Source organism: Kitasatospora sp. CB01950 (assembly GCF_001905465.1).
In the GTDB taxonomy this organism is placed as follows: domain Bacteria; phylum Actinomycetota; class Actinomycetes; order Streptomycetales; family Streptomycetaceae; genus Kitasatospora.
Window position 1 is genome coordinate 402877 of the sequence record NZ_LISX01000006.1, and the last position, 57671, is coordinate 460547.

32 protein-coding genes and 4 pseudogenes (2 of these 36 only partly in view) are annotated in these 57671 nt (G+C 71.1%); 12 read left to right on the forward strand and 24 right to left on the reverse strand.

Annotated features, from left to right (window positions below; translation table 11 throughout):
• From AMK19_RS18465 to AMK19_RS18505, 9 genes are all read right to left on the reverse strand, one after another.
• Positions 1–6094, reverse strand: the 5' portion of a protein-coding gene (locus tag AMK19_RS18465; RefSeq protein WP_073812990.1) for a DEAD/DEAH box helicase. The gene continues 641 nt to the left of window position 1, outside the view; 6094 of the gene's 6735 nt are visible here — the first part of the coding sequence; the start codon lies at positions 6092–6094; its stop codon lies beyond the left edge, outside the window.
• 91 nt (positions 6095–6185) lie between these two features.
• Complete coding sequence (locus tag AMK19_RS18470; protein ID WP_241844478.1) at positions 6186–6746, reverse strand: hypothetical protein; 561 nt, start codon at positions 6744–6746, stop codon at positions 6186–6188.
• Positions 6747–6826: 80 nt separating this feature from the next.
• Positions 6827–8125, reverse strand: a complete 1299-nt coding sequence (locus tag AMK19_RS18475; protein ID WP_073812992.1) for an AAA family ATPase — start codon at positions 8123–8125, stop codon at positions 6827–6829.
• Positions 8122–13563, reverse strand: coding sequence for a hypothetical protein (locus tag AMK19_RS18480; protein ID WP_073812994.1), 5442 nt, complete (start codon positions 13561–13563; stop codon positions 8122–8124). The genes AMK19_RS18475 and AMK19_RS18480 overlap by 4 nt, the downstream gene beginning before the upstream one ends.
• Positions 13563–16550, reverse strand: coding sequence for a DEAD/DEAH box helicase (locus tag AMK19_RS18485; protein ID WP_073813093.1), 2988 nt, complete (start codon positions 16548–16550; stop codon positions 13563–13565). The genes AMK19_RS18480 and AMK19_RS18485 overlap by 1 nt, the downstream gene beginning before the upstream one ends.
• 216 nt (positions 16551–16766) lie before the next feature.
• On the reverse strand, positions 16767–17888 hold the full coding sequence (locus AMK19_RS18490; RefSeq protein ID WP_241844464.1) for a serine/threonine-protein kinase: 1122 nt from the start codon (positions 17886–17888) through the stop codon (positions 16767–16769).
• 232 nt (positions 17889–18120) lie between these two features.
• Complete coding sequence (locus AMK19_RS18495; RefSeq protein ID WP_073812996.1) at positions 18121–19950, reverse strand: hypothetical protein; 1830 nt, start codon at positions 19948–19950, stop codon at positions 18121–18123.
• Entirely contained in the window at positions 19943–20416 is a 474-nt protein-coding gene (locus AMK19_RS18500; RefSeq protein WP_073812997.1) for an ABC-three component system middle component 2, read from the reverse strand. The genes AMK19_RS18495 and AMK19_RS18500 overlap by 8 nt, the downstream gene beginning before the upstream one ends.
• On the reverse strand, positions 20413–21483 hold the full coding sequence (locus tag AMK19_RS18505; protein WP_143200264.1) for an ABC-three component system protein: 1071 nt from the start codon (positions 21481–21483) through the stop codon (positions 20413–20415). Before AMK19_RS18505 ends, AMK19_RS18500 begins: the two co-directional genes overlap by 4 nt.
• A gap of 1341 nt (positions 21484–22824) precedes the next feature.
• Between AMK19_RS18505 and AMK19_RS18510 the strand changes: the two genes are divergently transcribed.
• From AMK19_RS18510 to AMK19_RS18550, 9 genes are all read left to right on the forward strand, one after another.
• Complete coding sequence (locus AMK19_RS18510) at positions 22825–25164, forward strand: collagenase (RefSeq protein ID WP_073812999.1); 2340 nt, start codon at positions 22825–22827, stop codon at positions 25162–25164.
• Between the two features lie 92 nt (positions 25165–25256).
• Positions 25257–25493 (forward strand): hypothetical protein, encoded by a 237-nt coding sequence (locus tag AMK19_RS18515; protein WP_073813000.1) that lies wholly within the window; start codon positions 25257–25259, stop codon positions 25491–25493.
• Positions 25494–25628: 135 nt separating this feature from the next.
• The gene (locus AMK19_RS18520) at positions 25629–25949 is read left to right on the forward strand and encodes a chaplin family protein (protein WP_241844465.1); all 321 of its coding nucleotides are present in this window, start codon (positions 25629–25631) and stop codon (positions 25947–25949) included.
• Between the two features lie 37 nt (positions 25950–25986).
• Positions 25987–27237, forward strand: coding sequence for a hypothetical protein (locus AMK19_RS18525; protein WP_143200265.1), 1251 nt, complete (start codon positions 25987–25989; stop codon positions 27235–27237).
• Positions 27238–27280: 43 nt separating this feature from the next.
• The gene (locus tag AMK19_RS35275) at positions 27281–28294 is read left to right on the forward strand and encodes a hypothetical protein (RefSeq protein ID WP_073813004.1); all 1014 of its coding nucleotides are present in this window, start codon (positions 27281–27283) and stop codon (positions 28292–28294) included.
• Between the two features lie 1023 nt (positions 28295–29317).
• Entirely contained in the window at positions 29318–30310 is a 993-nt protein-coding gene (locus AMK19_RS18535) for an ATP-binding cassette domain-containing protein (RefSeq protein WP_073813005.1), read from the forward strand.
• Positions 30307–31167 carry an ABC transporter permease gene (locus AMK19_RS18540; RefSeq protein ID WP_443135019.1) on the forward strand — a complete coding sequence of 287 codons (861 nt, stop codon included), beginning with the start codon at positions 30307–30309 and terminating at the stop codon, positions 31165–31167. Before AMK19_RS18535 ends, AMK19_RS18540 begins: the two co-directional genes overlap by 4 nt.
• Positions 31168–31348: 181 nt before the next feature.
• On the forward strand, positions 31349–31648 hold the full coding sequence (locus tag AMK19_RS18545) for a DUF1707 SHOCT-like domain-containing protein (RefSeq protein ID WP_073813007.1): 300 nt from the start codon (positions 31349–31351) through the stop codon (positions 31646–31648).
• A gap of 16 nt (positions 31649–31664) precedes the next feature.
• Entirely contained in the window at positions 31665–33236 is a 1572-nt protein-coding gene (locus AMK19_RS18550) for an FAD-dependent monooxygenase (protein ID WP_073813008.1), read from the forward strand.
• A 468-nt stretch (positions 33237–33704) separates the two neighbouring features.
• Here AMK19_RS18550 and AMK19_RS18560 read toward each other — a convergent pair whose 3' ends face one another.
• The 7 genes and pseudogenes from AMK19_RS18560 to AMK19_RS18585 form a co-directional block, all read right to left on the reverse strand.
• The gene (locus AMK19_RS18560; protein ID WP_073813010.1) at positions 33705–34043 is read right to left on the reverse strand and encodes a CU044_2847 family protein; all 339 of its coding nucleotides are present in this window, start codon (positions 34041–34043) and stop codon (positions 33705–33707) included.
• Complete coding sequence (locus tag AMK19_RS18565) at positions 34040–35434, reverse strand: ABC transporter substrate-binding protein (protein ID WP_083647011.1); 1395 nt, start codon at positions 35432–35434, stop codon at positions 34040–34042. The genes AMK19_RS18560 and AMK19_RS18565 overlap by 4 nt, the downstream gene beginning before the upstream one ends.
• Positions 35431–36522, reverse strand: coding sequence for a hypothetical protein (locus AMK19_RS18570; protein WP_143200266.1), 1092 nt, complete (start codon positions 36520–36522; stop codon positions 35431–35433). Before AMK19_RS18570 ends, AMK19_RS18565 begins: the two co-directional genes overlap by 4 nt.
• Before the next feature lie 47 nt (positions 36523–36569).
• Positions 36570–38060, reverse strand: a complete 1491-nt coding sequence (locus AMK19_RS18575) for a vWA domain-containing protein (RefSeq protein ID WP_073813014.1) — start codon at positions 38058–38060, stop codon at positions 36570–36572.
• Between the two features lie 54 nt (positions 38061–38114).
• A complete protein-coding gene (locus tag AMK19_RS18580) occupies positions 38115–39983 on the reverse strand; it encodes a serine/threonine protein kinase (RefSeq protein WP_241844466.1) in 1869 nt (622 codons plus the stop codon).
• Positions 39984–40547: pseudogene (locus tag AMK19_RS38630) on the reverse strand (serine/threonine protein kinase); the annotation flags it as partial. It lies immediately after the preceding gene.
• Positions 40466–42190, reverse strand: a complete 1725-nt coding sequence (locus AMK19_RS18585) for a S1 family peptidase (RefSeq protein ID WP_158071926.1) — start codon at positions 42188–42190, stop codon at positions 40466–40468. The gene AMK19_RS18585 and the pseudogene AMK19_RS38630, both read right to left, overlap by 82 nt.
• A 1115-nt stretch (positions 42191–43305) precedes the next feature.
• On the opposite strand from AMK19_RS18585, the gene AMK19_RS18590 reads away from it, so the two are divergent.
• Complete coding sequence (locus tag AMK19_RS18590; protein ID WP_198953363.1) at positions 43306–44400, forward strand: cytochrome P450; 1095 nt, start codon at positions 43306–43308, stop codon at positions 44398–44400.
• 16 nt (positions 44401–44416) lie between these two features.
• On the forward strand, positions 44417–44611 hold the full coding sequence (locus AMK19_RS18595; RefSeq protein WP_073813101.1) for a ferredoxin: 195 nt from the start codon (positions 44417–44419) through the stop codon (positions 44609–44611).
• 13 nt (positions 44612–44624) lie between these two features.
• Here AMK19_RS18595 and AMK19_RS18600 read toward each other — a convergent pair whose 3' ends face one another.
• Positions 44625–45602, reverse strand: coding sequence for an ArsR/SmtB family transcription factor (locus AMK19_RS18600; RefSeq protein ID WP_241844479.1), 978 nt, complete (start codon positions 45600–45602; stop codon positions 44625–44627).
• A 76-nt stretch (positions 45603–45678) separates the two neighbouring features.
• Here AMK19_RS18600 and AMK19_RS18605 point away from each other — a divergent pair, with 76 nt between their 5' ends.
• Positions 45679–46944: an MFS transporter gene (locus AMK19_RS18605; protein ID WP_073813103.1), complete on the forward strand. Its 1266-nt coding sequence runs from the start codon at positions 45679–45681 to the stop codon at positions 46942–46944.
• A gap of 31 nt (positions 46945–46975) precedes the next feature.
• Here the strand turns inward: AMK19_RS18605 and AMK19_RS38635 are convergent.
• The 7 genes and pseudogenes from AMK19_RS38635 to AMK19_RS18640 form a co-directional block, all read right to left on the reverse strand.
• Positions 46976–47131: pseudogene (locus tag AMK19_RS38635) on the reverse strand (pirin family protein); the annotation flags it as partial.
• Positions 47132–47139: 8 nt separating this feature from the next.
• A pseudogene (locus tag AMK19_RS18610) lies at positions 47140–47632 on the reverse strand (transposase); the annotation flags it as partial.
• Positions 47633–48263: 631 nt separating this feature from the next.
• Entirely contained in the window at positions 48264–48563 is a 300-nt protein-coding gene (locus tag AMK19_RS18620) for a helix-turn-helix domain-containing protein (RefSeq protein WP_073813026.1), read from the reverse strand.
• 131 nt (positions 48564–48694) lie between these two features.
• Positions 48695–48850 (reverse strand): annotated as a pseudogene (locus tag AMK19_RS18625) (pirin family protein); the annotation flags it as partial.
• 144 nt (positions 48851–48994) lie between these two features.
• Positions 48995–49657: a response regulator gene (locus AMK19_RS18630; RefSeq protein WP_073813028.1), complete on the reverse strand. Its 663-nt coding sequence runs from the start codon at positions 49655–49657 to the stop codon at positions 48995–48997.
• Positions 49654–50835, reverse strand: coding sequence for a sensor histidine kinase (locus AMK19_RS18635; RefSeq protein ID WP_241844468.1), 1182 nt, complete (start codon positions 50833–50835; stop codon positions 49654–49656). Before AMK19_RS18635 ends, AMK19_RS18630 begins: the two co-directional genes overlap by 4 nt.
• Positions 50836–51460: 625 nt before the next feature.
• The coding region annotated (locus tag AMK19_RS18640) for a non-ribosomal peptide synthetase (RefSeq protein ID WP_143200267.1) crosses the window boundary (this coding region is incomplete at its 5' end): on the reverse strand, positions 51461–57671 show 6211 of its 11262 nt. The annotated region continues 5051 nt past the right edge of the window.

The window sequence follows — 57671 nt, forward strand, 5'->3', positions numbered from 1 at the left end:
ACGGCTCGTCGTCCAGGCATGCCAGCGCGGTCCAGACCGGGGCTTCCTGGTCGGCGTCGCGTACCGCGAGCACCAGCGCGAGCCCGTGGAGATCGGTGCTGCGCAGGACGTGCACCAAGCCCGTCCGCGCCCCCTCGGGGTTCCCTCCCGCCGGGTGGCCGAGCGCGGTGCGCAGCGTGTCCGCGATCTGTCCGCGTTCTGCAGCAGAGCCGGCCAGGGCGGTGGACGGGTGTGCGGTCAGGCCGCTGACCAGCGCGTTCGCCCGCCGGGCCCACAGCTGTGGCGAGGGGTCTCGGAGGTACGCGAGCAGGGTGTCGATCGGGTTGGCGAACACCGCCTCGGAGAACTGCGGGCGGCTTCCGCCGAGTTGCTCGTAGGCGCCCTTCGCCGCCTCTTGGGCGTTCCACTCGTACGGCGGCCACACGGCACCGGCCCGGGTGCTGCGGCCCTCGAACAGGTCCAGGTCGTCCCAGGTCAGTTGGAAGACCACCGAGCCGTCCGCACGCAACCGGGTGCGGCGCAGGGCGTCCTCGGCAAGGCGGTTGTGCTCGCTGCTGGCGTGGTAGCGCCGGCCGTCCAGGTAGACCTTGACGCTGCCCGCCGGCCCGTCTATGCGGGTGAAGGTGAAGTCGGTGCGGGAGCCGGCGAGTCGCTCCTGGGCGGTGAGCCGCCAGTGCAGCCGTTCCTCGCTCGCGCTGATCCTCAGGTGTCCGCTGGCGCGGCCGTCCTCCTCCAGGACGGCGTCCTGGCTGTGCTCGCTCCAGGTCCGCAGCGCGGCCAGGAAGCGGGCTTCCAGATCGGACTCGACCTGCCGGTCCAGGCCGATCAGCCCGGTGGAGGTGATCTCCTCGGTCTGCCAGGCGTCGTCGCCGTCCTTGTCGAACAGCAGCGACTCCAGCAGTTCGAGCGCTTCGAGACGCGAGACCTTTGCCTGGTGGCGTTCGGCGGTGTACCGGTGCAGGCACCGGTGGCATGCCTTGCGGTGCTCCTCGTCCTTGCACGGGCATTCGAGCAGTGCCTGGTGGGCTTTCAGCAGGGTGGCGCGGAAGATCTCCGGGTCGGTGAGCCGGTGCAGGTAGCCGGTGCCGCCGGGGAGGGCGTCGAACAGCACCAGGAACCAGCGCCGTTCGCCGGTCGCGGCGTCGGGCATCGATGCGAGGGTGTGGTCGAGGTGCTGCGGGTCACCGCCGAACTGCCGGTCCACGCCGAGGCGCAGGGCTGCCCGGAACGAGTGGATCTTCTCCTCGACCAGGACCGTCGCCGCCGGGAGCAGCACCCGCAGGGCCTCGGTCGGCAGCTCGTGGGCGAGGAGCACCGGCAACTGCTCGGCCGCGCGCGGGTTGCCCCGCCGTACCGGGCACCACGGCCGGTGGTGCTTGAGTGCGGGGTTGCGGGCATCGGAGGCGCTGAGCGCGTCCGTGTCGTGGTCGAAGACCGGTCGGCCGTCCGCGGTGGCGGCGCCGCAGCCGGTGCAGACGTGGAAGGGGTTCAGCCGCACCGTGTGCCCGGCGAAGTCGTCACCGGCCGGAATGTCGAAGCGCGCCGGACCGAGGTTGATCGTGCGCACCATCGCCGCACGGCTGAAGTCCACGCCGAACGTCGCGCTGACGTGCCGCCATGAGCCGGGCTCCAGTTTCTCCTCCGGCATGTCGACGGCGTGGACGGTCTCGTAGAAACGCGGGTCGCGCTCGTCGCGGTCGTCCCGGATCCGGGCGTCGTCCCGCTTGTCCCGGGACGTGACCAGCCTCGGCTGGACGACCTTGAACAGGCAGGAGCCGTCGTCGGCGATCGCCCCGGTGCGGCAGCGCGGGCACGCGGAACGGTCCTCGGCCGCGTCCTGGGTGCGGACGTACCCGCACTGCGGGCAGACCCGCCAGGTCTGCCAGCCGGGTTGCGAGGCCGTGCCGATGTCCAGGCCGGTGATCTCGTGGCGGTAGCGGTTGACGTAGAAGGTGTTGCCCGGTGCGAGTTCTTCGATGGCGAAGCGCTGCGGGCGGTCGTAGCTCCGCAGTTTCGAGTCGTAGCGGGTGCGGCCGGCGGCGTCTTCACCCTCCGGCCAGTAGAGGGTGGCTTCCAACACCGTGACGGCATCCACCAGGGCGTAGTTGGGCAGCAGGCCGAGGTCGCACAGCGCGCCCTGTGCCGGGGTGTCCTCCAGCAGGTCGCCGAGTTGGCGCCCGACCGCGCGCCGCTCGGCCTCCAGTTCCGCCTTCTGCCGGGCCTCCTCCGGGTCGGCTTCGTGCAGTTCGCCCAGCGCCTCGTTGATGTGCCCGATCCGGGCGCGTAGCGCGTCCTCGCGCGCCGCCCAGGCCTGTTCGGCTTTCTCTGCCGCGCCGCGCAGCCTGTCCGTGGCGTACGTGCGCAGGTCGGCTGCCGCCTGGTCGGACACTCCGGTGGGGAACAGGGCGAGGAACGCCTCCGCCAGCACCTCGCCCCGGGCGAGTGCCAGGTCGACGAGGTCGGTGAGGTAACCCTCCGGCCCGAACAGGGTTTTCGCCTTGCGCGGCAGGGCGGGGAGCACCTGGCCCTGATCGTCGATCAGCCGGCCGCGAGCCGCGAGGTCCAGCAGGTGGGCCAGGTACTGGCGCCGCAGGATCTCGACGGCCGAGAGGTAGCAGCCCGGCGGAACGATCCGGCCCGCGATCATCTCCTTGGGCTGTTCCAGGAAGTACAGGTCGCGTCGACGCCGCTCCGGGATGGTCAGCAGGAAGGCGTTGCCGGTGCGGCGGCCCGCGCGGCCGACCCGCTGGGCGTAGTTGGCGGGGGTGCGCGGCAGCGAGGCCAGCACCACGGCCGACAGGTCGCCGATGTCGATGCCCAGCTCCAGCGTGGGCGTGCAGGACAGCACGTTGGGGTCGTTGAAGGCGCGCTCTCCGCCCGTACCGCGGAACGCCTCCTCCACGGTCTCGCGTTCCGGTCGGGTGAGCATGCGGGTGTGTTCGGCGGTCACCACCTGGTACGGGCCCGAGCGGTGGTAGAGCCGCCGGTAGTAGTCCTCGCGGAACTGGCGGTCGCGGGCGTGCACGTCGGCCTCGCGCGCGTGCGTGCCGGCGACCAGCCGCCCCGAGGTGCAGCGGTAGGACGGGCAGGGCGCATCGTGCCACTGCTCCAGCAGTGACGGGTGCACGGTCTGCTCCCAGAAGCACACCCGGCAACGCACGTACGCTGTCTCGACGTCCGCATCGGACAGCAAGAGTGCGTCGATCGCACCGGGCTGCAGGCCGTGGATGCGGGTAGCCCCGTCCTTCGCCGTCCGCACCGACAGCAGTCCCGCGTCGTGCAGGGCCGGCAGCAGCCTGCCCCAGAACTCCGGTGACAACTCGCGCGGCACGCCCAGGCACCGCCCGGCCCACCGCTCGTGCCAGGCCAGCCGGCCGGTCACGATGTCGAACTCGGAGCCGTCCTTGGGCCCGGAGAGGAGGAACACCGGCGCGCCGACGCCCTTGGGGAAGGCCGGCATACCGGCCGGCCGGCGGTTCCAGATGAAGTACCGGCTGGTGCCCGTCTCGGACAGGTACTTCTCCAACCAGCGGTGCTTGATCGCTCCCCGCCAGCGCAGCCGCTCCAGGAAGATCCGCAGGAAGGCCAGGTACCGGGCGTCGTCCACCGGCAGCAGCGCCTCGCCACGAGCCGTCTCCAGGTGGGCCTCGCGCACCAGAGCGACGGCTGCCGCCGGGTCGGGCAGCCGTACGTACGCCGCGGCGGTGCGGGTCAGCTCCAGGGTGCGGCCCTGGCGGGCCCGCAGGCCGAACTCCATCAGCGTCTGGAACGCCAGCCGCTCCCCGATCAGTCGCCAGGTCGCCTGGTCGCCGCCCCGGGACTTGCCGGACAGCAGCCGCTCGACGCCCTTCAGGTCGTGCAGGTCCGGCGGGACCACCGCGGCGAGGGTACGGGGGTTGGTAGTGTCCGCAATCACCTTCGCGATGAGCTCGTTCAGCGGTGTCGGGTCGCTCTCGGAGAGGTGCGCGACCAGCAGTGCCCGCAGCGAGAAGGTGTAGGAGCGGTTCGCGACGAACCCCGCACGGTGCGCGGCGTCCTGCACCGAGTCGTTGAACATCAGTGTCTTGCGCTCGCCCAGTTCCTCGACCAGCTCACCGCCGGTGAACAGGCGGGTGATCGACGCGGCGGCGAGTGCGGCCTGCCCGGTGCCGAGGAAGCGGATCGCGTTGCGCTCGCCGCAGGCCGGGCACCAGTCCTCCTTCGCCGCGGTGTTCGCCGTGGTGCCCTGGTTGACCAGGACGAACGCAGAGTCGGGGGCGCCCAGTCGGGGTTCGCCCGACTCCGGGTCGAAGTCGCCGACCGGATTGGGCAGCCGCAGCCGGTGTTGCGACCCGTCCAGCACCATCAGGTCTCCGCCCGCGCCACGGAGTTGCCCGTGGCCGGAGCCCTTGGTGCGGGCCGAGGCGGCGATCCTGGCGTCGGCGGCGGCCCGCTTGGCCTCCTCGCCGGTGGCCGCGATCAGGTTCCGCACTCGGATCTTGTCCTGGGTGGCGGAGGCCCGGCGGATCTTCGCCGGGTTCACCTCCACCTCCAGGTCGTCGCTCTCCGGGGTGAACACCGCCCAGCCCGAACGCCCGCAGTCGCGGCAGTACACGGCAGGCAGGAACAGGTTCGCGCTCTCCCCGCTGGTCGCCGTCGTCACCGGGGCGTTGCGCGCCCCGTCCGACGTACTCGTCTGCGGGGCGTCGCCCGCGTCCCACTGGAACTGCGCCATCGGCCACGGCAGCACCCCGCGCAGCAGCCGCGACACCGACCGCGCCCACTGGTGCACCTCGATCTGCACCAGCGGCCGGGGCCGAAGCGGGGTCGAGGCCGGGTCACGGGCGATCGAGAGCAGGGCGACGAACCGGGCCAGCGCCTCGGCGGCCTGCTCCGGACGCTGCGTGATCGCCTGGCCCCACGAGTACGCGCCCGCCCGCCACAGCACGGCGAGGATCTCCTCGGTGGACTTCAACTCCCCGCCCAGGGCGATCATCACGGCCTGGGTCAGGATGTGGCGCTTCAGCCGCGCACCGAGCTGGAACGGGTCCAGCCCGCGCTGTCCCGTGAACGCCTCCACCAGGTCGTCCAGCGCCTCGTCGCCGACCGTCGGGTCGGCCATCGCAGCCAGCTTCTCGGGTGTGGGAACCGGCAGCAGCTCGATCATCTCGGACGGGATGAACTCCTCGGCCGCCGAACGCTGCTCTCCGATCACCGCGTCCGCTGCGAACGGCGTCCCGAACACCTCGCCGGCCACCTGCAGCAGCTCGGCGGCCCCGGACTCGTCCGTACCGGAGGCGAGAGTGGCGGAGGTCGCCACCGGGCAGATCCCACCCAGCGGGCGACCCGGCTCGGACACCCCGAGCGAAGCTGCCAAGCGGCGCAGCAGCATCGCCACGTCGGTGCCCTGTGCGCCGTCGAAAGTATGGAACTCGTCGACGACGACGTAGCGGACGTCCGCGTCCTCCCACAACGGTGCGTCGTCGCTGCGCTGGAGCAGCAGGTCCAGCATCTTGTAGTTGGTGATCAGGATGTCGGGCGGCGAGGTCCGCATCGCGGACCGGTTCGTCTCCACCCGCTCGTAGCGGGTCTTGGCGATGTCCCCGATGTAGAGGCCGGCGCTGACCTGCGACAGCGCCTTCTCGTCCCGCAGGTACGCGTTGAGGCGCAGCGCCTGGTCGGTCGCCAGGGCGTTCATCGGGTACAGCAGCACCGCTTTGACCCCGGCCCGGCCCGCCGCCCGCTCGCGCCGGCAGTGGTCCAGGACCGGAACGAGGAACGACTCCGTCTTGCCCGAACCGGTGCCCGTGGTGACGAGCGTCGGCTCGGGCGTGCGGCCGTGCGCCGACGACAGCCGGGCGAACGCCTCGGCCTGGTGCGCGTACGGCGTCCACCCGTCCGAAGGGGCCCACTCCAGCGCGCTTCGCCAGTCCCCATCCGCCTGGATGAACGGCGTCCGGATCCGCAGGTAGGGACCGCGGAACATCCCCGCCGTCTCGTCGCCGAGGAAGCTGTGCAGCGCCAGCCGCGCACCCTCGTCGGTGAGCGCGTACGTGGTCGAGAGGTACTGCAGCAGGCTCTCCTTGAGCGCCCGCGCCTCCAGCGTCGGCCTCACGGTGTGACGTGCTCCCTTGGTGACCGGTTCAACGGGTGATCGGCGTGACTGTACCGGCGCGGTACGTCAGCGGTGGCGATGATCTGCATTCCTACCAGCCATGCAGGTCCGCCAGGAAGTCCCGGTAGGAACGGCTGGTGCCGACCGCCTTTGCGGGCGCGTGACCGTGGTCGACCGCCGCGCGCATCACGGCCGGGCTGTCGCTCTCGCGATAGCGCGGCGTGCCGAGGCGGCGCTGCAGCTCCTCCTTGGGGTTCCGGACGAGTCCGGTGTCCTTGCCGCGGAGCTGCTGCGGGACCGTCCAGCCGGGATGGACCCGGGGAAAAGCGTCGGGAAAGAGCAGCAGCCAGCTCTCGGTCTCCCACGCCGCCAGGGCGAGGGCGAGCGGAGCGGGGCATCTGGCGGTCAGTTCGGACCGCAGGCGGGTGCGGACAGTGTCGTAGTGCCCGTCGTGCACGGCGTCCAGGTCGAGGTGGACCACCAGCCCGTGGAGTTCGCTCTGCTCCTTGGCCGCCACGGCCTTGGCCTTGCCGACCAGCTTCGTCACCCGGGAGGACAGGTTGGTGCCGGTCGCCTCCTTCAACGCCACCGGGTCGTTGATCGGGACGATCTTCCCGGTGAAGTCGAGGTGTGCCCGTAGGAGGGAGGTCATCACCTCGCGATCGTTGGAACTCTCCCCCGCCACCACGATCACCCGCTTGGTTCCTCTACCGGCGGCCGCCCGCCCCTTGCTCACAGACCGCCCCCCAGTGCCCCGGAGAACCACAATTCACCCAGCGGCAGCCCCTCGCTGGCCGCCCGGATCTCCCGCACCTGCCCGGTCGTCAGGGAGGGAATCAGCGAGGCACCATTCTCACTGCGCTCGCAGACCACGAACTCCTCCGGCTGCAGCCGGTCCACCAGCGCCGGCGAATGGGTCGTGACGATGAACTGGCTCCGCTCGCTCGCCTCCCGGAGACGCTCCACCAGTAGTTCGAGGGCCTGGGGATGGAGACCGTGGTCGAGCTCCTCGATGCAGGTGAGGGCGGGCGGCGCCGGGTCGTACAGCATGGCGAGCAGACTCAGTATCCGGACGGTGCCGAATGAGGCGTCCGCGAGAGGCGTCGGACGCCGCAGACCCCGCTCGATGAGCTGAACCTCGATCAGCTCGGCCGCCCCGCCGATCGCGGCGAAGTCGATCGCCTCAAGGTTGGGCAGCACTGTTCGGGCGTCTTCCAGCAACCGCGACCAGGTGTCCTCGTCCTGCGCCAACTGGCTGAGGAAGAGCGCGAGGTTACCGGCGTCATCCGCCAACCGGGCCCGAGGGCCGTACAGCATGCCGTGGATCGGCAGTTGGCGGCTCCCCCTGGCAGGAGTACGCCCCCGGCGTTGCAGCAACGGCAGCACCCGGGCCGGTTCCCGGGCCGCAGCGACGCTGACGTCAAACACCCGGAACGAGGAGAGCCGTTCGGCCAGCGTGGCCACCTCCTCGCCCCCCTCGGACGGCGCCAGCCGCGGCAGCGTGGACAAACCGCTGCTGAGCTTGCGGATACCGAGGCTGCGCTCGCCGGAGTCTTCCAAGTCTGCCGGGGACGGGTCCGCCAGGGTGTCGGTGACCAGCGCTTCTTCACCGGTAACCGTGATCCGCCGCCCACGCCCCTTGGTGCGCTTGAACGTGAACGATTCGCTGCGGGAGAGCGTGAACCCGTCGAGGGCACGCTTGTCGGCCCGCCGGTTGAGCGTCAGCTCGTACTCGTCCGGCGCCGCGACGGAGGCGTGCGACGTCCACCGCGCCTGGAGCCCGATCTTCATCGCTGTCGGCGTCCGGCTGCCACCCCAGAACGCGATCTCGTCGAACCCGCCGCGCGACTCCAGCGCCGGGTCCAGGTCGGTGTTGATGATGTCCGAGAGGAACCGGAACACCTGGAGCACGTTCGACTTGCCGACCCCGTTCGGACCGACCAGCACGGTGAGCGCGCCCAGGGGGAGGGAGATCTTCCGCAGGCTGCGGAAGTTCTCCACATCGAGGCGGAGCAGCCGACGGTCCGTCATGACGCCTCCTGGCCTTCGTTGCGTGCAGCAGAACCAGCTGTGCGCGGATCCTCCTGTTTCACCGGGTCCCACTCCCCGCGAGCGACGGCAGCATCCAGCCGCGCCTGGAACACGGCGTGCGCCTCACGCATCTCCCGCTCGCGGTCCGCCTTGTAGAAGGGAGCCCTGTAGCCGTCCGGCACCGGGGCGTTATCGGGATCGGCCAGGTGAGCCGTGAGCTGCGCGAAGCTCTCCTTGCCCTGGTACTGCCCGATCGTACGGGCGTTGCCGGCCAGCTTCCGGCCCTCCACATCGAACCAGGTGACGGCCTCGTACTTCTGCAGCACGGGGAAGCGCCCCCGATACGCGGCGATCAGCGCGTCCGCGTCCATGCCGAGCCAGACCGCGACCAGCGCGTCGATCTCCACCAGTGCGGAACGGCGGGCCCGTTCGGTACGCAGCGGAGTGTCGGACTGCCACTGCGGGGTCACTTCGTGCAACGGCTGGAGCTCCGGCCAGTCACACGCCCACGGCTCGTACCCCGGCCAGGTGCGGTCGTACAGCTCGGCCCATAGGTCGGAGTAGGCGCGGGTGAGGCAGTTCAGGCGCAGGGTGCGAAGTAGGAGCGCGGAGGCGAGGGGGTGGCCGGGGGCAGGGGCTGGCATGGCCTTGGGCCCCTTCACCACGAGGTCGCTACGACCAGTAGCTCTCAGAAGGTAGTCCAATGGCAGAGAGGCCCAAAACCCGGCTGCCAACGCAGTTAGGCGGTCGTCCGGCATGGCGAGACTATGCACTGCATGAATGTGCGCAGACCCTGGCGGCACCAGGGCCGCGTACAAAGCGCGCTCGGTATTCGGAGCGATCTGTCGACGCCAGGCCAACCGGTTGAAGATAGTGAACCGGCGACGCGCGCGACCGATGAGGAAAATATCAATTTGCTCCGCGGTGACCCGCTCCGGAGAAGCGCCTGTCTGCGCGCTGACCGCATTCTTGGCGGCGTCGCGAGCATCGGCACTCGCACGGAGTCGCGCAAGCACGCGGTGATCGATCCAGCGGTCTTGCGCCGTGAGGTACTCGCCAGTCTTACCTCTCATCCTCACGTAGGCGGTATCCGGAACGAATTCATCGGCAAGGGCAACCAGGTCCGCACCAAAGGCGTCGTTACTGTTCGCGTCATGCCGCTTGAACACCGGGGTGGCTACGCTGAACTGGGCACCTTTCAAGATTACTTGCCGCCAGCGGTCCGGATGAAATGATGCTTCCTCCGGCCCGGCTGGGCGGTTGTAATCAATAAGGCCGATCTCCCTTGCGCTGCTCTCGTGGTAGCCGGCAGAGATCTGTGGCCCAAACGTTCCCAGTCTCAGCGGATAACCAGCCAGCGCCTCAATGGCTGCTGCCTCCGCCGTACTAACTGGGAACAGTAGCTTTCCCTGTTCCACCGGCTGCCCCTGTTCGTCCAGCAGCTGTTGCCACATCGCAAGTTGGTCGTAATTCACTCGCACAACCCGAGCCAGGTGCGGCCTCTCATCGAACTCGCCATTGCGATAGCGGACGCCAGGCGCGTCTCCAGTGCCGTCATGCTTGGCCGACAGTCGTAGCGCATCGACCGACACCAACCATGACAGATGGTCGAAATCAATCCCGCCAGGGGCACCGTACACATGCACACCGAAATGAGAGGTGTCCCCCACAGGCCGCGGGAAGAACCGCTGTCCGGAATTAACGAAGTCTCCGTGCACCCGCAGCCGCCGGTACGCAGCCTCCCGCAACACCCCTTCCTTCTCTCCGGTGAAGTGCGTGTCCGGGTGCACCATCCCTGCCGTACCCGCCACCGAGGAGTGCGCCCACACCTGGTGCATGAACGCCCGGTACAGGTCCGGCTGTGTGCCCGTCAGCAGCGGGTAGAACTGCTCCGAGCCGAAAAGCGCCACCTGCGCGCTGAGCGAAATCAGTTCGTCCAGCACCCAGCTCCGCGCCGCCGGGGTCCTGAGCAGGTCGTCCTTGCGCCGCTGCTTCTCCGCCGTCGACGCCTTCTCCGTCAGCTTGAACCAAGGCTCGTGCTCCGCCAGCACCCCGGCCTCGTCCCAGCGCGGCCGCACCCACGGCGGGTTGCCCACCTGAAGATCGAAGCCGCCGCCCTGAGCGAAGACCAGCGCGAAGTCCAACTCCCAGTGCAGAAAGCCTTGTTCCTCGGCGATTCGCTGCACCGTGGCCAACCAGGGAAAGCGTTCCTCAAGCTTCCAGACCGAGTCCATGCCCATGAACGCGGGCAGGCCGTCCTCGAAGGTCGAGACGTCCTCCAGGTCCCGAAGGTCGCCGATCAGCGAGTCGGTCGGCGCGTCGTAGGTGCCGAGCAGGGCTTCCGCAAAGTCCAGCCAGTCGGCGAAGTCGGCCAGCGCGATGGTGTTCCGCCGCCTCGGCGCCGGGCGCCGCCCGCGTCGGACACCGGGTGCCGAGCTACCGCCCGTCGACACGGGCGCACTGTCGGCAAGCCCCGCGAACAGGCTCTCCTGCTCCGCCCCGGCGGCGAACAGCGAGGTCTGCTCAGCGACCACCCAGCCCGCCTCGACCACCGGCTCGCCGACCTGCGGCAGGACGGCGAGGACCGACTCGACGGCACTCACTCCCCCGCCAGTCTCCTCCACGTACACGGCCGCGCTGCCATCGAGCAGTTCCGCCTGGTCGACCGGCCAGAACCACAGCGCGCACCAGGCGTCCATCATGGTCTTGAGCCGCCAGTACGGGGTGCCGGGCGAGTCGAACAGGTCCTTGTAGACCTTCTCCTTCGACACCGCGCCCTCGGGCCGCCGCAGGAACGCGTACTCCTCCGCGTCCTCGCCGGGTGTCGCCTCGGCTCCCCACACCGTCACCCGTCGGGAGATCTCGCTCTCGGAGATCTCCATCCGCCGCACCACCAGCTCCCACAGGAACTCGGCCCGACGCGCCACGGCCTGGAGCCGGGCCAGCTGGGACAGCTTCTGTCCCCGCGCAGCCTTCACCGCGGGCGGCTTGAGGATGCCCTTCTTCCAGGCCGCGAGCCGCCGTGCCTGCTCGGGGGCGAGCGCCTTCGCCTCCTTCTCGCTGGCGACCGCGGCCCAGCCGACGGCCGGCAGCAGGAACTGGTGCACCGCGCCGTCCGGCAGTTCCTGCCGCTCACCGTCCCCGCCGTGGAACGGCAGCGGGGTCGGCCCGAGCGCGCCCTTGGACTTGAGCCAGAGCTTCTCCTTGCCGCCCACCACGTCCCCGTCGAAGACCGCACGGCGGCCGCCGATCAGCGAGTTGCCCCGCCGCAGGTGCAGGCCGAACCACGGCGCGCGCATGCCGGGGTGCATGGTGTTGAGCCACAGCGACACCTCGGCCAGCTCGACACCCGTGGCGTTGAGGTCGACACCGTACGCGTTGTGCAGCGCAATGTACGCCTTGGCCTTCTGCTCCTCCGCGAGCGCCTGGCTGGTCGGAATGGTGGTACCGAGCTCCTCCTGCCTGCGGCGCAGGTACTCCTTGGCGACCTGGTTGATCGCCTCGTTGAGGAAGGCCCCGGAGCCGAGCGCGGGCTCGCAGATCCGGTACTTGAGCAGTTCGGAGGCCCGCGTGCGGACGACGTTCCCGTCCGCGTCCTTCTCCTGGTCGAGCCGGTGCTTGAGGGTCAGCTCGACGGTGACCTTGGTCAACGATTCGGGGGTGTAGTACGAGGCGGAGGTCTGCCGGTCCCGCCCCGCGAGGCGGTAGACGAACGAGCCCCGCGCGTACTTCTTCCGCCCGCGCAGGCCCTTCTTGGCGTCGCGCTCGTCGTACTGGACGAACACCTCGTCGGGGTAGTCACCCTGCCGACTCGCCGGGATCATCCAGGAGCCGTCCTTGGCATCACCGCCCTTGGCGACCTCGTACAGCTCCTCCTCGGCGATGAAGCCGGTGTAGGACATCAGCCCCTCGTACACCGCACCGAGCTGGTTGATGCCCAGGTTGCGGTACGAGATGAAGCCGCCGCGCTCGCCCTTCCTCGCGTCCTTCATGGTCAGCAGCCGCAGCACCTCGTGCAGGGCGGCGTTGCGCAGCCGCAGGTCGAGCCAGGCCGGGTTGTCGTCGTCCGCGCGCGGGTCGAAGGTGTAGAGGCCGATCAGCTTCACGGACTTCGGCTCGAACAGTTCGCTGCGCAGCGGCTCGAAGCGCAGGCCGCGGTCCTCGCTGCGCCGCTTCTGCTTGGCCTTCCTGGTGTCCTCGTCGTCGCCGGGGAGTTCGTCGTCCGGCTCACTGCCGTACTCGCGATGGCCGTGGTTGACCTTGTTGAACAGGACGTCCAGCGACTGGTGCAGGTGGAAGCCGTCACGGGCGGCCGGATCGACCAACTGCTCGTCCCGGGCGACGAGTTCGCGCAGCCGGGCCATCGAGTACCCGGCCTCGTAGCTGCCGTCGTCGGCGGGCAGGATGCCCAGCTCGGGACGGGCCTCGGCGTAGAGCAGGAACAGTATCCGGTACAGGTAGCGCAGTGACTCGCGGGTGAGCCGCCTGGCGAACGGGGTCCTGCCGTCGTCGATGTCGCCGGGCTCCAGACCCTCCGCAGCGAGCCGGTGCAGAACTTCCTGGGCGATGATCTCGACCGAGCGCTGCAGCCCGCTGCGCAGCTCACCGCTGACACCGACGGCGTTGGTGCTGGAGGCCTTGAGCAGAGTGTCGAGGAGGGGCTCGGAACCGTTGTCGCCGGGGCGGAGCATCTCCTGCCCGAACAGCGCGGCGATGGTGGCGAGTTCGCCGCCCTGTCGGCGGTCGTTGCGTTCCAGGGCGGCGTCGAGGTTGACCGCGAGGTAGCGGCCTTCGCCCCAGCTGTTGCGGTCGGCCAGCACCAGTACGCCGCCGATGAGCAGCAGGACGAAGCGCGGTGGGGTTCCGTCCGCTCCTCCCAGGGTGCCGGCGAACAGCCAGGAAGCCAGTGCGGCACCGTCATTGTAGTTCTCGGCGGCGCTGACCCGCAGCGGGTGAAGCAGGCGGCCGGAGCCGGTGGGGTCGAGGGCGGCGTCGTTGTCGGTGGCCCACCCGCAGTCCACCGCCACGATGCCGTGGCCGTGGTAGGCGACCTGCACGGTGTGATCGCGGCCGGCGCGGTGCACGGTCAGTTCGGCCGGGCCACCGTCGTCGTACCCGAGGGCGTGCAGTACCTGCTGGTGCCATTCGCCGAGCTGCTTCGTCCACTCCGGGTTGCCGTGGCCGCGGCGGGAGTACTCGTCCTCGGCGTCGGCCCGGGCGGCCTCGGCGAAGAAGCCGCGCAGCTCCTCACCGAAGTACGGGGTGCGCAGGCCCCGCACCCGTTCGCGCGCCGTGGTCCGCCGGTCGTGCTCGTCGCCCTCGCGCAGCGTCCAGGTGTCCAGCAACTGCTTCTTCAGGTCGGCGGCGAGCTGCTCGGCGAAGTAGTGCGCCGCGAAGTACTCACCGCGGTTGCTGAAGGAGTCGTAGTCGGTGCTCATCAGTGCGAGTTCTCCAGGACGGCGAGCAGGCGCAGCATGGGGGCGCCGGAGGTCTCCAGGGACTTGACCAGGCCGAAGAGGTCGCCGGCGGTTCGGGCGGTCTGTTCCTTGTCCGGGCGGGTCCCGATGGACAGGGCTTCCTGCTTCCAGTAGGTCAGCCGCTTGCGGTAGGGCTCCAGAGTCGCTTCCACCTGTCGGCGGTAGTCGTCCTCCCGGGCCTTCAGGTGGGCGGTCGCGGCGTCGATCGCCGCCGGTACCAGGCCTTGCAGGCCGGGCAGGTCGCGTGGGGCGGCGCGGCCCGGCATGTGCGGGCCGACTCCGGCCCGGTCGAGGAACGCGTTGTCCATGGCCTCGACCACCGGCTCGCCAGGCAGGCCGTGGACGGCCATCCACTCGACCACCGTGGGACGGCCCTTGGCATTGGAGTAGATGCCCTGGACGAGAAACGTGGGGCCGGGCACGTCGGCGGAGAGCACGGGCGCCTCGTGGCGGCCGATCTCGACCAGGACCTTGTCGGTGAGCCAGTCGATGACGGGGTGGATGTCCGTCAGGTAGGACACGTTCGGCCACAGGGTGTCCGAGGAGTCGCGGGCGACCTGGAGCCGTCGGCCGGCCAGGTCCTTGGAGAACGTCACCCGAAGGCGTCCGGAGCCCTTCTTGCCGGGCAGGACCTGCTGCTCGTCCAGGTAGGACTTGGGCAGGGCGCGGAAGCGGTAGGCGAGGTCGCGCGGCGGTTCGAAGGCGATGGTGCCGTCGGGGTCGCGGCGCAGTGTCAGCTCGTCCTCGGGGTTGGTGCGGCAGATCTGCCGCAGTCCTGCTTCGAAGTACTCGGCGGTGCCGGGAAACAGGTTCGGCACCCGGGCCCGGGAGACCTCGCGCCGGACAGGGGTGGCGCCGACCTGGGCCAGCAGCCCGGCCAGCATGCCGCCGCCGCTCTGCCGGGACGCCTTGATCGACTCCTCGACGGTGCGGCCCGCGATCAGGTCCTTGGTCAGCCGGGTCTCTTCCTCCTGTGCCCGGTAGATCCCGGTGACGGCCTCGGCCGATCCTTCGATCTTGTGCGCCTGTTCCTCACGGGCGAGGAGCTTCTCGCCGACCAGGCGGTCGTCCAGGGTGCGCGCCTCGCCGGTGACGGCATCGGTACGCCAGGGCAGGTCGCTGGTCAGGATCATGGCGCGGAACTGCGGGGAGCGGGCCTGACCGTAGCGGTCGATGCGGCCGTTGCGCTGCTCGATGCGGATCAGCGACCAGGGGAGGTCGTAGTGCACCAGCAGGTAGCACTGCTGATGCAGGTTGACGCCTTCGGAGGCGACGTCACCGGTGAACAGCAGCCGGACCGGGTCGTCGCGCAACCCGAACTTCTCCACCAGTCTGATCTGTTCCTGGTCGGTGTTGGCTTCGCCGTGCATGACCTGGACCGCGCCGGTGGAGCCGTCGCCGTGGCCGTAGGCGAGCCAGGGCTTCCGGTCGTCGACGTCCGGGCCCTTGGTGAAACCGAGCTCCGCCGGAACGGCTTGCGCGAGCCACTTCAGGGTGGGGATGCGCTCGGAGAAAACCACGACGCGCACGTCCGAACCGGGACCCACGCCGAGCTCGCGCAGCTCGGCCACCAGGGCCTTGAGCTTCGCCGAATCGTCGTCGCCGATCCGGCGGGCCAGACGTTCGAGGTCGGTGAGGGCGGCGAGTTCGGCCGCGGCCTGCTCGTCGGTGCGCTGGCGTCGCTGCACGCGAGCCGGGCCGCCGTCCCCGTTCTGCTGGGGGTCCTTACGGTCGGTCAGGGTCTTCTTGCGGGTCGCGACGGTCTGCAGCAGCGCGTGGTGGGAGGAGAGGAACGACTTGAGGAGGTTGTAGGCGTCCAGTTGGTTCCAGGCCACCGAGGCGACCGACTCGTCACGGGGGATCCAGCGGTCGGCGAGTTCCTCGAAGACGGCGAGTTCGGCCTCGCTCGCGGGGGCCGCCACGGGTACCGAAGGACCGCGGTCGGCCCACGCGCCGCGCAAGGAGTCGCGGACCTCGGGCGTGGCCTTGGTGCGGCGGATGTAGAGGTGCTCCAGGTCGGACACCTCGTACTTGCCGGGGTCGGCGATCGCCGCCGGGTCGAGCAGACGGATCAGCTCGGCGAAGGAACGGGTGTCACCGTTGTGCGGGGTCGCCGAGGCGAGGACGAGCGCGTCGGTCTTCCGTGCGAGCAATCTGGCCAGGGTGTTGGTGTCGGTGCCGCGGTTGACCAGGCGGTGCGACTCGTCGATCACCACCGCGTCCCACTCGGTCTTCTCCAGGTGATGGGCGTACTGGCCCTCGCGCTTGAGGGTGTCCATCGAGACGATCACCCGCTTGAAGTAGGCGAACGGGTTCCGCCCCGAGGGAATCTCCTGCTGGATCCGCTGGATGCCGGTGGAGTCCAGCCGCACCAGCGGAATCGCGAAACGCGTCCACAGTTCGCGCTGGAACTGCTCCAGCACGTGCTGCGGGGTGACCACCAGGATCCGCTCGCCGCGCCCGCGCCTGATCAGCTCCGCCAGCAGGATCCCGATCTCCAGGGTCTTGCCCAGTCCGACCACGTCCGCGATCAGCAGGCGGGGCTGCGGGTTGACCATCGACAGGGCGAGTTCGGCCGGCCGCAGCTGATGGGTCTGCGCGTCCATCAGGAAGTTGTCCGCCAGCCCGAGGCCGTGCTCGGTCTGCGGAAGGGAAGACTTGCGGACCACCGCCTCCAGATACAGCCGGGCCCGGCGGTGGTTGGGCGAGTCGTCGGCCACCAGCCGTGCCTCGCGCGGGTCGAGAACCTGGATCGTGTCCAGTCGGCTGTAGAAGGTCGCGTCGGTGTCCCGGACGAACGAGGAGATTCCGGTGACCTCGACCATCCAGCCGTCGTGCTCGGTCGGGGTGACCTTTCGCACCAACCACTGCTCGTCGCGCACCAGCACCTGCGCACCGGGCGGGAAGTTCGGCCCGGTCGTCCTGGGGAAGGACGGCTTGTCCGACATGCGCTCCGGCTCCCAGGCGCTCCAGTCGGTCGACTCCGCACCGGTCTCCGATCCGTCACCGGTACCCGTGTCGACCACCACGTCGTTCCCCTGTTCCTTCGTTCTCGCCATAACCGCCACACTCTGACCACATCGTGGGCGTGTCCTTTTCCGGACCTGCCCACAGGCATCCAACCAGGCTCACCCCCGGCATCGACAGCAGCTACCGGCTGCCTCTCACAGGGCCGACTGCAACGCGTACGCCAAGCGCAGTTCCTCCGCGATGCGCTGCGAGGCCGGCGCTCTGGGACGGGACGGGCGGGGCGTCACCGCATCGGCTTCGGCGGCTCCAGGCGGCTCGGTCGGCTCCGCGGCGGAGCCCTCGCCGACGGCAGCGGGCGGGCCGTCCAGGGTCGCGGACGGCAGACCTGCTTCGACGTATGCCCTCAGCCGGTCCTCGACATCAGCGGTGAACGGGTCCGCCGCCGAGGTTCCCGGCCCACTCGCGCCCGTCCGCGCGATCAGCGCCTGCCTCGCGGAGACAGGGGTGACACCGAGTACCGTCATCAGCCCCGTACATGCCTCGGCCACCTGCTCGACCGTGGGCCGGTCCTCCGGCTCCTGTGCGAGCATCGAGGCCAGCAGTGGGAGCAGCGGCTCAGGAACACCGCTCAAGTCAGGGAACTGCGCCGGATTGGAGACCTGGGCGACGATCGCCTCCCAGCGCGTTCCGTCATAGGGGTAGTGTCCCGCCGCCGCGTACAGCAGCACGGTGCCCAGCGCATAGACGTCCGCTGCCTCGGTCACGTGGGGATTCCCGGCCGCCTGCTCGGGCGGCATGCAGCGCACCGTCCCAATGATCATTCCGCTGTGGGAAAGGGACTCCTCCCTGGCATCCGCGAACGCTGCCAGGCCGAAATCGATGATCACCGGTCCGTAGGCGCCCAGAATGACGTTCTGCGGCTTGAGATCCCGGTGCAGCAGCCCGGCCCCATGGACCACCCCGAGCCCTTCGGCCAGCAGTGCAGCAAGGCTCACCGTGTGCACCGCCGGCAGGGGCCCTCCACCATCCACGGCGTCGAGGAGGGTGCGACCTGCCACGTACTCCATCGCCATCCAGGGCCGATCGGCGTACGGATCCGCGTCCAGGAAACGCGCGACCCGGTTGGTGCCGACCACTTTCCGAGCGGCCCGCGCTTCCTTCTCGAAACGCGCCCGTGTCACCGGGTCCAGCCGATCGGCCCGGATCAGTTTCACCGCGACAGGGTCTCCGGCCGGCGAATAGGCCAGGAAGACCTCTCCCATCCCTCCGGAGCCCAGCTTTCGCGCCACCGTGTAACGGCCGATCCGCTCGGGCATCCCCGGCATGTCCCACTCAACCCTTTCGCACACGTGCGGCACCGCGATGCCGAGATCATCGCTGGTCAGCCTAGTCCGTGGCACACCCCCGAAGGGGAGGGATCGCGCAACTCCTCGCCCGAGCTCCCCATGCAGAAGCCGGAGAAGCCCTTTCTCGCGGCCCTGCCCGGCCGCCAAAGGAGCAGTCGGCCACAGCCCTGGGCAGAGCCCAGGCTGTCTACGGTATGCGGGCTCAGGTGAGTCCCGGTCTCTCGGGGAAGAAGCCATGACGGCCGTTCCCCGTCCTACGGAACATCACCACGTGGGCCTGCTCGACGACGTCGGGTGGCGGCGGCGTGTTCTCCACGATGATCGTCTGCCCCGGCGAGTGGAGGAAGTGCCGATAAAAGCTGTCGTTGACCTCCGGGGCCAGGTCTGCCTCCTCCTCACCGCGAAGCTGCCCGTAGGTCACCAGGGGTGAGTCCAGCACAAGGAACCCCAGGTGCGGGAGCCTGAAGTCGATGCAGTACTCGGCCAGCGCCGCGGAGAACGCGGACCGCAGCAGTGCCTGCATGCCCCGGCCGTGGTCGGCGCGGGCCTGGCCGCCCGCGCGGACGTCACCGCCGTAGGGGTCGTAACCGGCGTGCTCGGTGCCCGGTACGTTCCAGCGTTCGAGGATCCGCTGGAGCACGGAGTCGAACATCCGCACCGTCCGGCCGGGGATGAGCGAGTCGGCGCGTTTGGCGGGCACCGCTCCGGCGGCGACCAGTTCGGCACGGTGTTCGTCGAGTTCACCGATGCGCGCCAGCACTTCGAGATTGCGCTCGATCTCCGAGCGTTCCGCCAGGATCCGGTCGAGTTCGCCCTTCGCCGGCAGGAGTTGCTCCTCGATCGCCCGGATCGTGCGGTCGAGTTCGGCTCCCCGGGCACGCATCCGCTCCTGTCCCCGGAGGAGCTCTTGTTCCTGTTCCCCCAGGTCGGCGATGGTGAGCCGGAGGTCGGCCAGCAGGGCCCCGGTCTTGGCACCCTCCGCAGTGACGGCCTCGTGCAGATGGGTGGTCTCGTGATCGTCGTGCGCGGGTTCCTGGTGCTCAGGCTCCGCCCCGCAGAAAACGCAGCGGCCGGTCCGGAAGTAACCGAGCAGGTTGCCGGCCTCGCCGACCATCTCCAGGCGGGCGAGGTCCGACTCGTACTGCTGCCGAAGGATGTCGAAACGCCCCAGCAGGTCGCGTACTTCGCCCAGGCGTACCGCCAGTGCTTCCTCGGCCTCGGTGTGCTTCGTCCGCTCGACCGCGATCAGGCTCTGCCGCTCCGTCGCCTCGCGCAGTGAGGCTGTAACCGTCTCCAGGGTGGACGCGAGTCGGGCCTGGCGTGCCCGCAGCTGGTCCACGTTCTCCTCGGTGGTCTGCTTGGCCGACAGGTCGATCACCAGCTGGTCGAGCAGAGCGATCTTGCTCCTCTGGATGCGGCGTTGGGCGGCGTTGGGCACCTTGCTCGCCGGCGGCTCGTCCTCGCCGGTGAGGACGAGCTTCATGACGGACCTGGCGGCGGTCTTCACGGCGTTGCCCCGGACCCGCTGCGAGGGTGGCGTCTGGTCGACCATCCGCTCGTCGGTGACGATCGCCAGGTGGGTGAGGTCCGCAAGCCTGAGGTGCTCGGTGTTCCCTGCCTCGTTGGTGCGGATGTACGCGTCCGCCAGGCCGAGCCGGTCGAGCAGGTAGTGGGAGACGTCGCGCCGGTTCTTCGTCCGCCGCGCGGACAGCACCTCGTCGGGGGAAGCGTGGACGAGGGTCCGCAGGTCGGCTTCGTGGACGTGCACGTTGTTGCTGCTCGGCGCCCGTACGAGGGTGAGCGGGCTGCCGTCCGGCAGGAGCAGCCCGAGCAGGATCTGGCTGTAGCCCTCCGCGTGCAAAATGGCGGGCGTGATGTGGCCGCCGAGCATGTAGTCGATGGAGTCGACGATGAAGGACTTGCCGGTGTTGGAGTCGCCGCAGACCAGGGTGAAGGTCGGGGCGAATTCGAGCTGCGCGTCGGGGACGCCGGACCCGGCGTAGGTGAGGTGGGTCAGCGTGAGCTTATTCATGTCCGTCCCCCGGGTGGTGCGCGCTCGCGGCGAACTGCTCGCGCCAGGTCTGTGTGATGGCCCGCGTGGACGCCAGCGGGTCGGCGTGCGGGGCGAGCCGTTCCACCGCCCAGATCGCCCGGTCGCACAACCGGCCGACGTAGGGCGCTTCGAAGATCCCCAGGAAGCTGGAGCCGCGGGCGGTCGCCCGGTAGACCAGACCTTCGGCCGTGGCATCGATCGACGCGAGGCCGGCCCTTATCAGGACGGCCAGGCCCTCATGGAGGAGTTCGCGTTTACGGCCGAGTTCGCCCGGCTGGGCGGGTAGTTCGGGCAGCAGACTGGGCGGCCCGCCGAACCGCCCACTGTGCAGGACGGCGTGGTCGAGCACGACGAGCGCGGCGAGGTCGAGCGCCTCCGGGTGGGCCTCCGCGAGCAGAGCCAGGGCCCGCATGCCCACCTCCACCGGGCCGTTGAGGGCGTTCACCGCTCTCCTCCGTCGCACCAGGTCAACTTGTCGTCATTGGCGAACTGGTGGCACATGCCCTTGCGCTGGACCTGCCGGAAGTACGACGCGATGGCCGATCCCGACACCTGCAGGTTCCCGGCCTGGGTGACGACCGCCCGCAGCCGGTGCCAGCCCGACTCGTGGTCGTCGTCCGCCACTTCCACCAGGTTGACGAGCACGTCGTCCTGCAGTTCCGCGTAGGCGTCGCCCGGGACGCTGTCCCGGGCGTACAGGCGCAGCTCCTCCGCCGCGTAGAACGCCTCGCGCTGGCGCCGCAGGTGGTCTCTCGACCTGGCGTGGGTGAAGGCGTCGTCCACCGTCACGATCTGCCGCCCGTACCGCTCCTGGTACACGTCGACCAGCTGCGCCAGGAACCGGGCCTCACCGGCGGCGGGCTCGGACGGCACGGGGAGTTTCGCGGGTGCGCCGGAGGGCGGGTAGTTGAAGCGGGCGGCGAACAGTGGGGACTTGCTGTAGACCTCCAGCATCTCGTCCAGGTTGATCGTCCAGAACATGGAGAACTCGGTGGCCTCGGCGAGCTTGACGACGTCGCCGAGGAGCTGTGCGGGCAGCTTCGCCACCGTCTGGGTTCGGCCCCGCAGGTACTCCAGGAAGCGGAACTTGAGCTCGTCCGGCGTCAGCACCAGGTCCTTGAGCCGCGGGTGGATCCTGGGAGCGACGAAGGTGTAGCGCGTCGGCAGCGTCCTGGTGGTCTCCACCGCCGCGACGAAGGGTTTGACCATCTCCGGCAGCGCGTCGGCGACCTCCAACTCGTCCTGGTAGAGCTTGCACTGGAAGCAGTGCCACTCCCCGTTGAGCCTCCGCTCGGTGAAGAACGCCACCACGTCGGCGCCCCGGTCATTGCTGCCGCCGATGATCTCGGTGCCCAGGTAGCCCTCCTCCGGCGCCCGCATACGCACCCACTCGCAGGTGAAGCGCTCCCACTCGTCGGGTTCCCAGAACCAAACCTGCTGCAGGGGCGTGCGCCGGTCGAACCGGTTGGGCGGCACGAGCGCGGCCGGGACGGCGTACTGCGACACAGACACGGCACTCACCGCACTGCCCGACCTGTGCGACAGGTCTTCCACTTCCACCCCCAACGCGCGATCGACGCCCGCGATCAAGCGCGCCGGGTGTACATACCACCACGGGCCGCCGACGGAAACTTCACTCCGGCTCGCACCATGCCAACTGCCGCTCTCCACCTCGGCAACGCGCCATTCGATGACAGTCCCGCTGCCCGGTCCAACAGAAACCACGTCAATGCGCAGCGTGTCGGACAGGCCCCCGAATCTCCGCAACAGATTCGTCTGTCACATCACCGCCGCCGCACGGGCGAAGAACACGGAGCCCGACAGTCGGGCCGGCAGAGCCTGCTGACATGACGACACCCTCGGTCGGGCACTCCCGTCGAGCGCCCGGTCCGCACCCCTGCCCGATCGGGCCCGCCCCCACTTCCCATCACTTCCCACCGCTCCGGTCGACACCGTGCGGCTGCCGGCCGCGGACCGGTGGGGCACCGGTCGATCGGCCGTTCTGCCCGGCCGTCGAACCTCCCCCATGGGTAGGTAAACGCTAGTGCAATTTCACATTGCCATGTTACATTTCATGCCCTGCACCAGCCGGCCTCCCCCCACCTGGAGGCCGCGGCCCCTTTCGGCCATCGACTCCGCCCCACCTCCCCCACAGGAGAATCGGTGTCAATTCCTCGCGCCACGCGCCGAGTCACGCCCGTCCCGACGACGGACCACACCCGCACGCGCCCGCCGGGCACCTAGGCCTGTCTTCAAGCCCCCGCCTGCCCCACGCCCCCTGGCACGCACTCTCGCCGCACCGGGCGAAAGACCAAGTACACCCAGTACGAGGCCTTCCACCCGGCACGCCGAGAGCACGCACCAGACGCCGCGGGGCCGCGACGCGGGTTTGAAGACAGGCGCTAGGCCCTGTCTTTCGGGTCCTGCCGTCCGCGCAATGCCGGATCGCCATCCCCCCCCGCCCCGACGGGCCGGGAGGCGCCCCCACGGAAGCGCCGGCAAACCGTCCAAGTACCCCCAGTACGAGGACAGTTCGCCGACACTCCGAGCCGGGCGCGGCATCCGGGCTTCTTCCGACCCCAAGGGCCGGGGAGCCGCGCGCCGATCCGACAGGATCCGGAAGAGAGGGCCTGGCCGGAGCCCCGACGCCCGTACGAAGGCGCCGCTCCACCGCTTCCGCCGCACCTCCGTACGGGCTTCGAGCTCCGTACCGCCGGCGCGGTCACCCGTAACCGGGCTGCCCGTTCCCTCACGTTCCCGCACCGGTTCCGGCGGCATTCGCCGCCTCGCTCCTCCCCCGGTGCGCCCCGCACAGCACCACCTGACCACCCCCACACCAACGAGGAGACCCCGGTGCGTTCATCAGTCACCGTGCGCAACACCCTGCTCTCGGCCGCGCTCGCCGCCGCCCTCGCGGTCCCGCTGCTGCACAGCGTCCAGGCCTCCGCCTCGCCCGCGCCTGCCGCCTCGGCGGCGGACCGCCCCGCGCCCGCCCCGCAGCAGGCCGGCGACCACGTCGCCCATCAGGGCGCCCCGGGTGGCGGCACCTCGGCCGTCCCGCAGGGCTGGCCCGGCACCGCCGCGCGCCAGCCGACCACCGGCCTGCAGTCCGGCGACCCGGCCGACACCCCCGAGTCGCTCCCGGCGGCCGGCGTCGCGAAGAGCGCCGCCTGCACCCCGGAGGCGTTCACCTCGCTCTCCCCCGCCGCGCTGGTCGACTTCCTCACCGACCGCGGCCACACCTACCAGGACTGTCTGCGCCCGCTACTGGTCAACTGGGACCCGCGGACCGCGAAGGTGATGACGCCCGACCACGTGCGGGCCGTCGCCGCCAAGGTGAGCTCTCTCGCGCCGTCCTTCGACAGCGCCAACAACCTGAACCAGCAGGAACTCTGGTACTACCTGCACATCGCCGTCTTCTTCGACTTCTACCACGCCGAGATCGACCTCGGCGACGACACCACCGTCGCCGCCATCGACCGCGCCATCCGCGACTACGCCGCCAACCCCCGGGTGTTCGACCCCACCAGCACCAATGGCGACACCATGGGCGAGCTGCTGCAGACCAGCAGCGCCCCCAAGCTCCGGCTGGCCCGGCTGCCCCTGGTGAAGCAGGTCATGCGGACGTTCGCCCCCGGCTCGCCCGTGGTCGGCGACCGCGGCTGGAACTGGGCCGTCCAGGGCGCTCTCCAGATCAACTTCCAGGGCATCGAGAACGTCGGCGAGGACCCCGAGGGCCTGTTCCGGGCCGCCGTCGCCGCCGACGCCGACTACCGCGAGGCGTTCCGCGCCTACGCCGGCTACACCCACCTCAAGGGCACGAACAGCGAGTGGGCCGCCGGCGACGCCATGCTGGAGTACGGACGCTTCGCCCGGATCGACGCCGTCAAGTCCGAGCTGAAGCAGCGGATCGGCTCTCAACTGGAGCTCGCCACCGCGACCTTCGGCCGGATGAGCGTGCCCTGGGCCAACCTGGTCGGCCCGGTCAACGACCTCGGGCTCTGCGGCCAGTACGGGGTCTGCCGCGCCGACCTGCAACGCGAGGTCTTCCCCCACACCTACAGCTACGACAACGACACCCTGATCGTGCGCACCGCGCTCGACAAGGCCACCGCCGACCAGCTCTACTACGCCACCAAGCAGGTCAAGGCCCAGTTCTTCCGGACCCTGGGCACCGACCGGCCGCTGGCCGACGACAACCACCCGGCTCTGACCGTCCAGCTGTACGACACCAAGAGCAACTACCAGGCCCTCCAGCGTGTGCTGTTCGGCATCGGGGACGTCCAGAACGGCGGGATGTTCATCGAGGAGAACTCCACCTTCTACACCTACCAACGCACCACCCAGGAGTCGTACTTCAGCCTGGAGGAGCTGTTCCGGCACGAGTACACCCACTACCTCAACGCCCGCTGGGCGATCCCCGGCGAGGGCTACACCACCCGCTGGCCCAGCGACGCCACCTTCGCCATGAACGAGGGCACCGCCGAGTACTTCGCCGGCGCCACCCGTGACAGCGGCGTCAAGGCCCGCAAGTACATGGTCCGCCAGATCGGTTGGGACGACGAGGCCCGCACCCCCCGCCTGACCGTCGACCAGATCCTGCACGCCACCTGGGACGGACTGGGCTTCCGCGCCTACCCCTACTCCGCGACCTTCTTCAACCTGCTCGGCGAGAAGCACCCCGAACAGCTCGCCGAGATGTACCGCCTGCTGCGCGCCGACGACCGCAACGGCTACGACGCCTGGCGCGACCGCCTGGGCCGCGACGCCGGCCTCCAGCAGGAGTACACCGCCTACCTGGACGCCGAGATCCCGCACGCGGACGACCTCTACGTCCCCTCCACCGACTACACGCCCAACGGCCAACTGAACTACGCCTGGGCATCCGAGATCCGCAACGCCTTCGCCTCCGCCACGCAGAACACCCCCGACTGCAAGGACAACGGCGACTGGAACAACAAGATGCGCTTCACCTGCACCGGACGCATCACCGCCAACCTCACCAACTCCAACAACCCCGGCCAGAACCGCAAGGACATGGCCACCACCGTCGACCACTTCCTCCTCGACCGGGGCGGCGCCGCCAACAACAACATGGCCGACATGAACTGCTGGTTCGGCAAGGTCGACGTCTGGCCCTCGGGCCAGGCCGGCACCGCGGACTACTCCTGCGAGGGCCCGCTCCGCCGCTGACACCGCACAACGGTGACGGCCGAACCCCGTCCGCCGCTGCCGAAGGCGCTCGGTGACCCTGTCGACAGGGTCACCGAGCGCCTTCGGCCGTCATGCGCGAACGGCTGAGGCTCGCCGACCGCATCGTCGATCCGCTCACGCACGTGCCCGGTCACGGTCGCCCGGATTTCGCCGGCGGCCGGGTCGCGGCGGCCGACAGTGCGGGACTGCGGATGACCTGGTGCCCCGGCTGGAGGGGCTGCTGCGATCGCTTCCTGTTGGTGGACGGCGTCCTCAAACCGGTCCGGGAGATCCGCTACCGGCGCAGCCGCAGCAAGGACCGGCCCTGAGCCGTCTGTGCCGCCTCGATGGCGCGTATCCGGAGCGCGCTTCCGTCGTTGACCAGGCCGTGGCTCCGAGTAGTTGCCCGGGGCAGGGTCTGTGCAGGCACCGGCTTTCGACGGGGCCCGTGCGAGGAAGGAACGATGAACATGCTGACGGGTGAGGAGCGCCAGGCCGCGGGCAGCAGTGCACGCACCGTGGGCAGGCGGATGGCGGTGCTGGGTACGGCCGTGGGGGCGGCAGTGGTCCCGGCCGGCGCGGCCCAGGCCAACATCGTCGGAGTGGGCAACGCCGTGTTCGGCAACTCCTGCACGAACCACGGCGCCGCGCAGGCCACCGGGACCACCGTCTCCGACAGCGGGACGGCAAGCGGCAACCACCTCGGTCTGCCACTGGACCTGCCCCGCAACCACTGCGGGAGCAGCGGGATCGTCTGCACGGCCGTCTTCATGTCCAGCGTCTGATCCGGTGGGACCGACGTTGTGCGGGACGGGTGGGCTCGTGGCCGGTGTCGGGGGGACGGATGTGTCGCTGGAGGACGCCGCTGTACGGGAGTTGGCTGCCCTGAGCGGGCGCGCGGTGCCGTTGTTGCGGGAATGGGTCGGCGAGTGTCCGCGGCTGGGCGTGGCGCGGGCCCTCCTGATGCTGGCGACCGGCGGGGGCCTGAGCGATGAGGTGCTGCGGGAGGAGTTGGTGGTCGCCCACCGGGACGCGCAGGAGGCCGATGCGCGGTCGGCGAGCCTGGTGTACGGGATCTTCCTTTACACCCACCGACAGTTCCGGCTCACGGCCGATCACCTGGTGACGCACTTCGCACGGTGGCCCGGGGACGAGGTGGCCTCGCTGATGCTGGACGCCTTCCACGCCTGCGGGGACGTCGACTACCGCGCGCACGGTGACGCCCTGGTCGAGCGGCAGTACGCCCTGGCCGGTGCGGACAGCTGGCCGTGGACGGGCAGGCTGGCCTGGACGCGGGCCGAGCAGGGCCGCGCCGAGGAGGCCCTCGAACTGGCCGGGCACACCCTGGCCCGGTTTCCGCGCGCCGGACTCGCCGCGCACGCCCGCGCGCACGCCGAGCACGAACTGGGAGCCGGCCCCGGCTCCACCAGGTTCCTCGACCGGTGGCTGGCCGGGGATCCACAGGCAGCGCAGTTCAAGCACCTGAACTGGCACGCCGCCCTGCAGTCCCTGGCCTGCGGGGACTTCGCGGACGCGCGCCGCCGGGCCGACGAGGTCCTGGGCCGGGCGGACGTGGGGATGCGGTCGGCGACGAACTGGCGTCTGCTGCTGGCCGGGCAGGAACCCGCCGGCCGCTGCGACCTCGACCACGTGCGCGGACTGCTGACCGGGCCGGGCGGGATGGCGGAGGTCTTCCACACCTTCAACCTGGCCCTGGCTCTGGCCGTCGAGTCGGCCACCGGCGACCTTGAGGCCCTGGCCCGCCGGGCGGCCGGTGACACGCGCCCCGACTACAGCGAAGTCCTCGCACCGGTGGTCCAGGCCCTCGCCCACGTGACCGCGGGCCGCCCCCGGGCCGCCGTCGATCTCCTGACCCGCCTGGGCGGGCAGATCGACCGCATCGGCGGCGTACGGGTGGAACGCGAGATCGTCCAGGACACGCTGGCCCGCGCCCTCGTCGACACCGGCGAACACGCGCGCGCGGCGGCCCTCCTGCACGAACGCGTCACCACCCGCCGCCACCACACCTACGAGGACCTCCTCCTCGCCCCGGCCGTCTCGCCGGCCCGCTGACCCTTCACCACCCCGTCGCCTCCTCTTCTCCGGGAGACCTCCCATGCCCGTGCCCCAGCTGATCGTCGTCTCGCTGCGCGGCAGCGGCACACCACTGCTGGCCGGCACCACCACCGCACTCGGCTACACCCCCTACGGCACGATGAGCGGCATCCAACCCGACAGCGGTGAAAGGCCCGGCCCCGGTGAGGTCGCCCCCCTGCTCCGCGCCGCTTACGGCCAGGACGAAGCCGGACGCCTGCTGCTGCACGGGCAGCGCGACAACCGGGAAGAGCTGGAAGCCGCCTTCCAGCAGGCAGTCACTGCCCTGTGGCGGGTGTGGTGGACACGCCTGGGCCAGCCCGTCACCGCCGCCTCACCCGTCGACCCCGTCCTCGAAGACCGTCTGACCCGCGTCCCCGACACCGACCTGCCCCGACTCCTGCCGGGCCGCGGCTGCTGGTACGTCAACAGCCTGGACCTGGAACGAGCCGACGCCGGCTTCCTGCGCGCCTGGCACACCGCCGCACGACCGCCGATCGTCTACCACCACCGCGACGTACGCGACCGCGTCATCGAGCAGATCCACCTGCTCTCCCAGCCCGCCGGGCACGTCGGCACCATGCCCGAACACCTCGTCTACCGCGACATCCTCGGCGCCCTGCCCACCATGGACGCCAAGCTCACCCTCGCCCTGACCGACCCCGGCTTCCCCGGCATGCGCGAAGCCCGCCGCTGCCAGTGGCTGCTGCGCCACCCCGCCGTCTGCGTGCTCACCCACGAAGAACTCGCCGGCCCCGCCCACGGCGGCACCGCCGAAGCCCGCGACCGCGCCCTGCACCGGCTCCTGGCCGCCGCCCGCCACCCGGACCCGGCCGCAGCCCTCGCCACCCTGCCCAACCCCAAGAGCGACCAACTCCCGGCCGGCGTCTGGCGCACGCACTTCAGCCCGGAGCACGAACGCCTCCTCCACCAGCATCACAGCGACCTCCTGCCTCCCCACCCCGACGAGGCCGCGCACACCATCAGCTCCCAACGCACCGACGCCCCGACGCACTCACGCCCCGCATCCCGGTGAACCCGTACCCGCCCTGCCCGCGACCGGCGGGCGCCCGACCGCGCTGCTGTGGCCTGCGCCCTTGGTTCCGCAGGACCGGCCACAACGGCTGCATCAGCACCACCGAGCCCGCCGGCCGCGGTCGCCGCTTCGACGGTCACCCGGAACAGCAGGCCGGCGGCGAAACAGTAGGACGCGACCGCGATCCGGCGGGGCCCCGGCACACCGACGGCCCTGCCCAGGACCGGCCGATGTGGCCGGGCGACCACCAGCGGCCAAAACAGCTGGTCCCAGAATGGCGGGGGTCCGGACAAGCGGCAGGCCACCCAGCCCTCCCCGTGCTGTAGGGGCAAATTGATCCGGTTGCTCCCACCACCATCGGGGCGGCGCGCGGAGGGCCCGTCCCCGGCCGGGTCGGAGCACTCCGCGCGCCGCCCCCGCAGGAACTGCGGCGGCACCGCTTCAGCGGGGCGACGGCTGCGACGTCGGTGGTGTCGCGGCGGCGCGTACGGAGTCGCCGCCGTCGGGCCCGGGCGGCTCGGCGTTCTCCCGGGTCGCCTCCGGCCAGCGGGGCAGGATGCCCCGCGCGCGGGCCTGCACCAGGGTCAGTGCAACGACGGTTCCGGCGACGTCGGGCTGCTGCCCGTCAACTTCCGGCCATTCAAAGGCCGGTCAGGCCGACGGGCCGACGGGCCGCTGATATCGATGCGCGTCCGGATCGACGCGGCCGCCCTTGGTACCACCCCGGCATCTCGCGCTCCCCTCGGCACCGGCCCTTGCGGGCCTCACCCCGAGATCCGTCCGAAGCCGGGACGGATCCATCCGGAAGCGGCTGAATTCACCTACCGCTCCGACCCTCGCGCTCCGGACAGGCCCTGCCGGTGGCCGAAACCACCCGCTCTTCCGACCGAGAACACGACTCGCGACTTGACGCGATATATCGCGTTTCATACTTTGGTCGCGCTGCACAACCACTGGCCCAGGCCTAACCGTTGCCGAACACGGCCGTGAGGGGCCCAGCCACTCAAACCTTGGGAGAGCTCTTTGTCAGGGGCCATCTACGCCGAAGGTCTGGTGAAGCATTTCGGGAACGTTCCGGCCGTGGACGGCGTCGACCTCGACGTCCCCGCAGGTACCGTTCTCGGTCTACTTGGCCCGAACGGCGCCGGCAAGACCACGACCGTGCGAATGCTGACCACCCTGCTCAAGCCCGACGCCGGAATCATCAAGGTGGCCGGCATCGACGTGGTCAAGGACCCGAACGAGGTACGCCGCAACATCGGCCTCTCGGGGCAATTCGCTGCGGTCGACCACTACCTGACCGGCCGTGAGAATCTGCGGCTGGTCGGCCAGCTCTACCAGCTCAACGGGCGCGCCGCGAAGGCGCGCGCCAACCAGCTACTGGAGCAGTTCGACCTCACCGACGCCGCCGACCGTCCGGTCAAGACGTACTCCGGCGGCATGCGCCGCCGGCTCGACCTCGCCGCGGCGCTGATCGTCCAGCCGCCGGTGATGGTCATGGACGAACCGACCACGGGCCTGGACCCGCGCAACCGCCAGGCGCTGTGGGACGTCATCCAAGAGCTCGTCCGTGCCGGTACCACGCTGCTGCTGACCACTCAGTACCTGGAGGAGGTCGACCGCCTCGCGCACGACATCTGCGTCATCGACCGCGGCAAGGTGATCGCCCGCGGCACGTCCGACCAGCTGAAGGCGCAGATCGGCCACGACCGGGTCGAGCTGGTCGTGCACCGGCGGAACGACATCATCGGCGCCAGCGCGATACTGGCGACCCACGGCCACGGCGAGGTCACGGTCGACAACCACACGCGCAAGCTCACCGTGCCGGTCACGGGAGGCGCCCAGGTGCTCGCCGACGTCATCCGCAACCTCGACGGACTGAACATCGCGATCGACGACATCGGGCTGCGCCGCCCGACCCTGGACGACGTGTTCCTCTCACTCACCGGCCGCCCCGCGGAGCCCGGACAGGACGGCGATGCCGAGGAGCAACCCACCAAGGAGAGTGCGAAGTGATCGCTCCCGTCGAAGCGTTGCCCGTAGAGGTGCCGGTGGCTCCGCGTGCCAAGGGCGGCGCGAGCCAGGCCATCCGCGACTCGCTGGTCATCGCCAAGATCACCGTGATCCGATGGACCCGGGTCCCGGAAGTCGTCGCCTTCATGATGATCCAGCCGGTCATGTTCGTGGTGATGTTCTCCTACGTGTTCGGCGGCTCCATGAGCATCGGCGGGACCACGTCTCCGGGCGTCTACCGCGAGTTCCTGATGGTCGGCATCTTCGCCCAGACCATCGCCTTCGGTATCCTGACGACTTCCGGGGCCCTCGCCGATGACATGAGCAAGGGCCTCATCGACCGCTTCCGGTCACTGCCCATGGCCCGCAGCGCGCTGCTCACCGGCCGCACGCTCGCCGACCTGGTGCAGATGGCGGTCACCGTGGTCGTCCTGGCGCTCGTGGGGGCGTTGGTCGGCTGGCGCTTCCACAACGGCGTGCCCAAGGCCCTGGCGGCGTTCGGTCTGCTGATCCTGCTGGGGTACGCGTGTACCTGGATCGGCGCGCTGATCGGCATCTCGGTTCGCACCCCGCAGGCGGCCTCCAGCGCCCCCATGCTCGGGATCCTCCCGCTCGCCTTCATCTCCAACGCCTTCGTCGACCCCGGCCAGATGACGCCCTGGCTGCGGCACGTAGTCGACTGGAACCCGCTCAGCGCCACCGTGCAGGCCTGCCGGTATCTGTTCGGCAACCCGGGTGTACGGCCGTCGGACGCCTGGCCGATGCAGCACTCGGTGCTGGCATCGGTGCTCTACTCGACACTGATCGTCGTAGTCTGCCGCATCCTGGCAGTGCGGAAGTACCGGAACTCCGTGTCGTAGGCACACCGCTTCACCGGCAAGCGGCCCCGGCCCCGCCCTGCGGGACCGGGGCCGCTCGGGAACTGGCGCAGCGTCAGGTGTTCCGTCCCGTGAGGCGCCCGGACTCCCGACAGGCGCCTTTCCCGCCGAGGAACGGCGCGCTCGCAACGCCGACACGACACAGGAGTGGAAGAGTGAAACGGTGACTGCCTCGCCGGAAGACCCGCCCCGACCGATCGGCGAAGCCGACCGCGACGCCGGCGTGCAACGCCTGCAGGACGTGTTCACCGAAGGGCACATCTCCTCCGAGGAGATGGACGAACGCCTCACTCAGGTGCTCACCGCCAAGACCGGCGGCGAACTCGTATCGGCCTTGGCCTCGCTCCCCGCACTGAACCCGGGCAGCACCTCCCGCACACCGGGGGAAGCGCACACCGGCGCGGCCGAGTTGCCGACCACCGGCCTGTCACCGTCACCGAGCGCCCCGACGGACCCGGGGTGAGCAGGAGGAGCTTGACATGCCAGTAGCCAACGCCGGGGCGGACGTATTGATCGTCGGTGGTGGGCCGGTCGGGCTCACCGCCCGGGCGCTTATGGAGCGCTGGGGTGTGCGGGCACTGCTGGTCGAGAAGCACCGCAAGCTGTCACCATTTCCCCGGTCCCGGCTGGTCAACGTGCGCTCGATGGAGATCTTTCGCCAGCTCGGGCTTGCCGACAAGATCACGGCCGACGCATTCGCACCGGAATACGGCCGCGTCCGCTTCCGCGACACCCTGCGCGACCGCGACTTCGCCACCGCGGCGATGGTCGGGGTCGACGCGCCGGTTCCGGAGAGCCCCGCAATCGGCGTGGTCACCTCGCAGGATCGGTTGGAACCCACGCTTCTCGCCGCAGCAGACGCACACCTGCGGTTCGGGGTCGAGCTCGTCGACCTGGTCGAGGAAGCCGAGAGCGTCGTGGCCCTGCTCGTCGACCACCGGCGCGGTGAGAAGGTGCGCGTCCGTGCCCGCTATGTCATCGCCGCTGACGGCGCGAGCTCCACGGTCCGGCAACGGCTGGGAATCGACACCACCGGCCCCGGAGCGATCGGGGACTTCACCACCGTCGTGTTCGACGCCGACCTCGACCGCTGGTGCACCCGCCGGCCCGCCGGGGTCTACTTCACCGCGCACGGAACGTTCCTCCCGCTCTACCCCGGGGGAGGCTGGGCCTGGTTCGTTCCCACGCCCGAAGACGCGGCTCGGGCCGACTGGCCCGGCCTTGTCTCGCGCGCCATCGGCGCCAGCTCCGAGGTACAAGCCGACGTGTTGCGGGTTCAGCACTGGGTGATGAACGGGTTCGTCGCCGAACGCTTCCGCCACGGCCGGATCCTGCTGGCCGGCGATGCCGCGCATGCAGTGCCCATCATCGGCGGTCTGGGCATGAACGCCGGCATCGCCGACGTACACAACCTGTGCTGGAAACTGGCGGGCGTTCTCCAGGGGTGGGCCGAACCAAGCCTGCTGGAAACCTATGAGACGGAGCGACAGCCCGTCGCCCAGCAGACTCTCCACCAGGCCGTGGCCAACACCCAACTGCTGCTCCAAGTGCAGAACCGGCGCCGCGAGCAGCTGCGGACCGGCGAAGCAGCACCTGCACAGGTCGAACTTCCTTGGTCGGAGCAGTACTTCGCCCAGCTCGGTCTCGTGCTCGGCGTCACCTACCACTCTGCCGCCGTCCTCACCGACGGCAGCACCCCACCCGAACCGTCCGACCCGGGCACGGACTATGTCCCCACCGCAGAGCCGGGCCGTCGTGTGCCACACCTCTGGCTCACCCGCGACCGCTCCACCCTCGACACCCTCGGCGAATGGTTCACCTTGCTCACCCCGGACCCCACTCACTGGGAGCAACAGACCGCCGCACCATGGCCGCTGCACATCGAGGCACTTCCCATCGAGCACACCGATCTCTGCGGCCTCCGGCCGCACGGAGCACTACTCGTCCGACCCGACGGCCACATCGGCGCCCGCTGGCGGGACCGCCCACCGAGCGACGCCACCCTCCACCACGCCCTCACCGCAATCACCCGCTCGACAGCCCCCAGATAGCCCGGTGCCCGATGACGTGAACCACCGCCGATCTCAGAGAGCGGTACAGGTGACGTGATGTCGGTGCTGTCGTCACCGGAACGTGTGGTGCCGGCGTATCCGCACCGATCGGGAAGCCCGGTCGCGCTGGGCTGTCTCCCGTGAGCGACCGGCGGCCCTGTAAGAGCGACCGATCCGACGAGCGGCGGGCCCTGATCGAGCCCGTCAGCACCTACTGGAAGGCCCAGCACCACTCGGCGATACCTCGGGTCGCGACCGGCGGGACCGGATCGGCGACGATCAGCGGGTAGGCGCGCATTCCGGCTCCCCTCCGCCAGGAGAACTCAGCTCCCAGATCCTTGATCTCCGCGTCCCTGGCCGGGGCAGGGTTCGTCACGGAGAGCGCGGACCGTCTGATCGGACCGGGCCGCGCGCTGCCCGGTGCGGGTCGCAAGGCCGAGGCATGCGGCTCGCACCGGGCATTTGCGGTCACTCCTCGTCGTCGGCTTCCGCAAGAGTGTCGGGAGACCAGCGGAGCGTCACATCGAAGTGGACGCCGGCCGAGCCGCCCGCCAGGATCACCCCGACGCTGCCGTCCAGTTTGACGCCGAACTTGATCTCGATCTCGTCAGGTCGGCGTGGCAGGGCGCGGAACGCGTCGATCACGTCGGATGCCGTGTTGACCACGGTGTGAAGCGAGTCCCGCACCGTGGCGCCCGCTCGCTCCAGACTTCCCCGGCCGGCGGGCGCCACTCCTGCGCCGGTGCCCTCGCTCTCGACCACCAGCGTCCCGCCGGACGCGAGGGGGAATTCGATACGTGTTGTCACTTGGCCTCCTGGCCTGAGGATGAGGATGGGCAGACGGAGCTCTGTGCCGGCTGCGGATAGGCGTCGGCCTGGACCTTGTCCAGCCCGGTGAGGATCGTCGGCAGTCGGCCGGGGTCGTTCAGGTAGTCGAGCACCGCGTGGTTGAACGCGGCCGCCATGGTGCTGGGCATGCTGTCCGAGGCGTCGAAGCACAGGGTGGCGGGCGAGGCCAGCAACCCGTTGATCCGGCGGGCGATGCTGTCGGGCGCGTTGCGGGACAGCATCTGCGTGACGGTGCGGTTGGCGGAGAAGGCCGCCTCCGGCTGGTGTTTGGGCCAGATCTCCTGGGCCGTCCGGCTCGCGAGGAAGGCCATGAACTTCTCCGCCTCGGGCGAGTCGCGGAACATGGCGACGAGATCTCCCGACACCTCGTACGTCGGATTCGCCGTCGGAGTCGCCGTCGCCGTCGGCTGAAGGTCGGGGAACGGGACGAAGTCGTAGTCCTTCCCGGAGACGGGTTCGGGCCGGACCTCGGGGTCCGGGGTGACGAGGGCGCCGTGCCAGAGGTAGCAGCCGGGCGGTGCGGTGAAGAGCGGATAGGCCCCTTCGCCGTAGCTGGTCAGGAGCGCGGTCAGCGGGCCGCCGTGGATCGCGTCCTGGGCGGTGACGGTCCGGCCCCATGCCTGCCAGGCCGCGCTGACCTGTGGAGATGTCCATTTGAGCCTGCCGTCGACCCAGGCCGTGTACGTGCCGGCACCCGCCTGGTGCAGCAGGATGTCCTCGATCCAGTCGGTACCGGGCCACCCCGAGTTGGGCGGGTCGGCCATGGCCAGGCACCAGGGCGTCCCGCCCCGCTGGACCACCGACCGGCCGACACCGACCAGGTCGGCCCAGCTGTCGAGCGGTTGGGTGGCGAGCTGCCGGCGGTTGTACCAGATCAGGCTCTTGACGGAGGCTTTGACGACGACAGCGTACGGACGGCCCGTCCCGGCCTCCCCGAGGCGGTACCACTGGGGGTCGTAGTCGGACTTCAACAGCTCGACGAGTTCGCTGCCGAGTGCCTTGTTCTGGAAGCCGTCCAGCGGGACCAGGGCGTGCTGTTGCGCGTAGGAGCGCAGCGCCCCGGGGTTCGCCACGACGGCCAGGTCCGGTTCCTCGCCCTTCTGCACGCCGGCCCGCAGCACCTGGTCGAGTGCCCTGGTGGGGGAGGCGTGGACGGTGATGTCGGGGTTGCCGGCCTCGAAAGCATCGATCACTGCTTGGAAGGATTCCTTCTCGGCACCGGCGGTCCAGGGCGTCAGGATGGTCAGGACGCGCCGGTCGGACGAGCCGCCGAGGCAGGAGGCGGACGCCGCCAGCAGGGTGAGGACCAGAAGGAGCCGGAGGGCTGCCTGGCGCTTCTGCCGCATCATCGGCCTCCGAACCGGTACTCGTCGATGCGCGGATTCAGCGCGCGAGCGGCTGCCGCGGCCGCAACCAGGGTCAGCAGCACGACAACGGTCGGGCGCTCGGAGGAGGAGGCGTCCGCTCTGGTGACCCCGTTCGTGAACTCGGCCTCGGCCTGGCCCAGTTGGTGGCCGTCTTCGGCCGTCCCTCCGGTCGCGGGTCCGGGCGCCGGGGGTGTCAGGTCGGTCCCGCAGAACCTGGTGGTGGCCGGGCACGCCTGCGCGACACCGGCGAACAGGTCCTCGCCGGCCTGAGTGGCGGACCGGCTCGCCTGCTGCTGCGCCAGGGTGACCGCTTGGACGAACGGACCGTCCAGAGCCGAGCGCAGGTGTCGGTCCGAGGCATGGAGCGACTGACCGCACCACAGGGCCGTCGCGGTGAGGGCGAGCACAGCGGTCGTCAACCAGATGCTCACCCGACGCCGGAACCGGCGGCGCAGCACGAACTGGGTCCGCGCGAACAGCGCCAGCACCACGACGAACGGCACCAGGAACAGCAGATCCATGGCGCCCGCCAGCCACACCGAGCCGCGCCGGTCGGCCAGTGCCGCGCGGCCCTCCGTCCGCAGCCGGTCCAGCGTGGCCGAGATCTCCCGGTACTGCAGGGTGGCGTACCAGAGGGCCGGCAGGGCGCGGGTGAGCTCGCCGGTCTGCTGGTAGTCGGCGGCGGCCTGCTCGATCTCGGCGTTGTAGGCGACGACAAGCCCCTCGACGAGTTGCAGGTCGCTGGTGGCTTCCGGGCCCGCCACGTTGTACCTGGCCAGTTCCGCAAGGTTCTGGTTGATCGCGGCGATGTCGTTCTGGTACTGGTCGCCGAGTCCGCCGAGGACCACGGTGCCCTGCAGGAAGCCGTGCACCGCCACGCGTTGGGCGTCCGCGAGCGCGCCGGACGCGGCCTCGGCCCGGAGCAGCGCGGGGGCGGCCCGCCCGCCGGCGGCGTCGGTTCCGGCGTGCGCCTGGCTGGACACCACCAGGCACAGCGTCCCGGTCAGCAGGCTGCCCGCCACCAGCGCCCCGCGGAGCCGGCGCAGGGTGCGCGCAGTCGTGGAGGGCATCGCCGGTTCGTCCGCCCCCGGCTCGGGTGCCACCGTGCCGGGGGCCGTCATCCGCCCACCACCGGTGAGCCGTCGGTGAATTCGTGGTCGCAGGCGGGGTTCTCGCAGTACCGTGCGCCGGCCACCGCGACCCGGCGACACCTCGGGCAGGTGGGCCCGGGGGCCGACGGGTGCCCGGGCGCCGGATCGGCGCGTGGCGCCGGGTTGCGCGGGAGGCCGTACGAGCTGCTGGTGACCGTGCCCATCATGGCCTGCAGGACGTAGTCGGGATCCAGATCCGGTAGCAGGCCGACCACGCCGCGTACGGCGTCCTCGACCCGGACGACCTTGCCCAGGCGCCGGAGCGCGTCCTCGTTGCGCAGTTCGGCAGCCAGCGCCACGGCCCGACCCCAGGCGTCGCACGCCCCGTGGCGATCCCCCTGGCGGTACAGTGCCCCGCCCCGCCATCTGAGCGCGTACAGCTCCTTCTCCTGCTCGTGGCGGTGCCGGTCGGCCCCGATGACGGTTTCCTGGGCCGGCTGGTCGAGCCAGCGCGCGGTGATCACCTCGACCGAGCTGACGGGTGTGGCCCGGTCGGTGCCGATCGCGCCGATGACCACCTCGATGGAGGCCAGGGTCTCCGCGTCGGCGCCGGCCGTCCGGTCGCCGGTCACGGTGAAGGTCGCGACGAACCGGCGCGCCTCGCTGCTCCAGGGGCCGGTCGGGTAGTCGGACGCCGCTGCTCCGGCCAGTGGCAGGCGGTGGTCGAGCAGGTCGGCCACCGCCGGGTGGGCCTGTTCGAGGGCCGACACCGACACTCCCGGTGCGCAGCGCACCCGCAGGGCCAGGTCGGACAGCGTGCGGCCCATGGCGGTGCGGACCAGCGCGCGGAATTCGGGCGCCAGGTCGGCCAGGTCGGGCACCGCGTCCGCGGTGCCCCGGAGTTCCTCGGCGATCCGTCTCAACTCGGCGGGATCCCAGTCCGCGCCGATACCGCGGGCGTCGCAGGTGAACACGGAACGGCAGTCGGCGAGCACGGTGTCCATCGACCGTGCGGACCGGCCCTGATGTTCGTTGCGTCCGTCGGTGAGCAGGAGCGCGTGGCAGATCAGATCGCGGTGCGGTTCGAGCAGTTCCCGGGCCTTGTCGAGCCAGGCGCCGATGACCGTGCCCTGGGCGCCGGGAGCGATCCGGTTGACAGCCTGTTTCGCCTCCGCGCGGGTGGTGGCGTTCGCCGGGGCGAGGAAGGATTCCCGGGGGTAGATCATGGTTGCCTCGTGGGTACCGGCGACCACCGCGAAGCGGGTTCCCTCGCGCAGGGTGTCGATGGCGGCGCAGCTCGCCTCCTTGGCCCGTTGCAGCTTGGTGCGCGGATGACTCATCGACCCCGATTGGTCCAGCAGGACGACCTCGGCGAACTGCGCATCGCTCGGCGGGCTCGCCGGCCGGTCGGCCGCGGTGCTCGCGACCACGCTGAGGTAGAGGTGCACCTCACGTTCGTCCAAGGAGCGGTACCTGTCGTAGTTGGCCTCGAGGGTGACTCGTGGCTCTTCGCTCATCTGCCGATTCCCCGTTCGTAGCGCGAGATTGACGATCCGTCGGAGCCTGCGGGTTCACTGCGTGGTGACTGGTCTCACGGCGTTGGCCAGATCGACGAGTACGGTGTGGCGGTGCTCGTCCGGTGCCCACTGGGCGAACGCCCGGTACTCCTTCTCCAGCCCCGACCGGATCTCGTGCTCGGTGGCTTCGTCGTCGGACGCGGTCCGGTCCGGTCGCGGGCCGCGTCGGCGGTCGAGCCTGGCCTCCATGATCAGGACGGCGAGCCGGCGCCGCTCGGGTTCGTCCAACGGCAGTGTTGCCAGCACCTGTTCGGCTTCGGCGAGGTCCGCACGGTCGGGCAGGCCCTCGGGACCGGGGTCGAGCCGCCCGGTGTGGATCCACAGCGCGGCGATCCGCGCCGCCCGGTGGTGCGGTGAGGTGTCGGGTATCTGCCTCAACTCCGAGACCGCACCGGCCCGGTCGCCGCGGCGGAGCCTCGTCCGGGCATGGCCGAAGGCGGCGCTCTCGTGCCAGCTGTCGATCCGCCACACCGACAGGTAGGCAGCCGCCGCGGCGTCGAGTTCCTCGTCGGTCGCCGCTCGGTACTCGGCGCACAGCGCCAGCGCGAGCTGCGGCGCGAGCTCGCCCGGCAGGGTCCGGTAGCAGGCGGTGAACATCCTCTCCGCGCCACCGAACTGCTGCCCGGCCAGGGCTATCAGCCCCTCGTGCCAGTTGAGCCGCCAGCCGGGCCGCAGCAGGCTCCTCGCCTGGTCCAGCGCGGCGCGCGCCGCTTCGAGGTCGTCGAGCCGCAGGTGGAACCGGCAGCGCAGCAACTCGACCTCGGGCGAGGAGGCACGGGCGGAGGCCGGGGCCGCATCGGCGTAGGAGGCGAGTTGGGAGAGGGCGACGGCCGGATCGGCGCTGACCGACGCCCTGAGGAACCCGGCGGCGGGGTCGCGGGCGTCGACCAGCGGCTCGGGCAGCCCGGCCGCCGCCGTGACCGGCGCGGGCGGGGCGGTGGCGAGCGGACGGCAGCTGCCCTCGGCCGCCGCCCGCAGCGCCGAGGTGCTCGTCCACCGGTCGAGCGGCGGCACAGTCCCGAGCCCGGGGTCGATCAGCGTGGTGGAGCGGGCGAAGAGCAGCGACGGCGCGGTGTACTGGGTGCCGTCGCGGTTGGAGACCAACTCACGCAGTACACCGCTCAGTTGGCCTGCCATCTCGGCTGCCGAGCCGAACCGCAGGTGCGGATCGGGATCGGTGGCGCGGCTGATGAGCTGGCGCAGTGAGGTGAAGCGGGGACTGTCGGGGTCGTCGGTGTACCACCCGAAGAGCGACTCCAGGGTCCGGCCCACCGTGTGAAGGTCGGTGGCGACGGTGGGCCCGGTGACCATCAGCTCCGGGGCCATGTAGTCCTCCGAGTACGCCCCGCTGCCCGGTCTCCCGGCCTCGCGCACCGCGCCGAGGTCGATCAGCTTGATCCGGGAGCCGTACACCATCAGGTTGCTCGGCTTCAGGTCGCAGAACAGGTACTGGCGGTCGTGGAGGTACTGGAACGCCCGGAGAACGCGCAGGACGTAGCCGATGACCTGCTCGGTCTGCAGCCGGCCGAACAGTTCCGGACGCTCCAGGGAGTAACCGGGTACGTACTCCATCACCAGGTAGCCGTGGTAGCCGTGCCGGGACCCGCCCGCCGGCTCGTGCGTCACGAAGTCGTGGATGTCGACGATGTCGTCGTGCCTGAGCTCGATCAGGAACCGCTTCTCCTCGGCGGCCGCCTCGACCCGCACGGGGTCCTCCGCGTCGATCAGGCCTTTGAGCGCCACCGGACGGTTGTTCAGGCGCTCGTCGTGGGCGAGGTAGACCCAGCCGAAGCCGCCGTGGCCGATGCAGCCCTCGACCCGGTAGCGGTCCGACAGCAGCTCGCCCCGGCTGAGTCTCGGCACGAACGAGTAGGCCGTTCCGTCGTATGGGCAGCGCCCCTCCAGCAGGCTCGGCTGGCCGTCGAGACCCGTGCCCACGGGGCGGCGGCAGGCGGGATGGGGGCAGAGCCTGCGCTCCTCCGGGATTCGCGGCGTGGCTTGGACCGCTTGGCCCGGCTCCGGTCCGTCGATCGTCGGCAGCGTGACGAGGCCCTGCCCCCACCAGGGGTCGTCGCCGAACGGGCGCGGCGACGGTACGGGCTCTGCGCGGCGCGCGGACCACGGCACCGCGCCACGGCTTGCGACCGCCGGCACCGACCGCCCCGGGGTCCGCTCCCGGGCCGGCGGCTGGTTGCCGCCCGCCGGCACCGATCGCCCCGAGGTCCGCTCCCGGGCCGGCGGCTGGTTGCCGCCCGCCGGACCGGCCGGCAGCGGCGGGAGCAGGCAGCGCCGGCAGTAGCCGGTCCCGTCGTGTTCGCCGCCGCAGCCAGGACGATTGCACCGGTTCATGCCTGTCTCCCATCGATCTCGCGTCGAACGGCCCGGTGGTACTCCTCGACCCGGAGTTCGGCGAGCGGCAGGTCGCATCCACCGCTGTAGAGCAGCCGCCGGGCCGCCTCGTACGACTCGCCCAGGTTCTCGATCAGGCCGCGCGCCGCGGCCTCCGAGCGGTAGGCCTCCAGCCGTCCCCGGGCCCGGTTGCGCCGGGCGAGGAGGGCCGTGCACTCGGCGTGCAGGCGCCGGGCCCGCACCAGCGACCGGGCGGCCGCCTCCTCGCAGGCGTCGAGTTCCCTCAGCAGCCATCCCCGAAGGGTGGATCCGGCGGCGGCCGATCCGGTGTCCCGCAGCACCCGCAGGCGGACCGCGAGCGCGGCCGCGCCGGCGACCTGCGGCGGCGGCGTGCCGAGGATCCGCGGTGCGACGTGGTCACGGCACACCCGGGCGTCGCCCTCGGCCGTCTCGACCTCCTCGACCAACCGGTCGAGCCGGTCGAGCCGGCGGCCGACCTGCGTCGTTCCGCCGTGCCGACCGTGCGGCGGGGCGAGCGCGGCGGGCCCCCCGAGGCTCGCCGCGACCGCACTGCGGACGTACCGCGGAGGGTCGCCGTGGTAGGCGAGCAGCAGGCGCACGCCGATGCTCGACGCCCGCGCGGCGATCGGTTCGAGCAGCCGGTAGTACAGCTCGCCGGGATCGGCCGCCAGGTCGACCGCGTTCACCACGACGACGATCGGTGAGCCCAGCTCCGCCAGTTGGTGGAAGAGGTCATCGGTGGCGCGGTCGGTCAGCAGGCTCAGACTCTCCGCGAGCTGTTCGGCGACCTGCTCCGTCGTCCGCCCGGTCGCGTCGACGGCGGCGTCCACCTCACCCAGCTGCGGGACGGTGCCGGGCGGGGCGCCGCTGACGGTTTCGTCGGGGGCCGCCCGACGGTAGCCCGGCACCGTCAGTCCCACCAGGCGGGACGTCAGCGCCACCGCGCCGCCACCGCCGATCGCACAGACCCCGCCCGACCCGCCGGACGCCAGCCAGCCGACCAGGTGCCGGGTCAGGGCAAGCTGCACCGGGTCGTTCAGGACCTCCGGGACCTGCGGCGACGGCCAGTCGCCCGGCGCCACCTGCGAGGGCCGGCCCGCCAGGTGCCCGTCGAGCACCGCGCTCGCGTACTTGTACAGCGTCCGGACCGCGATCATCCAGCTGCTCTCGGCGAGCGGCGCCCGGACGACCGCGATCACGCCGAGAATCTCACCACTCGCGGCGAGTGCCGCCGCACCGCTGAAGCCGCGGTCGACGCGCTGCTCCAGCACCGCGTCGAGCTGTATCCGCTCCCCCGTGAAGTCGTACGAGGCGATCTTCGCACTGGCCAGCTGGCCGTTGTCGGTACCCGCCGGGAAGCCGAAGATGCGCACGATCTCGTCGTGCTGCCAGGTCCGCCGGATCCTCGCGCGGGGCGCGCCCGGCACCGCGGACCGCAGGGCGAGGATCGCCACATCCCCGCGCTGGTCCGGTAGCGGCGGCTGCCAGCAGCTCTCGACAACGGTCGCCGGGTAGGCGTCGTCGGGATGTCCGGCGATGCGGACCCGGACCTCGCGATCGGCACCACGCCCGGCGTCGATGGCCTCCTCGACCACGTGCGCACACGTCAGCACGTACTCGCCGTCGAGCATCGTCCCGGCACCGTGCACGCGCCCCTGGGTGTCCTCGATGCGCGCCAGCCAAGGATCCTCCCGCCCCATAGCGAAAAACGTTACCGGTGAAGTGATCTGACGGACAATCATTTCGTCTGATCGCATCATCCGTGAACACCGGAGGATGCCCCTGGAAGCGGGGCGCACAGGGATCGGTTCCTCCCTACGACCGCGCGAAGGGGCGGTGGAGCCGAAGGTCCACCGGAGCGGCACGGAAGATGCCGAAAGGGCTTGCAGTCAGCGATACGGCGCGGCTTGGCGATTCAGCCCGGTCAAGCAGCTTATGAACCTTTCGCGATGCGACTCAACAGCCGGTCTCGGCCGGATGCGGAGCATGGGCACGGCCACCTCGACCTTTCCGTACCCCTGCCCCGGGCGCCACGGGCGGGGCCGGACCGACAGACGCACCGGCCGGACACGGCGGCGCTCTGCCGGGCCACCCCAACATGCCGACGGAGTGCCGCAGATGCCCCGCAACAGGTCCAGGGCCGCACCCCGCACCCCGCGCCCGGACCGGGACGCGGGACGCGGCGGTGCCGTCCGACCCGGCGCCAGCTGTGAGCGGCCAGGACGGACTCGTCCGTTCGACAGCCGTCCCCGGCCGGCCGCGCCGAAGAGGCGACCGGCCCTCGATCGATGACGCCCGAATGCTCGACCGGATGAGCAGACACCCCATGACGACCAGCAAAGAGGAGCCTCAGCCTGCGGAAACGTCCCCAGTGGGGTGACATGAACGAGCGTTCACGACCACATTGCGACCACCAAAGGAAAAGGCCGTTCTCATCGTTTCGATAAGAACGGCCTCCGACCTGCATAAACGCTGGTCGGGACGACAGGATTTGAACCTGCGACCCCTTGACCCCCAGCCGGCGATGGCCATCGCTGCACGTCGGGACGGTAGACAGCCCGCACTATCCGTTCACCGAAAGACACCTCGGCGAAGATGGTGAGCGACGCGCGGTCCCCGGCTAGTCCCCACCAAGCAGGCCATCCTGCTGCAATGGTGCCGCACCGGGGCGGTGCGGAGCGACCGGCCGATGAACGACACGCCCCGGTCCGGCGACGAGACCGTACGCTTTCCCATGGCGCGCACCTGCCCGTTCCATCCGCCGCCCGCATACGAGGAATTGCGCCGTCGCTCCCCCGCTGTCCGGGCGGCCTACGTGGAAGACACACCCCTGTGGTTGATCACCCGCCACCGGGGGGCACTCCAACTGCTGTGCGACAGCCGGTTGAGCACCGACCCGCGGCGCGTCGGCCACCCGTTCGCCGCGATGGCGGCGCACGGCCGCCAGCGGGCCGGCCAGTTCATCGACATGGACCCTCCCGAGCACGACTACTACCGCAAGATCCTGATCTCCGAGTTCGGTTACCGTCGGGCCCGGGAGCTGCGGCCCGTCATCGAACGGACGGCGCATGAGGTCCTCGACGAATTCGCCGCGGACGGGGCGGCGGACCTCGTCGGGCAATTCGGCTATCCGTTCTCCACGCGGGTGATCTGCCACCTGCTCGGGGTTCCGGCCGAGGACAGTGCGTACTTCCACGACTGCACCCGGGAGATGATCGACAGCTTCTACGACAGCGAGAAGCTCCCACTGGCCCGCCAAAAACTGTTCGACTACCTGGACTCCCTCGTCGGGCGCTCCGAGCGGAATCCCTCGACCGACACCTTGATCGGCCGCCTCGCCGCTCGGCAGCGCCGGACCGGCCGACCCGATCACGACTCCCTGGTGGGCGTGGTCTTCCTGCTGCTGACGGCCGGTCACCAGACCGTTGCCAACATGCTTTCGCTGGGGACCTACTCGTTGCTCCGGCATCCCGAGCAACTGGCGCGAGTGCGGGCCGATCCGGGCTTGTGGCCGACCGCGATCGAGGAGCTGCTGCGCTTCCACTCGATCGTCGACTGGGTCGGCTTCGACCGGGTGGCAACCGAGGAGATCGCGGTGGGCGAGCACACCATCGCCGCCGGCGAGGGGGTGTTCGTGCTGGGGGCGTCGGCCAACCGGGATCCGGAGGCGTTCCTCGATCCCGATGTCCTCGACATCCACCGCGACGCCCGCCGTCACCTCGCCTTCGGGTTCGGGGTGCACCAGTGCATCGGTGGCAACATCGCGCGGGTCGAGCTCGAAGTCGGCTACCGGGCGCTGTTCGATGCGCTCCCCGGGCTGACGGTCGCCGCGGAGCTGGACGACTCCTGCTTCCGTTACGAGGCCCGGACGTTCGGAATGAGCCGGTTCCCGGTGCGGTGGCAGCCATGAGAGTGCGGTGGCGGAGATGAGGGTGCGGGTGCTGCGCGAGCGGTGCATCGGCGCCGGCCAGTGCATGCGGGCGGCCCCGGAGATCTTCGGCTCCGACGAGTCGGGCGGTGTCCGGGTGGAGAGCGACGCACCGGTCGGCGATTCGGAGGCCGAGGTCCTGCTGGCCGTTCAGCTCTGTCCGGTGCAGGCCGTCCTGGTGGCCGACGGGTAGTCGGCGCCGATCGTCAGGCCCCGTCGTGGCCCCGGACCAGGGAATCTCCCAGTGCGGTGCGGTGGTATAGGACCGCACGACCCGAGCGGGCCCGTTGCAGCAGGCCGGCGTGCCGCAGGACCGCCAGGTGGTCCCCGACGGCGCCGAGCGACATGTCGAGGCTCTTGGCGAGCTGGGTCGTACTCGCGGGCGCGTCGAGCCCAGCCAGCAACCTGGCGCGGGACCGGCCGACCAGTGCGGCGAGGGCCTCGGCGGCGGGACCGTCCGGCTCCCACCACAGCGCGGCCGTCCCGCGCGCCGGATAGATCAGGGTCTTGGGCCAGGAGCCGTCGACATGGGCGGCCACCCCAGGGCCGATGAACACCGAGGGGACGAGCAGCAGGCCGTCCTCGACCCGGGTGATCGTCGCCGGGTCCGCGTTCGGCAGGTTGACGCCGCCGTCCGTCCAACTGAGGTCGTCGTGCAGCCCGTCCAGCACGCGTGCCCACCCCGAGCGGCCCAACTGACCGACCCGGTGCACGACATCACGCTCGCAGACGGCACGCAGCTGCTGCCAGTCCGCTGCCAGGAGTGCGTGCCAGGCGTGGTCCAGGGCGCGGACAATGCGGGCGACGAGATCGTCACTGCTCAGCACCGCGGCGACTCGTCGATCGCCCACCACGCCGGAGGCCAGGCAGTGTGCGGCCTCCCGCCTGGCCTGCTCCGGCGGGGTGCGCGACATCGACCGCAGATCGTCGTCCCAGCTCTGCCCGAGCCCGGCCGGCGGTGGCGCGATCAGGTCCGCACAGAACCTGTCGGTCTGCAGGGCGAGGACGGCGTCCAGCTCGGTCTCCCGGCGAAGCCGCTGGAAGACGGGCCGCAGGCGCGCCGACCATCGCGGCGGCAGCCGCCCGCTGCTCGCGTCGCACAACAGCCTGAGCAGGCCGGTCAGTTCGACCGCCGGCGACAGCGCGAACCGGCTGTGTAACAGGGCGCCGGCGGTCACCTCCATGCGCAACACGGCGTCAGGTTACGTCGTGGGACGAATGAATCGCCAGGGAACCCGGGCCACCGGCACGCTGACCCGCATGACTCCCGAATCCTCGCCGGACCTGCGGACGTCCTACCGCCAGGTCCTGGCCGTGTCCAGGTTCCGGCTGCTCCTGGTCGGCAGCACACTGACCGGTACGGCCGACGCGCTGCGGATCGCCACCCTCGCCATGCTCATCTATGCCAGGACCGACTCGGCGCTGCTGGGAGCCGTCACCTTCGGCGTCGGGTTCCTCCCCCAGGTGATCGGATCCACGCTGCTCGGCTCGCTGTCCGACCGCATTCCGCCACGACGGCTCATCGCCTCGGGCTACGCGCTCGAATGCGCGGCGGCGACCCTGCTCGCCCTGACCGACCTGCCAATCTGGACCTGCCTGGTGCTGGTGGCCGCGGTGGCCGTCTGGACGCCCGTGTGCAGTGGTGCGAACAACCGGGTGGTCGGGGAGCCGCTGACGGGCGACTCCTACGTCCTCGGGCGGTCACTGCTGAACATGGTCAGCTCCGGCGCCCAGTTGGTCGGGCTGGCGACGAGCGGCATCGCCGTGACGGCCCTGGGCCCGCACCGCGCCCTGCTGGTATGCGCCCTGGCCTACGCCGTCGCCGCGACCGTGCTGCGGACGGGACTGCCCGACCTCCCGGCTCCGGGCCGCGGGACACGCGGGCCATTGGCGGAGCGCGGCCCCTGGTCCGTGATGCGCGCAAGTCTGGCGAGCACCCGCGGAACGCTCGCCGAGGCCCGGGTGCGTGGACTGCTGATCGCGTTCTGGCTGCCGACCGGTTTCGTCGCGGGAGCGGAGGCCCTGATCGTGCCCTACGCCGGCCAACGGGGCTTCCCCACCGCTTCCTCCGCCTGGCTGCTCGCCTGCCTGCCGGTCGGGATGCTGATCGGCGACCTGGCGGTGGGACGCCTGATGCAGCCCGCCGCCCGCGAGCGTGCCGTCGTCCCGCTCATGGCTCTCCTCGGGCTCCCCCTGATCGCCTTCTTCGCCAGCCCGCCCTACCTGCTCTGCCTCCTGCTGCTGACAGTCACCGGTACGGGCTTCTCCTACGGGCTGGGCCTCCAGCGCGCCTTCCTGAGCTCCCTCGACGAGTCCCGACAGGGACAGGCCTTCGGGCTTCTGGCCTCCGGACTGATGACGCTCCAGGGCGTGGGGCCCACTGTCTTTGGCGGTCTCGCCCAAATGGCCACCGCAGGAACGGCGATAGGCGGCGCAGGCCTGGCGACCCTGGTGACCGCCCTCTGGACCTCCACGGCCGTCCGACCCGCCCCCGTCGCCCGACTCCACGAGAACGGCCCGCGCTGAAGCTCCGCCGCTCCGCACGCAGCTGTGCCGGTCAGCGCTCCCGTTCCCGCGCCTTCAGCGGCATCGCGGGCAACTCCGGAGCCCGCAGCCGATCCCCGTCGTAGCCGTGCTCCTCGCCGAAGCGCGCACCGTCCTCCCAGTCGCTGCGCGCCTGCACGATCTCCTCACTGGTGCGGCCGATGACGTTTCACCACATATCACGTGGTGAGCGTCTCTTCCGATCTTGACGTGGATGGCGTCCACGAAGACGACCGGGTAGAGCGGGTCGAGCGGGCGCGTGCGCCATTCCGTCATCGGCTCCAGGGCTTGGTCGGTGACGGTGGAGACCGTTTCCTTGGACGTGGTCATCCCGTATACCTCGGCCAGGCGCGCGACGATCTCGCCGCCGGTCAGGCCCTTTGCGGTCAGGGACAGCACCATCTCATCCAGGACCCCGGTGCGGCGGGCGTATCGGGGCAGCAGGGACGGGGTGAAGATGCCCAACCGGTCGCGCGGGACCTGAATGGTGACCGCGCCGACCTCGGTCATCACCTTCTTATTCCGGCTTATTCCGGTAGCCGTTGCGTGCGTTGCCGCCCGAGCGTGAGCCGCGTCCGCCCGCCCGTGTCCGCTCGGCGGCCAGGTGCAGGTCCATCTCCGCTTCGAGGGCGGCCTGCATCAGGCACTGGGTCAGCTCGGGCAGGATCCCGCGCCCACAACCAGCTCACCATCACGGAGAACAACCTGCGGAAGGCAGCCTGACCGGCAATCAGCCCAACCGGTCGACACGACCAAGCGCTTCGGATCTCACAATGCACTCACAAGCCCTGGAGAACACGAAAAAGGCCGCTCCCACTTCTCAGTGGAAACGGCCTCCGACCTGCGAAAACTCGCGGTCGGGACGACAGGATTTGAACCTGCGACCCCTTGACCCCCAGCCGCAGGGTCGCCTGCTGCGGGGCATCCGGGAGTGGATCAGAACCGCCCACCTGCCGACCACTTGCCGCCGTCTTCCGAGCGGTGTGTCGTCCTGCGCGTGTCGTCGCCGAGAAGCCGCGGCATGCTTCACGCCCTGCTGTGCACGCTCTGGAAGCGGACGTACTGCGTCGACCTCGCCCCCGACGAGGGACATTGCCGCACCCGCCGACGGGGCGGGTTCGCCACCCGCGCCGAGGCAGTGCGAGAGTTGGCGTCACCGTCCACCGCATCCTCGCCACGCTCTCCGGCGCCCTCAAAGCGGCCGCCATCCGCCACCGCCTCGGCCACAACCCCGCCCAGACTGACGACAGTCACCCCGTCCACAGGTCTCGACGACAGCTCCGGGATCGCCCCGGCAGTGCCTATGCGCTCTCCGTCGGGGCGGGGGTGATCGGGTCGGTGAGGCGCAGTAGCAGTGCGGCGGCGGTGTAGCGCATGCGGCCGGTGGTGGTGCGCGGGTCGTAGCCGAGGCTGGCGGTGAGTGCTTCGTGACGGGCTTGGACGGTGGAGTGGTGCATGCCGAGGGTGGCTGCCGCGGAGCGGATGCTGTCGGCCTCCACGAGGGTGCGGAGCACGTCGGAGGATCGCTGGTCGAGTGCGGCGAGGGCACGGACGTCCTCGTGCGGTGCCTGCGGGTCGTGGGCCTGGGCGAGCAGGAGCATCGCGCCGAGGTCCGTGGCGTCGACGGTCGGCGTGTCGGGGGCGGTCAGCCGCAGGGCGATGATCGCCGCGTCCCAGGATTCGGGGGCACGGTCGGCGCGTACCCAGGTTCCGAGGCCGGCAGCTGTGCCGGTCAGCGCTCCCGTTCCCGCGCCTTCAGCGGTATCGCGGGCAGCTCCGGAGCCCGCAGCCGATCCCCGTCGTAGCCGTGCACCTCGCCGAAGCGCGCACCGTCCCCCCAGTCGCTGCGCGCCTGCACGATCTCCTCACTGGTGCGGCCGATGAAGTTTCACCACATATCACGTGGTGATCGTCTCTTCCGATCTTGACGTGGATGGCGTCCACGAAGACGACCGGGTAGAGCGGGCGCGTGCGCCATTCCGGCGCCGCCGATCAGCCCGACCGCCGGAGCAACGCGCGAAACTGCGCGCGGTCAGGTGGCCGGTTCGATCAGGCCGGTCTCGTAGGCGGCAATGGCCAGCTGTACGCGGTCGCGGGCGTCGAGTTTGGTGAGGAGGCGGGCGACGTGGCTCTTCGTGGTGGCGATGCTGATGCAGAGTCGGTCGGCGATCTCGCTGTTGGACATGCCGCGGCCGATCAGCACCAGGACCTCGCGTTCGCGTTCGGTGATGCCGTCGATGGTGCGGCGCTGCGGGGCGCGGGCGGCGGGGAGGCGTTCGACGAAGCCCTCGATCAGGCGGCGGGTGACACCGGGGGCGATCATGGCGTCGCCGGTCGCCACCACGCGAACCGCCGTCAGGATGTCCTCCAGCACCATGTCCTTGACCAGGAAGCCCGCCGCGCCGGCCCGCAGGGCGGCGTAGACGTTCTCGTCCTCGTCGAAGGTGGTCAGGACGAGGACGCCAGGCGGGTCGGGCATCGCCTTGATCCGGCGGGTTGCCTCGATCCCGTCCATCACGGGCATCCGAATGTCCATCACCACGACGTCGGGCCGCAGCTCCTTCGCCATCGCGAGCGCCTCCGCGCCCGTTCCCGCCTCCCCCACGACCTCGATGTCGGGCACTTCCGCGATCACCATCCGCAGGCCCACACGCACGAGTGGCTGATCATCCGCGAGTACGATCCGGATCGTCATAGCGGGAGTCTAGCCATCACTCGGAAGCCGCCCCCGGCCTGCGGACCGGCGTCGAAGTGGCCGTGCAGCAGGCCGACCCGTTCGCGCATCCCGATCAGGCCGTAGCCGCTGCCGACACTGGCGCCCTCGGCCGCCCGGCCGCGCCCGTCGTCGCGGATCTCCAACGACAACTCCTCCTCCTCGTAGTCCACTTCGACCCAGCACCGGGCCGCGCCCGCGTGCCGTACCACGTTGGTCACCGACTCCTGGACGATCCGGTACGCCGAGAGTTCGACCTCGGCCGGCAGCTGCCGACGGCGACCGCGCCAGCGCAGCTCGACCCGCGCCCCGGCGTCCGCCGCCCGCTCGACCAGCCGTTCCAGATCCGCCAGGCCCGGTGCGGGCGCCCGGTCCGAGCGGTCGGTGTCGGCCTCCCGCAGTGCGCCCAGCATCCGCCGCAGGCCGGTCAGCGTCTCCCGGCTGGTCGTCTCGATGGCCCGCAGCGCGTCCCGCGCGCCGGCCGGCTGGGTCTCGATCACCCGCACCGCCGCGCCCGCCTGGATCGCGATCACACCGATGCTGTGGGCCACCATGTCGTGCAACTCCCGGGCGATCCGGGCCCGTTCCACCTGCACGGCGCGGGCCGCGGCCTGGGTGCGCAGGGTGTCGGCGTGCTCCTGCCGCAGGCGCACCCAGTTGCCCGCGATCCACGCCAGGACGGTGATCATCACCAGGTTCTCGCCGACCCCGGTGAGGGTCCGCATCACCGGGCTGTGCCCGAAGGCGACCAGGATCCCGCACCCGACCAGCACCACGCCCGCCCCCGCCAGCGCGGCGGTCCGCCGCGGCCTGGCGAAGGTGACGTAGAAGACCAGCACGTCGGCCCCGAGCAGGAACGGCCAGGTCCGCCCCCCGAACGCCTTCACGCCGATCGCCTCCACGGCGAGCACCCCCAGCACCGTCAGCGGCATCCGGCCGGCCAAGCCGATCGGCGCGGCCAGTGCGACGACGATCAGCAGCAGCACCCAGGTCGGAGGTGTGACGAATTGGCCGGGCGACATGAACACCGGATTGGTGGGACCGGACATCGTGCCGTACAGCGCGAGCGCGAACACCACCGCGGCCCACCGGCTGAGCACCGTCAACGTGTCCGGCGCCAGCTTCCTCAGCAACACACCGGGCTTCCGGAGTCGTTCCACGCTCACCATGCTAGGTCCTGGCCGCTACGGGGCCGGCGGTTCCGCCGGGCCGGGACGGTCGGCCGGGCGCACAGCCTGACGGCATGTCGGACCCGTTCCGCTGGTCGGGGTGCCGCGCCCCCGGTACGGGGGTTTCCGGGGGAGCGGCGAGTTCAAAGCTAGTCGGGGGGCCACCCGGATTCGTCATCCCGCCGAATGATCACGACGTCCGCGCACTCCGTCGCGGGGATGCCGTCGGACGGTCGACGGACGGACGGCCCAGAGCGGGGCGACGACCCGGCACGCGGGCCCGGTTCGCACTCCCCGGCCCGGTCGAATCGCCATCTTCCGGACACACCGGTGCGAGGGCGGGCGGCCACCGCCCGCCCTCGCACCGGCGACCGAAGCATCCCCGGGGCGCCCCGGGGCCGTCCCCGGCTCATCCCTGCGACTGCATCCGCCGGACGGAGGGCCACCGCGCCTGTCGGTCGTACGGATGCCGGCCGACCACCCACCGCAGGAACGCCCGGGAGCCGATGGCCGCCCACCGGGCCCGGCGGATCCACGTACCGCCCGCCGAACAGCACCGCGCGGGACCGTGTCGTACCGGTCCCGCGCGGTGAAGAGTCCTCGCTGTGTCAGCTGGTCAGCTCCGGTCGGCCAGCCAGTGGCTGATGGCCTGCCAGGCCAGCTCCAGCATCTCGGGGCGCACCATGTCGGAGTGTCGGCACGGCAGGCCGGCGGTGGTCACCCGTCCGGTCAGGTGGGGCTCCCAGAGCCGGGCCTGGTCGCTGCCCGGCTCCCGGCCCTGTTCGGCGATCAGTAGCAGGGTGTCCCCGTCGAAGCGACCGAAGTCGTGCCGGGCCCTGAGTTCGACGTTGTTGCGGAAGACGCCGGCCATCAGCACCAGTTCCTCGTCGGAGAAGCCGGCGAGCAGCGTGCCCACTTCGGCCCGCATCCGGCCGACGAGCTCCGCCGCCGCGTCGGGGCCGGGGCCCGCCACCGGGTCGGCGAGGGCCGGTGGGGCGGCCGCCGGGTCCGGCGGGTACGCGTCCATGAGTATCAGCGCCACCTGTTCGCCCTCGGCGCGCAGCCGTACGGCGATCTCGTGGGCGGGCGTTCCGCCGAAGGACCATCCCACCACGTGGTAGGGGCCGTGCTCCTGCACCGAGCGGATCCGGTCGACGTACCGGGAGGCCATCTCCGCGACCGTGGTCGCGGGGGTGCTCGCGCCGTCGACCCCGTCGGCCTGGAGCCCGTGGAGCGGGTGGCCCTCGGGTACGAATCGGGCCAGTGGCAGGTAGCACCAGCTGAGCCCGCCGGCGGGGTGGACGAAGAAGAATCCGGGCCGGTCGCCGCCGGGGCGGATCGGGAGCACCGGGCCGAGCGAACCCTGGACGGAGGACAGGTTCAGGGTGCTCATCAGCCCGGCCGGGGTCGGGTTGACGACGAGGTCGCGCAGGGCGACCGACACGCCGCGCTCGCGCAGTCGCTCCATCAGGGCGACGGCGAGCAGGGAGTGGCCGCCGAGGGCGAAGAAGTCGTCGTCGACACCGACGGCCGGCAGTCCGAGCACCTGCGCGAAGGCCTCGCAGACCGCCTCCTCCAGCGCGCCCGCCGGTCCCCGGCCGCGTTCCGCGCGTGCTCCGGCCCCGGCGGAGGGGCCGGGTGCGGGCAGGGCCTTGCGGTCGAGTTTGCCGTTGACGGTCGTCGGGAGGGCGTCCAGCACGACGAAGGCCGCCGGGACCAGCTGGACGGGCAGCCGCTCGAGGGTGAACTCCCGGATCGAGGCAGCCAGTTCGGCGTGGTCGGGCGGCGTGTCGCGGCCCTCGGCGGGTACCACGTAGGCGACCAGCCGCCGGTCTCCGGGGGTGTCCTCGCGGGCGACCACCGCAGCCTGGGACAGGTCCGGGTGCGCGGCCAGCACCGCCGCGACCTCGCCGGGCTCGATCCGTACGCCGCGGATCTTCACCTGGTCGTCGGTCCGGCCGACGAACGCCAGCTCGCCGTCCGGTGTCCAGCGTGCCCGGTCGCCCGTGCGGTACATCCGTTCGCCCGGTTCGCCGAACGGGTTGGCGACGAAGCGCTCGGCGCTCAGGCCCGCCCGGCCCAGGTAGCCGCGGGCCAGGCCCGGGCCGGCCAGGTACAGCTCGCCGGGAACGCCCGGCGGCACCGGTGCGAGTCGCTCGTCCAGGACGTAGAGGCGGGTGTTGACCACCGGCCGGCCGATCAGCATCTCGGGGGCGTCCGGCTCGCAGCGCCACATGGTGGCGTCGACGGTGGCCTCGGCCGGTCCGTAGGAGTTGTACATCCGGCGGCCCGCGGCCCAGCGGGCCATCAGGTCCGGGCCGGTCGCCTCGCCTGCCGCCACCAGCACCAGCTCGGGGCTGACGGTGGTTTCGTCGAGGGTCGCCAGCAGGGCCGGGGGCAGTGTCACGTGGGTCACCCCGGTGGCGGCCAGGAACACGGGCAGCGCCCTGCCCAGCCGCTGATCCTCGGGCACCACCACCAGGGTCGCCCCGGTCAGCAGGCCCATGAACCACTCCCAGCCGAAGGTGTCGAAGCCCGGCGACATGAACTGCCCGACCCGGGACCCCGGCCGCACGCCCAGGTGGCGCAGATGGCCCTCGACCAGGCTCGCCACGCCGGTGTGGGTGACCAGGACGCCCTTGGGCCGGCCGGTCGAACCGGAGGTGTAGATCACGTAGGCGGGGTGGGCCGGAGTCAGCGCGGCCGTCCGCTCGCCGTCCGTCGGCGCGGTGGGGTCGAGGCGGTCGAGCTCGCCGCGGAGCTGCGGCGCGTCGAGCAGCAGGACCGGTCCGGCCACGGCCGCGGCCGTCCCGGTGGTCGCCAGCACGGTGGCCGGGCGGGCATCCTCCAGCATGGAGGCGATGCGCAGCTCCGGGTAGGCGGGGTCGATCGGCAGGTACGCGGCGCCGGCCTTGAGGACCGCGAGCAGGCCGGTCACCAGCTCGATGCCGCGCTCCAGGCAGAGCGCCACCAGGGACTCCGGGCCGATGCCGCGCCCGATCAGCAGGCGGGCCAGGCGGTTCGCCCGCTCGTCCAGCTGAGCGTAGCTGAGCTCGGTGCCGTCGGCGACGAGTGCGACGGCGTCGGGGGTCTGCGCCACCCTGGCCTCGAACAGGGCGGGCACGGTCGCCGCGGCGAGGTCGACCGCGGTGTCGTTCCACTCGGTGAGCAGCCGCTCCCGTTCGTCGGCGGCCAGCACCTCGACGGCGGCCAGCCGGGTGTCCGGGGCGTGTTCGAGCGCGTCCACCAGGCCGTCCAGGCACGTGCGCAGCAGGGCGCAGAGCTGTTCGGCGTCGGCCCCGGCGACGGCGTCGACGGTCAGGCCGAAACCGGCGCCGCCGTCGTCGACGGCCACCGCCACCGGGTAGTTGGTGGCTTCGCGGGTGAGCAGGGTGCTGATGCCGTCGAAGCCGGTGGCCGGCCCGTCACCGGCGCCAGGGGCGCCGCCGTGGCGGTAGTTGAACACGGAGGTGAACAGCGGGCTCGGGGCGGGCACGGCGCTCGCCTGCTGGGCCAGGGTGAGCGGGGAGTGCTCGTGCACCATCAGTTCGGCGAGTTGGCGGCGCAGGTCGGCGAGTGCCCCCGCCACGTCCGTCCCGGTGGTGCGGACCCGGACCGGCAGGGTGTTGAGGAACAGGCCGGGGACCCGGTCGGCGCCGGCCCCGGCGTTCATCCGGCCGAACAGTACGGTGCCGAACACCACGTCGTCGCGGCCGCTGGTGGCGGCCAGGACGCGGGCCCAGGCGAGGTGGAAGATCGTCGCGGGGCTCACTGCGAGCCCGCGGGCCACCCGGCGCAGCCGTTCGTCGAGTTCGCCGGTGATGACCTGGTGGGCGCGGACGGCGCCGCTGCCGTCGCCGTGCACGTCGAGCAGGCCGTAGGGCGCGGTGGTCTCCTCGACATCGCCGAGCAGGTCGGCGAAGTACCGCTCGTGTTCCTCGCGCGGGACGCCGAAGCGGGCCTGGGCGACGAAGCTGCGGAAGGGCAGCGGTGCGGGCAGGGTGTCGGCGCGTCCGGTGAGGATCGCGCGCAGTTCCCCGAGCAGGACGCCCCGGGTGGTGTGGTCCTGGATGAGGTGGTGGACAGTGAGCGCGGCAAGTCGGCGGCCGGTTTCGGGCTCGGGGGCGGTGTGCACCCGGATCAGCGGCGCGCGGCCGAGGTCGAGGCGCGCGGCAGCGGCCTCCCGCAGCTGCGCCCCGACCGGCCGGTCCGGGTCCAGCGGGACGTCCTCGACCGGCAGCGGGGCCCGGCGCAGCACCACCTGGACGGGTTCGCGCAGTTCTTCCCAGACGATCGCGGTGCGGTAGATGTCGTGCCGGTCCACGACCTGCTGGAGCGCGCCGAGGAAGGACTCGAAGTGCTGCTGCGTGTCGAAGGCGACCAGGGTCGGCGAGGCGTACGCGTCGGTGCCCCGGTCCGTCTGGAGCAGGTGGTGGAAGAGGATGCCTTCTTGGAGCGGAGCGAGCGGGTAGATGTCCGCGATGTTGGCGGCGCCGCCGGGGATGCGGGCGGTCAGGCGGGCGAGCTCCGCCGCGTCCAGGTCGACCAGCGGCAGCATGTCGGGCGTGAGTTCGCTCGCGCCGTCGGGGATCAGGTTCGGCGGGACCTCCACCTGTTCGGGTGCGGCGGTCGCCGCCAGGCCCGCCGGGGTCGGTGTCTGGAACAGGGCCTTCACCGAGACGGCGACTCCGCGCGTGCGCAGCGCCTCCACCAGCGAGACGGCCAGCAGGGAGTGGCCGCCGAGGGTGAAGAAGTCGTCGTCGACGCCGACCGTGGGAAGGCCCAGTACCTCGGCGAACGCCGCGCACAGCACCTCCTCCTGGACGGTGGCCGGGGCCCGGCCGGGGCCCGCCGCCGCGTACTGCGGGGCGGGCAGGGCCGCGCGGTCCAGCTTGCCGTTGGCGGTCAGCGGCAGGGCGTCGAGCACCACGACCGCGGTCGGCACCAGGTGCTGGGGCAGCCGCTGGGCGGTGAACTGCCGCACGGATGCCGGGAGTTCCTGGTCCTGCGAGTCGGCGGCGACCAGGTAGGCGACCAGCTGCGGTTCGCCCGCCGCGTCCGTGCGGGCGACCACCGCGGCCTGCCGGACCCCGGGGTGGGCGGCCACGACCTCCCGGACCTCGCCCGGTTCGACGCGGAAGCCGCGGATCTTCACCTGCTCGTCGGCCCGGCCGGCGAACACCAGCCTGCCGTCACCGGTCCAGCGCACCCGGTCGCCGGTACGGTACATCCGCTCGCCGCCGCCGAACGGGCAGGCCACGAAGCGTTCGGCGGTCAGCGCGGGCCGGTAGGCGTAGCCGCGGGCCAGCTGCGCGCCGGCCACGTACAGCTCGCCGGCCACCCCGACCGGCACCGGGTTCAGTGCGCCGTCGAGGACGTAGAGGCGGGTGTTGGCCACCGGTGCGCCGATCGGCACGACGCCGTCGGCGGCATCCCGCGCGGTGAACCGGGTGGTGGTGACGCCGATGGTGGTCTCGGTGGGTCCGTAGTGATTGAACACCTCCCGCTCGCCGGCGGCCGCCAGCAGGTCGGCGACCAGCGCCGGCGGGGCGGATTCGCCGCCCAGCACCAGGGATCCGGCCGGGAGCACCGCGGCGGCGCCGCGCGGTCCGGCCAGTGCGGCCAGGTGCGAGGGCACCGCCTTGAAGTGGTCGATCCGGTGCTCCGTCAGGTAGCCGGAGACCGCCGTCGGGTCGGTGACCGTGTCCGCGGGCAGGACGTGCAGTTCGCCGCCGGTGGTGAGGGCGGCGAACAGCACGGTGTTGCCGAGGTCGGTGGCCTGGGCCTGGAGCAGCGCGTAGCGGCTGCCGGGGGCGCCGAAGCCGACCCGGCCGGGCACCGAGGCGGTGTAGTTGGCCAGCGCGCCGTGGGTTACCTGGACGCCCTTGGGGCGGCCGGTGGAACCGGAGGTGTAGATGACGTAGGCGAGGGAGTCGGGTCGGGGGCGGGCGTCGGGGGCGGTGGTGGGTGCGGTGGCGAGTGCGGCGCGTACCGGCGCGGAGTCGACGGCGACGGTCAGCAGGCGTCCGGTGGGCAGTTCGTCGAGGATGTCCTCCTCGCCGAGCAGGGCCACCGCCCGGCTGTCGGTGAGCAGGTGGCGGATCCGCTCGACGGGGTACCCGGGGTCGATCGGCAGGTACGCCGCACCGGCCTTCCAGACCGCCAGGATCGCCGTGATCATCGGGATACCCCGGCCCAGGCCGAGGGCCACCACCGATTCGGTGCCCACGCCCCGCCCGATCAGGTGGTGGGCGAGCCGGTTGGCGTGCTCGTCCAACTCGGCGTAGGTCAGTGCGGCGCCGTCGTCGACGACGGCCACCGCGTCCGGCGTGCGGGCCGCCTGTTCCTCGAAGTCCTGGTGGACCGTCAGGCGGGGCGCGGGCGCGGTGGTCGCGTTCCACTCCTCGACGACGCGTCGGCGCTCGTCGGCGCCCAGCACATCCACGGTGGCGATCCTGGTCTCCGGGTCGGCGGCCAGGGCTCCGAGCACCCGCACCAGGCTGTCCGCGATCCGCCGTACGGTCGGCTCGTCGAAGAGGTCGGCGGCGGCGTTGAGCATGCCGCCGATGCCCTGCGGGGTGCCGTCCGGGTCGAAGGACTGCGCGACGGTCACGCTCAGGTCGAACTTGACGCCCGCCTCACCGCCGCCGGCCACCCGGGTGGCCCGCACGCCGGGCAGGCCGGCGATCTGCGCGCCGGAGGCACCGCCGGTGTCCATGCTGAGCACCACCTGGAACAGCGGGTGGCGGGCCAGCGAACGCGCCGGCGCGAGCTCCTCTACCAGCCGCTCGAACGGCACGTCCTGGTGGGCGAAGGCCCGTAGCCCG

Coding starts and splice junctions, on each gene's coding strand:
- AMK19_RS18470 (WP_241844478.1), bottom strand. CDS start 6,746: ATGACCTCCCTCCTACGGGCACACCTCGACTTCACCGGGAAGATCGTC.
- AMK19_RS18475 (WP_073812992.1), bottom strand. CDS start 8,125: ATGACGGACCGTCGGCTGCTCCGCCTCGATGTGGAGAACTTCCGCAGC.
- AMK19_RS18480 (WP_073812994.1), bottom strand. CDS start 13,563: ATGAGCACCGACTACGACTCCTTCAGCAACCGCGGTGAGTACTTCGCG.
- AMK19_RS18485 (WP_073813093.1), bottom strand. CDS start 16,550: ATGTCGGACAAGCCGTCCTTCCCCAGGACGACCGGGCCGAACTTCCCG.
- AMK19_RS18490 (WP_241844464.1), bottom strand. CDS start 17,888: ATGCCCGAGCGGATCGGCCGTTACACGGTGGCGCGAAAGCTGGGCTCC.
- AMK19_RS18495 (WP_073812996.1), bottom strand. CDS start 19,950: ATGAATAAGCTCACGCTGACCCACCTCACCTACGCCGGGTCCGGCGTC.
- AMK19_RS18515 (WP_073813000.1), top strand. CDS start 25,257: ATGCGCGAACGGCTGAGGCTCGCCGACCGCATCGTCGATCCGCTCACG.
- AMK19_RS18520 (WP_241844465.1), top strand. CDS start 25,629: ATGAACATGCTGACGGGTGAGGAGCGCCAGGCCGCGGGCAGCAGTGCA.
- AMK19_RS35275 (WP_073813004.1), top strand. CDS start 27,281: ATGCCCGTGCCCCAGCTGATCGTCGTCTCGCTGCGCGGCAGCGGCACA.
- AMK19_RS18550 (WP_073813008.1), top strand. CDS start 31,665: ATGCCAGTAGCCAACGCCGGGGCGGACGTATTGATCGTCGGTGGTGGG.
- AMK19_RS18565 (WP_083647011.1), bottom strand. CDS start 35,434: ATGATGCGGCAGAAGCGCCAGGCAGCCCTCCGGCTCCTTCTGGTCCTC.
- AMK19_RS18570 (WP_143200266.1), bottom strand. CDS start 36,522: ATGCCCTCCACGACTGCGCGCACCCTGCGCCGGCTCCGCGGGGCGCTG.
- AMK19_RS18575 (WP_073813014.1), bottom strand. CDS start 38,060: ATGAGCGAAGAGCCACGAGTCACCCTCGAGGCCAACTACGACAGGTAC.
- AMK19_RS18585 (WP_158071926.1), bottom strand. CDS start 42,190: ATGGGGCGGGAGGATCCTTGGCTGGCGCGCATCGAGGACACCCAGGGG.
- AMK19_RS18595 (WP_073813101.1), top strand. CDS start 44,417: ATGAGGGTGCGGGTGCTGCGCGAGCGGTGCATCGGCGCCGGCCAGTGC.
- AMK19_RS18600 (WP_241844479.1), bottom strand. CDS start 45,602: ATGGAGGTGACCGCCGGCGCCCTGTTACACAGCCGGTTCGCGCTGTCG.
- AMK19_RS18605 (WP_073813103.1), top strand. CDS start 45,679: ATGACTCCCGAATCCTCGCCGGACCTGCGGACGTCCTACCGCCAGGTC.
- AMK19_RS18620 (WP_073813026.1), bottom strand. CDS start 48,563: ATGCTCCTGCTCGCCCAGGCCCACGACCCGCAGGCACCGCACGAGGAC.
- AMK19_RS18630 (WP_073813028.1), bottom strand. CDS start 49,657: ATGACGATCCGGATCGTACTCGCGGATGATCAGCCACTCGTGCGTGTG.